The organism is Antarctobacter sp., from assembly GCF_965277915.1.
In the GTDB taxonomy this organism is placed as follows: Bacteria; Pseudomonadota; Alphaproteobacteria; order Rhodobacterales; family Rhodobacteraceae; genus Antarctobacter.
The window spans coordinates 2,878,828-2,934,682 of record NZ_OZ255849.1 but is presented as its reverse complement, the minus strand read 5'-3'; the positions used below and the strand labels follow the sequence as shown (position 1 = coordinate 2,934,682).

Below are 55,855 nucleotides of genomic sequence, written 5' to 3'. Positions count from 1 at the left end.
GATCGAGCGGGTCATCGGGCGCACAAAGCCCGGTCAGGCCCATGCGGCCACCCGCAGTTTCCAGGCGCTTCGCATCGCCGTGAACGGCGAATACGACGCGTTGTGGCAGGGGCTGATGGCCGCGGAACGGGTTCTGAAACCGGGCGGGCGGCTGGCGGTCGTGACCTTTCATTCGGTCGAAGACCGGATGGTAAAGCGCTTCTTCCAGTTGCACGGCGGCAAGAAGACTCATGTCAACCGCTATGCCGCCGAGGAGCCCGAGGCCACGGAACCCTTCGAAGTCCTGACACGCAAGGCGATCGGGCCGGATGAAGCCGAACTAAAGGATAATCCTCGTGCCCGTTCCGCAAAGCTGCGGGTGGGGCGACGTACCACCGTTCCCGCGCGTCCCGTCGAGGCGGCGGAACTGTCCACGCCGCAGATGAAACCGACCACAAGGAGAAGATGAAATGCGCAGCCTTCTGTTCCTGCTCGCGGCCGCGGCCGTCATCGCCTCCGGCTACTGGGCCTATCATGAGAACTACCGTACCAAGGCGGAACTGGACCATGTTGACGACCTGCGGCGCGAAATCGGGGCCGCGCGCGAGCGGCTGGCCATCCTGCGGGCGGAATGGGCCTATTTGAACCGGCCCGACCGGTTGCGCGACCTGGCTGAACTGAACTTTGACCGACTGGGCCTGTTGCCGCTGACACCGAACCATTTCGCCAAGGTCGACCAGGTCGCCTTTCCCCAGCTTCAGATCCTTGAGCTGACCCAACCCATCGACGTGACTTCTTCCGGGGCGACGAATCCATGACCCGTATCCCACTTCGGCCGCTAGCCCGTATCCTCGAGGCCCGCCAGAACGGCGAGAACCCCGATGCCATCGAGCGAGAGAACCGCCGGTTGCGTCACGAGGAAATGCGTGACCGGATGCGCCTGCGCGCCGAAGGCCGCCTGCTGGTGCTGGCGATGATGTTCCTCTGTGCCTATGGCGTCGTGGGGGCCCGGATGGGGATGTTGTCCGCCTCGGAGCCCGAAGAGCCGCGCGCGCAAGCCAGCGGCGCGTCGATCATTGCCAGTCGGGCGGACATCGTCGACCGGCAGGGCCGGGTGCTGGCCACCAACATGTCGACCCACAGCCTGTACGCCCATCCGCAGCAGATGATCGACCCGCTGCGGGCTGCCGAGGAACTGGCCAGGATCTTCCCCGAGATGGAGGCCGAGGCTCTGGCGCGCAGGTTCACGGACCCCAAGCGCAAGTTTCTGTGGGTGAAGCAGAAACTCAGCCCCGAGCAGATGCAGGCCGTGCATGACATCGGCGAACCGGGTCTGCTGTTCGGTCCGCGTGAGATGCGGTTGTATCCCAACGGTGCCATCGCATCCCATCTCCTTGGTGGTGCGCGTTTCGGCCGGCAGGGGGTTGCATCGGCCGAGGTGGTGGGCACCGCCGGGATCGAGAAATACCTTGACGAGGAACTGCGGGACCCGGCGCGCGAGGGTGCGCCCCTGGCGCTGTCGATCGACCTGTCGGTGCAGGCGGCGACCGAGGAGGTGCTGGACGCGGGCATGAAAATGCTGAACGCCCGGGGGGCTGCCAGTGTCCTGATGGATGTGCATACGGGCGAAGTGATCGCTCTCGCCTCCTTGCCCGATTTCGACCCCAATGACCGGCCCCGTCCGCCGGTCGAGGGGCAGCCCGATGACAGCCCGCTGTTCAATCGCGCGGTGCAGGGCCTGTACGAACTGGGCTCGACCTTCAAGATCCTGACGGTGGCACAGGCGCTGCAGATGGGGCTGGTCCATCCCGAAACCACGATCGACACCTCGCCGCCCTACGAGGTTCTCGGCTTCAAGGTGGGTGAATTCAACGGCAAGAACTACGGCAAGATTTCCGTGACGGACGTGATCGCGCAAAGCTCGAACCGCGGCACGGCCAAGATCGTCATGATGATCGGGCGGGGGCGCCAGCAGGAATTCTATCGAAACCTGGGCATGTTCGAGCCGCCGCAACTGGAAATCGTCGAGGCCAAGGGGGCCAGGCCGCTGGTGCCCGCGCGCTGGACGGACCTGTCTGCGGTGACGATTTCCTACGGGCACGGTATCTCTGTCTCGCCGCTGCACCTGGCGGCGGCCTACGCGATGATCGGGAACGGTGGGCATGTCGTTGAACCCACACTGCTGAAACGTGACCGCCCACGGGTGGGGGACAAGCTGTTGCGGGACGACGTGGCAGAGGCCTCGTTGCGGATGCTGCGCAAGGTCGTGATCGGCGAGAAGGGCACGGCGACCTTTGCCGAGGTGCCGGGGTACCGTGTCGGCGGCAAGACGGGGACCGCGGAAAAGCCCAAGAAGACGGGTGGTTATCACAAGGACAAGGTCATCGCCACCTTCGCGGCCCTTTTCCCTACCGATGCGCCGCGTTATGCCCTTGTCGTGATGCTGGACGAGCCGGTAGAAACCACCGGCTCCAGGCCGCGGCGCACCGCGGGCTGGACCGCCGTGCCGGTGGCCGCCGAAATGATCGCGCGGATCGCGCCGCTTCTGGGCTTGCCTCCGGAGTATGATAAGGGGCAAGTGAAGACGTTGACGACGGCCTCGGACTGAGGTCGTCCGCCGCGCGCCTCGTTGCCGGGGCCGGCGGGCAAGCAAACGACCTTGGGGGCAAACGAGAGATGGCGTCGGAACGCAAGATTCTGTCAAAAAGCCTGTCGGAACTGGGGCTTCATGCCCGTGGTGGGCGCGATGTGACGGTGACGGGGCTGGCGGTGGACAGCCGCGAAGTACAAGAAGGTTTCCTGTTCGCGGCGCTGCCCGGCACGCGGGTGCACGGGGGCGAATTCATCCAGTACGCCCTGCGCATGGGCGCCACCGCGATTCTGACCGATGCCGAGGGCGCAAGGATCGCAGCCGATGACCTTGCTGCTGCCGACGCGGCGCTGGTGATTGCCGAGGATCCGCGCCAGGCGCTGGCCTATACCTCGGCCCTGTGGTTCGGTGCGCAGCCGGCCACGATGGTCGCTGTCACCGGCACCAACGGCAAGACCAGCGTCGCCAGCTTTACCCGCCAGATCTGGCAGGAGCTGGGGCTGCGGGCTGTCAACGTCGGCACCACCGGTGTCGAGGGGGACTGGCAGACGCCGCTGAAACACACGACGCCAGAGCCGATAACCCTGCACCGCGTTTTGGCGGGGGCAGCGCAATCCGGTGTCACGCATGCGGCGATGGAGGCCTCTTCGCACGGGCTGGCACAGCGGCGGCTGGACGGTGTGACGCTGGCGGCAGCCGGGTTCACGAACTTTACCCAGGACCACCTGGATTACCACGCGAGCTTTGACGAATACTTTGCCGCAAAGGCAGGGCTCTTCGCCCGCGTCCTGCCCGAGGACGGCGTGGCCGTCATCAACATCGACGACCCGCGCGGCGTGGACATGCTGGCCATCGCCCGGGCGCGTGGGCAGGAGGTCATTACCGTGGGGCGCGAAGCCGCCGATCTCTGCCTTGAGGCGCAGCGTTTCGACGCGACGGGGCAGGAAATCCGGCTCAGCTTTGAAGGAACCGTCCGGCAGGAAAGGCTGTCATTGATCGGTGGCTTTCAGGCGGAAAACATCCTTGTGGCGGCGGGGCTTGTGATTGCCTGCGGCGGCGATCCTGAGGACGTCTTTGACGTGCTCCCGCTGTTGGGGACGGTGCGTGGACGGATGCAGCTGGCGGCCAAGCGTGACAACGGCGCCGCGATCTTTGTCGATTACGCCCATACGCCCGACGCGGTGGCGACAGCCTGCCAGGCGTTGCGCCCGCATGTGATGGGGCGTTTGGTGGCGATCGTTGGCGCCGGGGGCGACCGCGACAAGGGCAAGCGCCCACTGATGGGCATGGCGGCCACGGAACATGCCGACACGGTGATCGTGACCGACGACAACCCGCGGACAGAGGACCCGGCGACCATCCGTTCCGAGGTTCTGGCCGGTGCGCCCGACGCTTTCGAGGTGCCTGACCGGGCCGAGGCGATCCTGCGCGGTGTCGACGGCCTGGGACCGGGCGATGCGCTGCTGATCTGCGGCAAGGGCCACGAGACGGGCCAGACGATCGGCGACACGGTCTATCCCTTCGATGATGTCGAGCAGGCCAGCGTCGCGGTGGCGGCGCTGGATGGGAGGGGGCTGTGAGCGATCCTCTCTGGACCTCTGCCGAGGCGGTCGCTGCCACGGGAGGGAGCACCCCATGCGACTGGGCGGCTATGGGCGTGTCCATCGACACGCGGACGCTGGAACCCGGCGATCTCTTCGTGGCGCTCAAGGCCGCCCGCGACGGGCACGACTTCGTGCAACAGGCGCTGGACAAGGGCGCCGCAGCGGCGCTGGTCAGCCGTGTGCCCGAGGGTGTGGATGACGCGGCGCCGCTCTTGCTTGTCAACGACGTACAGGCGGGGCTGGAGGCGTTGGGCAAAGCCGCGCGCGCCCGGACGCGGGCGCGGGTCGTGGCGGTTACCGGATCGGTAGGCAAGACCTCGACCAAGGAGATGTTGCGCGCCACGCTGGGCGCGCATGGCAGCGTGCACGCGGCCGAGAAAAGCTACAACAACCATTGGGGTGTGCCGCTGACGCTGGCTCGGATGCCGCGTGACGCGGATTTTGCCGTGATCGAGATCGGAATGAACCACCCGGGCGAGATCGCCCCGCTGGCGCGGATGGCGCGCCCGCATGTGGCGTTGATCACAACTGTCGCCCCCGCGCACCTGGCCGCCTTCGAGAACATCGAGGGCATCGCACATGAAAAGGCCGCGATCTTCGACGGGCTGGAACCCTACGGAACCGCGATCTTCAACGGCGATCTGCCGGTCAGTCCCATTCTGCGGGAAAGGGCCGAAGAGGGGCGTCGCTGGGCGGTGAGCTTTGGCGAGCGTGCCTGCAACCAGTACCGTCTGTACCGCGTCACCGTGCGCGACGCCTGCACCGTGGCGATCGGACGCGCGGGCACGGAACCGCGTCTTTTCAAGGTCATGGCCCCCGGGCGGCACTTTGCGGTCAATGCCTTGGGCGTTCTGGCGGTGGCCGAGGCGCTGGCACTTGACCCGGCGGTGACGGTCATGGGGATAGGGCAGTGGCATCCCGGTGCGGGCCGCGGCCAGCGTGAGAAAATCATGCTGGACCCCGTGGATACACGGATCAGCGTCGAGCTGATCGATGATGCCTATAATGCCAACCCGGCCTCGCTTGCCGCATCGTTGGAGGTTCTGGCGGCCGCTCAGCCTCGGCACGATGTCGGGCGCGTGGCCAAGGGGCGGCGCATCGCCTACCTGGGGGACATGAAGGAACTCGGCAAGGGCGAGGTGGACCTGCATCGTGCCATTGCCGGCAACCCGGCGCTGCAACGGATCGACATGGTGCATTGCATCGGTCCGTTGATGCAGCATCTCTGGCGCGCACTGCCCGCCGACAAGCGCGGGCACTGGACCGAGACCAGCGACAAGATGGCAGAACGGGTCGCGCGCGATCTCGATGCGGGTGACGTGGTGTTGGCCAAGGGGTCACTCTCGATGGGGGTAGGGCGCGTAGTTGACGCCATACGCAAATTGCGCCAAGCGACACCGGACTTGGACGGGTAAAAGGACAGGCCATGCTTTTCTGGCTGACAGAGTTCAGTGACGGCGGGGACGCCTTCAACCTTTTCCGCTATATCACCTTTCGCGCGGGCGGCGCCTTTCTGACCGCGCTGATCTTTGGTTTCCTCTTTGGGCGTCCCTTGATCAATGTGCTGCGCAAGCGGCAGGGCAAGGGCCAGCCGATCCGCGACGACGGTCCCGAAGGGCATGTCGTCAAGGCCGGGACGCCGACGATGGGCGGCTTGCTGATCATCGGCGCGCTGGTGACCTCGACGCTGCTCTGGGCGCGGCTGGACAATGCCTTTGTCTGGATGGTTCTCTTCGTCACCGTGGCCTATGCGGCCATCGGCTTTGCCGATGATTATGCCAAGGTCAGCAAGCAGAACACAGCCGGTCTGTCCGGCAAATTGCGGCTTTTGCTGGGCTTTATCATCGCGGGGATCGCGGGTTTCTGGGCCTCTGCTTACCATCCTGAAGACCTGACCTACAGCGTCGCCTTCCCGATCTTCAAGGACACGCTGCTGTATCTCAGCTACATGTTTATTCCCTTCGCCATGATCGTGATCGTGGGCGCGGCCAATGCGGTCAACCTGACCGACGGGCTGGACGGGCTGGCCATCATGCCGGTGATGATCGCTGCCTCGACGCTGGGCGTTATCGCCTACGCGGTCGGCCGGGTCGATTTCACCGAGTACCTGGACGTGCACTATGTGCCCGGGACAGGGGAAATCCTTGTTTTTGCGGCAGGTGTTGTCGGCGGGGGACTTGGCTTTCTGTGGTACAACGCACCGCCGGCGGCCGTCTTCATGGGCGACACCGGATCGCTGGCGCTTGGTGGCGCGCTGGGGGCCATTGCCGTGGCGACCAAGCACGAGATCGTGCTGGCCATCGTGGGCGGGCTCTTTGTGGTCGAAGCTCTGTCGGTGATCATCCAGGTGCTTTACTTCAAGCGGACCGGCAAGCGCGTCTTCCTCATGGCGCCGATCCATCACCACTACGAGAAAAAGGGCTGGGCCGAGCCGACCATCGTGATCCGCTTCTGGATCATCTCGCTGATCCTAGCGATTATCGGGCTGGCGACGCTGAAGGTTCGTTGAGGGATACCAGCGGTTTGGCTGGTGCAATTGAAGTGACGGGAGTGGGCGCATGATCCCGGTACGCGGGTTTGACGGAGCGATTGTCGCGGTGCTGGGGCTGGGGCGATCCGGTCTCTCGGCGGCGCGTGCGCTGCGCGAAGGCGGGGCGCGCGTGTTGGTCTGGGACGACACGGCGGCCGCCCGGGAGCGGGCCGAGGCCGAGGGGTTCGAGGCGCGGCGGCTGGACCGCGAGGATGCATTCGACGATGTGGCCTGCCTGGTGACCTCGCCGGGGATCCCGCATCTGTATCCGCAGCCCAACGCGGTGATCTCGGCGGCGCTGCGTGCCGGTGTGCCCGTGGACAACGATATCGGCTTGTTTTTCCGCAGCTTGGGGCATGGCTGGGACAGTTATGACCAGCCGCCAAAGGTTGTGGCCGTCACCGGATCGAACGGTAAATCGACCACCTCGGCGTTGATCCATCACATCCTGGGCGCCGCGGGGCGGGACAGCCAGTTGGCGGGCAACATCGGTCGGGGTGTGCTGGACATCGATCCGCCGGGGGACGGTGGTGTGGTGGTGCTGGAACTCAGCAGCTACCAGACCGATCTTGCCCGCAGCCTGACGCCGGATGTGGCTGTTTTCACGAACTTTTCCGCCGATCACCTGGATCGGCACGCCGGTCTTGGCGGGTACTTCGCGGCCAAGCGCCGGCTCTTTGCCGAGGGTGGGCCGGACCGGGCCGTGATCGGGGTGGACGAAATCGAAGGCGCCTACCTGGCCGGGCAATTGTCCGAGGGGCGCGCGGATGACCGGGTGATCCGTGTGGCAAGCGGTCAGAAACTCTTGGGTCCCGGATGGTATGTCTTTGCGCGTAAAGGATTTCTGTCCGAATGGCGCAAGGGGCGGCAGGTGGCCTCGATTGACCTGCGCGAGATCGTCGGCCTGCCGGGAGCGCATAACCACCAGAACGCCTGTGCCGCCTTTGCTGCATGCCGAAGCCTGGGTCTTGGCCCGCGTGAGATCGAAGCCGCCTTGCGGACTTTCACCGGCTTGCCGCACCGTTCGCAACGGGTGGGCGAGTCCAAGGGCGTCACCTATGTCAATGATTCCAAAGCCACAAACGTGGATTCGGCGCTGAAGGCGCTGATGGCCTTCCCGAAGGTGCGCTGGGTCTGCGGCGGGTTGATGAAGGAAGGCGGGCTGGAGGCCTTGCAGCCGGGGTTGGCGCATGTGTCCAAGGCCTATGTGATCGGGCGGGAACCCGAGAGCTTTGCCTTGCAACTGACTGATACCGAAGTGGAAATCTGCGGCGACATGGCCACGGCGGTGGCCCGTGCTGCAGCGGATGCAGAGCCGGGTGAGGTGGTGCTCTTGGCGCCAGCGGCCGCGAGCTTTGATCAATACGACAATTTCGAGAAGCGCGGCGAGGATTTCATCGCCTGCGTCGAGACGGAATTGGCAAGGGAGTAGAGTGGGTTAGGAGGAAATGTGGCGGCCGGCCGCTACGCCGGAGGCCCAGGCCCACTGGAAGTTGTAGCCGCCCAGCCAACCGGTCACGTCCACCGCCTCTCCGATGATGTAGAGGCCGGGAAGATGCTTTGACATCATGGACTTGGAGTCGATCCCCTCGGTCGAAACCCCGCCCAGCGTGACCTCGGCGGTGCGGTAGCCTTCTGAACCGGTGGGTTTCAGGCGCCAGCCGGTCAGGGCCTGCGATAACTCGGCGATGCGGCGATCTGAGAGATCCGCGATATTCCCTTTCAGATCAATGTCCTGCCCCAGAAATTCGACGAGGCGTGCCGGCAGATGCGCGGCCAGTTCCGTGGTCAGCGCACGGCGGCCTTCGGTTTGGCGGCAGGCCTTGAGAACCTCGGGAAAATCCTGTCCGGGCAAGAGGTTGACGGTGATCTCTTCGCCCTCGCGCCAATAGCTTGAGATCTGCAGGATGGCGGGGCCGGACAGCCCGCGATGGGTGAAAAGAAGGGCCTCTTCGAAGCTGGTTTTGTCGTTTGAAACCAGCGTGTTGGTAGACACACCGGCGAGCGGCGCAAAGCGCTCTCCGAAGGTCAGCGGGACCAGCGCCGGGCGGGGTTCGATCAGGGTGTGGCCGAACTGGCTTGCGATGTCATAGGCAATCCCCGTGGCGCCCATCTTGGGGATGGATTTTCCGCCCGTGGCCAGGACAAGATTTTCTGACGTGATTTCAACAGGTTTGCCGTCGCGTTCGACCACGGTGAGGAAACGGCCGTCGGCATGACGGACCTCCTTGATCCCGGTCTTCAGCCAGAGTTGTGCGCCGGATTTTTCCATTTCTTTCAATAGCATGTCCACGATCTGCGTGGATTTTCCGTCGCAGAACAGCTGGCCCAGGGTCTTTTCGTGCCAGGCGATGCCGTATCGCCCGACAAGATCGAGGAAATCCCATTGCGTATAGCGGGCCAGCGCGGATTTGCAGAAATGCGGGTTCTCGGAAAGGAATGCGTTGGAATCACAGTACATATTCGTGAAGTTGCAACGCCCGCCGCCGGAGATGCGGATCTTTTCGCCGGGCTTCTTTGCGTGGTCCACGACCAGCACGTCCGGCCCTGCAAAGGCGGCGGCCATCATGCCGGCGGCGCCGGCGCCAAGGATCAGGGTGGTGACGTGCATGGGGGTCCGGAGTTTGTACGTTTTGTACGTTTTGTACGTCGATTTCCGCATTTTGTACAAAGCGGTAACCTGCTCTTAACCGAGCGGCGCACGGTGAGGAAGGGGCGCGTTTACCATCTGCGGGGCAGGGTCGCGGCATGACACGCAAACCGATCATGATGTTTAGGGCCACCGAAGTGCCCGCCGGAGTGTTCCGCGCCGAGATGGCGCGCTACCTGCGCAAGCTGGAGATGATAGGCGACCGTTTCCTGATCACGCGCAGCGGGCAGGTGGTGGCGGGGCTGGTCTCTCCCTGGGATGTTCAGGCGCTGGAAGAGATCGACCAGCGCGACCGGGAGGAGCGCGAGCGCCGCTTGCGCGACCGCAGCAAGCACCTGACCTGGCTGGAAGAGGCGCGCGAGAAGGCGCGGCGGGGCGAGGACGTGGAATGGCGGCCGCGGTTCTGAGGGCGGCGGCGTAAATCCCGCCGACGCGTGTCGGTGGGGGCACATCGTCCCAAGAGCCGCCGGAAACCTTTGGCCTGATCGGAAAATCTGCGCTACACTGGTCGGCAGACCCGGGACAAACCGGGCAGTTCGAGGCAGTAGCGGTGTTCAGATGACAGAGATGGTTTACGGCACGGTTCCCGTGAAGGGTGGCGAGCCGGTGTTGCCGAAATGGTGGCGCACGGTGGACAAGTGGACCTTGTCCTGCATTTTCATGCTGTTCGGGATCGGTCTCTTGCTGGGGCTTGCGGCCTCACCGCCGCTGGCAGAGCGCATCGGCCTGCCGCCCTTCTACTATGTGCAGCGACAGGCCTTTTTCGGTGGAGTTGCCCTGATCGTCATGGTGCTGGTCTCGATGATGGGGCCGGTCATGGTGCGGCGCTTTGCAGTGCTAGGATTTTTCGCGGCCTTCATCGCGCTGGCCCTGTTGCCTGTGCTGGGTACGGATTTCGGCAAGGGGGCGGTGCGCTGGTACAGCCTTGGCTTTGCCAGCATCCAGCCGTCGGAATTCCTCAAGCCGCTGTTCGTGATCCTGACCGCCTGGCTGATGGCGGCGGGACAGGAACTGGGTGGCCCCCCGGGGCGGAGCTATTCCTTTGTCATCATGGTCAGCATCGTGCTGATGCTGGCGATGCAGCCGGATTTCGGACAGGCGGCGTTGATCCTTTTCGGGTGGGGCGTGATGTGGTTCGTCGGCGGTGCGCCGATGCTGCTGCTGGTCGGGCTGGCGGGGCTGGTGGTCCTGGCGGGCATGGTCTCGTACAACCATTCCGAACACTTCCAGCGGCGCTTTGACGGGTTCCTGAACCCCGAGGTCGATCCGACCTCGCAGCTGGGCTATGCCGAGAACGCGATCCGCGAGGGCGGGTTCTTTGGCGTCGGCGTCGGCGAAGGCCAGGTCAAATGGAGCCTGCCGGACGCCCATACGGATTTCATCATTGCCGTGGCGGCCGAGGAATACGGGCTGATCCTGGTGCTGGCGATCCTGACGCTTTACGCGGCCATCGTCATGCGCAGCCTGGTCCGGCTGATGCGTGAGCGTGATCCCTTTATCCGGCTGGCGGGTACGGGCCTTGCGGCGATGTTCGGCGTGCAGGCGATGATCAACATGGGCGTGGCGGTGCGCCTGCTGCCGGCCAAGGGCATGACGCTGCCTTTCGTCAGCTACGGCGGCTCTTCTCTGATTGCGGGGGGCATCGCGGTGGGGATGCTGCTGGCCTTTACCCGGACCCGCCCGCAGGGCGAGATCCGCGACATCCTGCGGGGACGGGCGCGCGGATGAGGACGCATTGGCAGGAAACTGCCGGTATTCCCCTTGTCATGGACGATTGCGCGCGGATGCTATATCGGCGCGTGGATCGATGACGGAGACTGGAATATGGGCGAGCGCAAGCCTTTGCTGGTGATGGCCGCCGGCGGGACCGGAGGCCATATGTTCCCCGCCCAGGCGCTGGCGGAAATCATGCTGGCGCGCGGGTGGCGGGTCAAGCTGTCGACCGACGCGCGGGGCGCCCGGTACACCGGCGCCTTCCCCGACGGGGTCGAGATCGAACAGGTCTCGGCCGCGACCTTTGACCGGGGTGGACCGCTGGCCAAGCTGGCGGTGCCGTTCCGGCTGGCCTCGGGCGTGGTTTCGGCGATTTTCGGGATGCGGCGTGACCGGCCGGACGTTGTCGTGGGCTTTGGCGGCTATCCCAGCGTGCCGGCCCTGACCGCCGCCTGGCTGTTGAAGCTGCCGCGCATGATCCACGAACAGAACGGCGTGCTGGGCAAGGTGAACACCTGGTTCGCCACCCGTGTCGACGTCATGGCCTGCGGCACCTGGCCCACGGATCTGCCCGAGGGAGTCGAGGGCGTTCACACCGGCAACCCGGTGCGCCGCGCCGTGGCCGAACGGGCCGGGGCGGGATATATCGCGCCCGGACCCTATCCGATGTCGATCCTCGTGATCGGCGGATCGCAGGGCGCGCGCACCCTGTCGGACGTGGTGCCGCCGGCAATCGCCGCGCTGCCGCTGGACATGGTGGGCAACCTGCGGGTCAGCCACCAGGCCCGCGACGAGGACCAGGAGCGCGTGGCGACCTATTACGCCGAACACGGGCTCACGGCGGATGTGCAGCCCTTCTTTCACGACGTGCCCGCCCGGATGAGCGAGGCGCAACTGGTGATCTCGCGCTCGGGCGCCTCCTCGGTGGCGGATATCGCGGTGATCGGACGGCCCTCGATCCTGATCCCCTATCCGCATGCGACGGGGGATCACCAGGTGGCCAATGCGCAGGCGCTGGTCGATGCCGGCGCGGCGATCCGCATTCCGGAAAGCAAGCTGACCATTGAGAGCCTGACAGAGTCGATCCACGCGATCCTGTCGAATGAATCCGGGGCCATCCAGATGGTGCGCGGGGCGCTGTCGGTGGCGAAGCCCGAAGCGGCGGATCACCTGGCCTGGCTGGTCGAGGAACTGGCCGCCGGCAGGGCGACGACGGAATGAGCGTGGCCGGCACGTCGGGCCGGACCGAAACAACGATGGCGGCAATGCCACGGGGACAGGACAAGAACAACCTCGGTAAAGGAGAGGCGGGACATGAAGGATCTGGAGCTTGAGCGGGGGGCCTGCATGACGGGGGCGACGAAACTTCCCGGCGACGTGGGTGCGATCCATTTTGTCGGCATCGGCGGGATCGGCATGTCGGGCATCGCCGAGGTGCTGTTGAACCACGGTTACAAGGTGCAGGGCTCTGACCTGAAGTCCTCGAAGATCACCAGGCGGCTGGAGGAACTGGGCGCCCATGTCTTCGAAGGGCAGAGCGCGGAGAACCTGGAGAACGCCGAGGTGGTGGTGATTTCCTCGGCCATCAAGCCGGGCAATCCCGAGCTGGACGAGGCGCGCCGCCGCGGGTTGCCCGTCGTGCGCCGGGCCGAGATGCTGGCCGAGCTGATGCGGCTGAAATCCAATGTCGCCGTGGCCGGGACGCATGGCAAGACCACGACGACCACGATGGTCGCCACGCTGCTGGACGCGGGCAAGTTCGACCCGACGGTGGTCAACGGCGGGATCATCCATGCCTATGGGTCCAACGCGCGCATGGGGCAGGGCGAATGGATGGTGGTCGAGGCCGACGAGAGCGACGGCACCTTCAACCGCCTGCCCGCGACCGTGGCCATCGTGACCAACATCGACCCCGAGCACATGGAGCACTGGGGCACGATCGAGAACCTGCGGCAGGGGTTCTATGACTTCGTGTCGAACATCCCTTTCTACGGGCTGGCCGTCTGCTGCACCGACCACCCCGAGGTGCAGGCGCTGGTCGGCCGCATCAGCGACCGCCGCGTGATGACCTACGGGTTCAACGCACAGGCGGACGTGCGCGCGGTGGGGCTGACCTACAAGGCGGGCGTGGCGCATTTCGACGTCGTGTTCCAGCAGACCGGCGAGACGATCGAGGGCTGCACCCTGCCGATGCCGGGAGATCACAACGTATCGAACGCCCTGTCGGCTGTGGCCGTGGCGCGGCACCTTGGCATGAGCGGTGACGAGATCCGCGAGGCGCTGGCGAATTTCGGCGGCGTGAACCGGCGCTTTACCCGCGTGGGCGAGGTGAACGGCGTGACGATCATCGACGACTACGGCCACCACCCGGTGGAAATCGCCGCCGTGCTGAAGGCCGCGCGGCAGGCTTGCGAGGGCCGGGTGATCGCCGTGCACCAGCCACACCGCTATTCGCGCCTGTCGCATCACTTCGAAGAGTTCTGCTCGTGTTTCAACGAGGCGGATGTGGTGGCGATTGCCGAGGTCTTTGCCGCCGGCGAGGACCCCATCGAGGGCGCCACGCGCGACGATCTGGTGGCGGGGCTGGTGCGCCACGGCCACCGGCATGCGCGGGCGATCCGCGACGAGGACGATCTGGAGCGGCTGGTCCGCGAGCAGGCGATGCCGGGCGACATGGTGGTCTGCCTCGGCGCGGGTACGATCTCGGCCTGGGCGAACGGTCTGCCCGCGCGGCTGGAGAAGGCGGCGGGATAAGCCCGGGCCTGCGTTTGGGATTTTGAGAATGGCCCCTTCGGGGGCTGTTTGTCTTGAGGGGCTCTGCCCCGTCACAGCAAAGCTGTGACTCCCCGGAGTATTTCGGGAGAGAAGAAGCCGGGGGCGCGGGACTTGTCGTTAAGGTTCGGCGCGGGAGCGGTGAAGCTGGCGGCATGAAGGCCGAAGACTTCGAGGACCAAAGGACGCTGGTGGCGTGGCTGCGGGAACGGCCGCGGCGGGACTCCATCGTGATCGCGCACCGGGCGACGTTGCGGGTGCTGCCGCTCTGGGGCGCGGCGATGGGAGAGGATTGGGCGCGGAAAGGTGACTTGACGGCCCTGCCGCTGCTGCGCTGCGGTTTGATATCAGCGGTTGCGGGAACATGGCCAACCGCCGATATAAAGGAAGAAGCCGACGCTGCCCTCGCAGACGCCGCCGTCACAACCGACGCCGCCCTCGCCACCCCTGCTTCCGCCTCTGCCGATGTCACCCTCGTCACTTCCACGGCCACCACTACCACTACCATTACCACAGGCGCCGACGCCGCCTTCGCCGCTGCCGACGCCGCCCATGCCATCACGGCCACACTCGCCGCCGCAGCCGCCGACGCCGTCTTTTTAGAAGCGGAGGCCGATCTGCTGGGCCTTGACCTGTGGCCTGAGGGCTTGCCGGAATGGTTCGTGGAGACCGAGGCCAAAATGCTGGCGCTCTGGGACGCCGACCCGCCCGCGCGATGGGAGTTCTGGCGTCGCTGGTGGGAGGGGGCCAAGAGCGGGCAACCGGTAGATCCGGAACTGCTGCTGGCCATTGTCAAGGGGATCGACGAGGAAACGTGGAACGATCCGGACAAGGTGGCCGCGGCGATTGCCAGGATCGAAGAGCGGTTTGGTCTGCTTTTGGAGACGCGCGAGCTGAGGGCGGACTTGGCGCGGGCGCAGTCAGAGGTGGCCTCGTTGCGGCAACGGTCGCACAACCAACCGCCGAAACTCGTCGATGACGCCGTCGCGCAGGTTTCGGCCCTAGCGCCGTTGGAGGAGCCGCTAAAGGCGGTTGAGCACGAATTGGAAAAGCCGGTTCCTGATCCGTCCGCCTTGGCACGCGCGGGGCAATACCTCTTGGATGCGGTTGCCAAGGTTCTGACCTATTGTGGGAAAGTCTCCGATGCTTTCGTGATCACGGCGGCCAAGACGCTTGGCGAAGAGGGTGCGAAATGGGTGTCGCGGGGTGGGGTGTTGGTTTTTTGCCGAGACGGCGACCGGACTTGGCGGTCGCGTCCTGGCATTCGCTCAGCACCTGGCGCAGTTGACCTTCTGATAGAAACGGGGTGTGCCCGCGCCCCTTTTTCCTGCAATTGCATCTTTCCCGGGGGTTGTGCGGCGGCGGAAAAGGGCGCAAGCTGTTGAAACCTCTGGGGGGCACGGAGGGAAGACAATGTCATTATCGTTGATCCTCGCCTGTGCCTGGGCCGTGCTGGCCAATGTGCTTGCGATGATACCGTCGCGCGACAATCACTGGACGCGCGCCTATGTGCTGATTGTTCTGGGTGTGCCGCTGGTCGGCTATGTCACCTATCAGAATGGCCCCTGGGTCGGGTTCTTTGTTCTTTTTGCCGGGATGAGCATGTTGCGGTGGCCGCTGCGCTACCTGTTCCGCTGGGTGCGGCAGGCCGCACGGTAGGGCGGGTCGGAACGAATTTGCCCGGCGGCTCAGGGCCGAGGGGGCGACGGACCGCAGCTGACCCCTTGCGGAACGGCGCGGCGCGGCCTAGCACCCTTGCCATGACAGAGCTTCCCGAACCGCGCGGCCGGCTGACGCCGGGCCGCAACCTGAGCGAACTGACCTGGCTGCGCGTGGGCGGGCCGGCGGACTGGCTGTTTCAACCGGCCGACCTGGACGACCTGCGGGCGTTCCTCGCGGATCTTCCGGCAGAGGTGCCGGTCTTTCCGATGGGCGTTGGGTCGAACCTGATTGTCCGGGATGGCGGGCTGCGGGCGGTGGTGATCCGTCTCGGGCGCGGGTTCAACGGGATCTTGGTAGAGGGCACACGGGTCACTGTGGGGACGGCGGCGCTGGATGCGCATGTGGCCAAGCGCGCGGCAGAGGCGGGTGTGGACCTGACATTCCTGCGCACGATCCCCGGCAGCATCGGCGGCGCCGTGCGGATGAACGCGGGCTGCTACGGCACCTATGTTGCCGATCACCTGGTCGAGGTGCGGGCGGTGACGCGGGCGGGCGATCTGGTGACGATCCCGGCGGCGGATCTGAACCTGGCCTACCGGCAGAGCGAGTTGCCCGAAGGCTGGGTGCTGGTCGAGGCGGTGTTCGACGGGCTGAAAGGCGATCCCGAGGCGTTGGCCGCGCGCATGGCGGCCCAGCTGAAAAAGCGTGACGAGACGCAGCCCACCAAGGACCGCACCGCCGGCAGCACCTTTCGCAACCCGGCCGGGTTTTCCTCGACCGGGCGGGCCGATGACAGCCATGACCTGAAGGCCTGGAAGGTGATCGACGAGGCCGGGATGCGGGGGGCCACGATGGGCGGGGCGCAGATGTCGCCCAAGCATTCCAATTTCCTGGTCAACACCGGCGGCGCGACGGCGGCGGAACTGGAGGGGCTGGGCGAGGAAGTGCGAAAAAAGGTTTTCCAACACTCTGGAATAGAGTTAGACTGGGAAATCATGCGGGTCGGTGAGCCGGCGCGCTGATTTGGGCCTCCGTTAAACGACAAGATCAAGAGCAGGGCCCGGCGACCACAGGCAGGTTGCACGAATTATTGCGGGATCACCCGCGGCAGATAAAGGCGACGGGGGCGAACCCCGCGCATTGGGGCGGGGGCATTGTCCTTCGTTCGTAATTGGGGGCGGTGCCCCCGGGCAGTTGAGGCGTTTTGGGGATGTCGAGCAGGACACTCCCGAAAGTGGTGGTGCTGAAAGGCGGACCCTCGGCAGAGCGCGAGGTTTCGCTGGTTTCCGGACGGGAATGTGCCGCCGCTTTGAGGGGCGAAGGGTATCAGGTGATCGAACTGGACGCGGGGCCGGACGTGGCTGCGCGTTTGCAGGAGGCCGCACCGGACGTGGTGTTCAACGCCCTGCACGGGCGCTGGGGGGAGGACGGCTGTGTCCAGGGTCTGCTGGAATGGCTGCGCATCCCCTACACGCATTCCGGTGTGCTGGCCTCGGCCCTGGCGATGGACAAGGAAAAGACCAAGGAGGTCTACCGCAGCGCCGGGCTGCCGGTGGCGGACAGCCTGCTGGCGGGGCGCGACGAGGTGCAGGCGCGCCACGTCATGGCGCCGCCCTACGTCGTCAAACCCTACAACGAGGGGTCCTCGGTCGGGGTCTACCTGGTACATGAAGAGGCCAACGGCCCGCCGGTGCTGGCCGCGACCATGCCCGAGGTGGTCATGGTCGAGGCCTTTGTGCCCGGGCGCGAGCTGACGACCAGTGTCATGGGCGACCGGGCGCTGGGCGTGACCGATATCGTGACCGACGGCTGGTATGACTACGACGCCAAATACAAGGCGGGCGGATCGCGCCACGTCTGTCCGGCCGACATCCCTGGGGACATCACCGAAGCCTGCCTGGACTACGCGCTGCGCGCGCACCGGGCACTGGGGTGCCGGGGCGTGACGCGGACCGATTTCCGCTGGGACGAGGCGCGGGGCATGGACGGGTTGATCCTGCTGGAAACCAACACGCAACCGGGGATGACGCCGACCTCGCTGTCGCCCGAGCACGCCGGGTTGATCGGCATGACCTTCGGCCAGTTCTGTGCCTGGATGGTGGAGGATGCCTCATGCGATCGCTAGAGTTCCGCGAGGGTGACGATCCGCAGATGGCCCGGCTGGATCCCCGGGCATCGCGGCTGAAATACCGGATCGAACGGCTGATGCTGACGCCGTTCTTTCGCTTTTCCCTGCGGGTTCTCCTGCCATTTGCGCTGTGCGCCGGTGCCGGGGCGGCCTGGTTCTCGGTCGAGGAGAACCGCGAGGATTTCAACCTGATGATCTCGGAGGTGCGGGCCGCGGTCGAGAACCGCCCGGAGTTCCAGGTGCGCATGATGGTGGTCGACGGGGCCGACGAGGCACTGATCGACATGATCCGGGCCGAATTGCCGATCGATTTCCCGATCAGCTCGTTCGACATGGACCTGGACCGGCTCCAGCGCCGGGTTGTCGCGCTGGACGAGGTGAAATCCGCCGAGGTGCGCGTGCGCCAGGGCGGGGTGCTGCAGGTGGACGTGGTACAGCGGCAGCCGGTGGTCCTGTGGCGAACCGCTGCCGGGGTGGACCTGCTGGACGAAGGCGGGATCTTTGTTGCGCGGGCCGAGCATCGCGCCGATTTCGCCGACCTGCCGGTGATCGCGGGGGACATCCTGCGGCCCGAGGCGGCGGCGGCGCTGCAAAAGCCCGCGTCGGACCGCACCGAGAAAGAGGCAGAACTGGCGGAGGCGGCGCAGGCGCGCATGGCGCTGGCCGTCGAAGAGGCCCTGCGGATGGACGCGCTGACCGGCCCGATCCGCGACCGGCTGCGCGGGTTCGAGCGGATCGGCGCCCGGCGCTGGGACGTGGTGCTGGACCGTGGTCAGCGCATCATGCTGCCCGAGAAGGGGGCGGAACGGGTTCTGGAACAGGTGATCGCGATGGCGGTGACGGAAGGCGTCGACCTTCTGGCGCGCGACCTGGTCGCGGTCGACCTGCGGTTGCCACGGCGGCCGACGATACGAATGACCGATGCAGCCGCACAGGAGATGCGGCGCATCAAGGCGATCGAGGCGGGTAGGGAAGTCAAACAATGATCGAGCTGTACGAGTCACAAAGGGCGATGCGGAACATGCGGCGCGCGGCGATGCAGCGCGGCGTGGTGGCGATCCTGGACGTGGGATCGTCCAAGGTGGCCTGTCTCGTGCTGCGCTTTGACGGGTCGGACCCGTCGGACGACGGCATCGGGTCGCTGGCGGGGCAGTCCGGGTTCCGCGTGATCGGCGCGGCGACGACGCGCTCGCGCGGGGTCTGTTTCGGCGAGGTGCAGGACATGGGCGCCACCGAGCGCGCCATTCGTACCGCCGTGCAGGCGGCGCAGAAGATGGCCGGCATCCGGGTGGATCATGTCATCGCGGCCTTTTCGGGTGCCGAGCCGCGGTCCTATGGTCTGGCCGGCAAGGCAGAGGTCATGGGCACGACGGTGGACGAACAGGACGTGGCCCGTGTTCTGTCGGCTTGCGACGTGCCGGATTTCGGTCCGGGACGCGAGGTGCTGCACGCGCAGCCGGTGAACTTTGTCTTGGATCACCGTTCGGGGCTGATCGATCCGCGCGGGCAGATCGGCAACGAGCTGGGCTGCGACATGCACATGCTGACGGTCGAGGCGCAGGCGATCCAGAACCTGGCCCATTGCGTCAAGCGCTGTGACCTGGAACTGGCGGGGCTGGCCTCCTCGGCCTATGTCTCGGGCATCTCCGCGCTGGTCGAGGACGAGCAGGAGCTGGGCGCGGCCTGCATTGACATGGGCGGCGGTGCGACCGGCGTGTCGATCTTCATCAAGAAACACATGATCTACGCGGATTCCGTCCGCATGGGCGGCGATCACGTCACCCGCGACATCAGCCAGGGGCTGAAGGTCTCGATGGCGACGGCGGAGCGGATCAAGACCTTTTACGGCGGGCTGGTGGCAACCGGCATGGACGACCGAGAGATGATCGAGATCGGCGGCGATACCGGCGACTGGGAACACGACCGGCGCACCGTGAGCCGCGCCGAGCTGATCGGCATCATGCGCCCGCGGGTCGAGGAGATCCTGGAGGAAGTGCGGGTGCAGCTGGATGCGGCGGGGTTCGATCACCTGCCGTCACAGCAGATCGTGCTGACCGGCGGGGCAAGCCAGATCCCGGGGCTGGACGGGCTGGCCTCGAAGATCCTGGGCCAGCAGGTCCGGCTGGGACGTCCCTTGCGCGTGCACGGCTTGCCGCAGGCGGCGACCGGGCCGGGGTTTGCGACGGCGGTGGGCCTGTGCCTGTTCGCGGCGCATCCACAGGACGAATGGTGGGATTTTGAGATCCCGGTGGACCGGTTGCCGGCGCGCTCGCTGAAGCGGGCGGTGCAGTGGTTCCGCGACAATTGGTGAGTGGGATCGCCGGGACGGGACTGTTTGCGGCTTGCGCCGCAAAGGCGCCCGCCCGCCGACCCTTGGGACAGGCTGCGCCTGTTTCGTAGCTTCTGGAGGCGCCGAAGACATCCGGTTCGCAAGGGGCGGGAATTCTGTGGTCCGCGCGCGATTTCGCGGGTGACAGCGCTTTCGGGGCGCGTTAGGTTATGCACAGGTGCCCGTGGATAAGAGGCGCCAGGAGGGTCGGGCAGGCGCTCCGGACATTGTAGAGACATGAAACCGCGCAGGGACCAGCCCTGTGCCCGGTGTCGTATTTTGCGCCGGAATTGGTGGTCAACACCAGATATGTGGATATCTCCGATATCGGCGGAATTGAGCCGTAAAATTGGCCATATTTTGTGGCTTTTTTGCGTTTTTCGCGTGACGGACGGGGCCTCAAACGGTAGGATTCAAGGGAACAGGCCGTGCACAGGCCTGAAACCGGAAAAAAGACAGGCGGACATATCATGGCACTGAACCTTTCGATGCCCGGGCAAGACGAGCTGAAGCCCCGTATTACGGTCTTTGGCGTCGGCGGGGCAGGCGGCAATGCCGTCAACAACATGATCGAGAAACAGCTCGAGGGCGTCGATTTCGTCGTCGCGAACACCGATGCCCAGGCGCTGGCACAGAGCATGTCGCAAAGCCGCGTGCAGCTGGGCGTCAAGGTGACCGAGGGGCTGGGCGCCGGTGCGCGCGCCAGTGTCGGCGCCGCCGCGGCCGAAGAGAGCATCGAACAGATCGTCGACCACCTGGCCGGCGCACACATGTGTTTCATCACCGCCGGCATGGGCGGCGGCACCGGGACAGGCGCGGCCCCGATCATCGCGCAGGCCGCGCGCGAGCTGGGCGTGCTGACCGTCGGTGTCGTGACCAAGCCCTTCCAGTTCGAAGGTGCCAAGCGGATGAAACAGGCCGAAGCGGGCGTCGAGAGCCTGCAGAAGGTCGTCGACACGCTGATCATCATTCCGAACCAGAACCTGTTCCGCCTGGCGAACGAGAAGACGACCTTTACCGAGGCCTTCTCGATGGCCGATGACGTGCTGTACCAGGGTGTCAAAGGCGTGACCGACCTGATGGTGCGCCCGGGCCTCATCAACCTCGACTTTGCCGACGTCCGCGCGGTGATGGACGAGATGGGCAAGGCCATGATGGGCACCGGCGAGGGCGACGGCGAAGATCGTGCGGTCCAGGCGGCCGAGAAGGCTATAGCGAACCCGCTGCTGGACGAGATCAGCCTGAAAGGCGCCAAGGGCGTGCTGATCAACATCACCGGCGGCCACGACCTGACCCTGTTCGAACTGGACGAGGCGGCCAACCGCATCCGCGAGGAAGTGGACGCGGACGCCAACATCATCGTCGGTTCGACGCTGGACGACAGCATGGCCGGCCAGATGCGTGTTTCGGTCGTCGCCACCGGCATCGACGCCACCGAGAATGTGCACGACGTGCCCGTGCCGCGCCGCAAGCTGTCGCAGCCGCTGGGCGGCACTTCGGCCCCCGCCGGTGAACCCGAGCCGCAGCCCGAACCGCAGCCGGTGGCTGCCGAACGCGCGCCCGAGCCGGAACCCTCGCTGTTCGGCCAGATGGACAGCCACGAGCACGCGGAGCCTGTGCAATCGCGCGACTATGACGAAGTGATCGAGGAGCCGGCCGCCGACGACGGTCTGCCGCCGCCGGCCTACCGTCCGCAGGTTGCCGAGTTCCGCCCGGCGCCGGACACGATCGAGGCCGACCCGCAGGACTTCGTGGCACCGCGCCCCGCAGCCCCCGGCACGCCCAGCCCGGCGACGCTGGACCGGCTGAAGGCCGCAGCAGCCCGGACCCGCGAAGAGGTGCAGCAGGAGGCCCCCGCGCCGCAGCCCGCACCGGCGCCGGCCGAGGAAAAATCGCGCTTCAGCGTCAACTCGCTGATCGGTCGCATGACCGGCCACGGCGAGCACGCAGCCCAGCAACAGCCGCGCCGCGCCCAGCCGCCGGTGCAGGCGCATCGCCCGGCTCCGGTCCATGACCACGAGCCCGAGGCAGAGGACGACCGGATCGAGATCCCGGCATTCCTGCGCCGCCAGGCCAACTGAACCAAGCCCGGAATTTCAGCAGCGGGTCCGACTGCCTGCTGAAATTTCCAAACCTCGTGAGATCGCCCTCTGCCGCTGCAGGGGGCGATTTCATGTTCGGGGCGCGTGTTTCAATGTGTTCACAAATGGCAACACTCTTGCCAGAAACCGGTTTTTCCGGGGTGATTCGAGCCAGTTTCCGCGCGGTCGTTTCGGGCGATTTTCTGGTTTAAAAATAGTGGTTTAATCTGGTTTGTTCATGCCCTTGGCGGGGTTTTGCCGATTGTTTCAGCACCATGTTTCACACGGTTACAATCTTTGATTTGAGGCGCTGCCGCAGCTTGGTTACCTCCGTCTCCAAAGCCGCGTCCAGGTTGGGGGGACGTGCGCAAAACAGGGGCAGCCTCGTGCAAACAACGCTTCGGTCTTCGATCACATTCACAGGTGTCGGCCTTCATTCGGGCCAGCCTGCGCGACTGGCAATTCGTCCGGCCAGTGCCGATTACGGTATCTGGTTCAAGCGCACGGACATCCGTCTGGGCGACACGATGATTGCCGCCCGATGGGACGCGGTCGAAGCCTCTCCGCTCTGTACGCAGATCGTCAACCGCGCGGGCACATCGGTGTCCACGGTGGAACATGTCATGGCGGCCCTGGCCGGCTGTGGCGTGCACAATGCCCTCATCGAGATCGACGGACCCGAGGCCCCCATCCTCGACGGGTCCTCGGTGGCTTTCGTGCGCGGCATCCTGGCCCGCGGCCTGCGTGAACTGGCGGCGCCGGTGCGCGCCATCGAGATACTGGCCCCGGTCCAGGTCAAGACGGACACCGGCTGGGCGCGGCTGTCGCCGGGCCTCCCGGGGCAGGGGCTGTCGATGCAGTTCCATATCGCCTTTGCGGATGCGGCCATCGGTGAGCAGACCAAGACGATGGACCTGGCCAACGGCGCTTTCGTGCGCGAGCTGTGCGACAGCCGTACCTTCTGCCGTGCCTCGGATGTCGACGCGATGCGCGCCGCGGGCAAGGCTCTGGGCGGGACCTATGAAAACGCCGTCGTGGTGGATGGCGACCGGGTGCTGAGCCCGGGCGGGCTGCGCCATTCCGACGAGGCCGTGCGCCACAAGATGCTGGACGCCCTGGGCGATCTGGCGCTGGCCGGCGCGCCGATCCTCGGCCATTACGAGGGGCACAAGGCCGGCCATGCCATGACCAATGCCTTGCTGCACGCTCTCTTTGCGGCGCCCGATGCGTATCGTGTCGTTCTGTGTGACAGCAGGCAGGCGGGGCGCCTGCCGGGCGCCGGTGTCGGGCGCCACGAAATACCGGCTGTGGCCTGAGCCGCACGCATGGGCAGCATGGCGCGCATTAATCGGGCCGTAAGACATTTTGCACCGGAATTTTCTGTGCTAGACCCCTCGCAATGGGCGGCCCGCCAAAGGGACGCCGAACGGAGTAGAGGGTGTTCGGGCATGTCTGGGGGCAGATCGCGAAAACTGGTGATCGTTGCGTTGGCGGTGGCTCTGGCCCTGCCGGGGTGCGATTCGCTTCGGCGGCGCGAGGTCGGGCCGGGCAATGTCCCGCTGGAGACCTACACCGCCAAGCAGATCTTCGAGCGTGGTGAATACGAGCTGTCTCGCAGCGATCCGAAGGACGCCGCATTCTACTTTGGCGAGGTAGAGCGGCTTTATCCCTATTCGGACTGGGCCAAGCGCGCCTTGATCATGCAGGCCTATGCCTACCACGAGAACAAGGATTACGAGAACGCGCGCTCTGCGGCGCAGCGGTTCATCGATTTCTACCCGGCCGACGATGACGCGGCCTATGCGCAATACCTGCTGGCATTGTCCTACTACGACCAGATCGAACTGGTGGGCCGCGACCAGGGGCTGACCTTTCAGGCGCTGCAGGCGCTGCGGACGGTGATCGAACGCTATCCCGACAGCGAATATGCGCGGTCGTCGATCCTGAAATTCGACCTGGCCTTCGATCATCTCGCGGCAAAGGAGATGGAGGTCGGCCGGTACTACCTCAAGCGGCAGCACTATGGCGCCGCGATCAGCCGCTTTCGCGTGGTGGTCGAGGATTTCCAGACCACGACACACACGCCCGAAGCGCTGTTCCGCCTGATCGAAGGCTATCTCTCGCTGGGCCTGCTGGAAGAGGCGCAGACGGCGGGGGCGATCCTTGGCTACAACTACCAGTCGACCGATTGGTACGAGGATGGCTACAAGCTGTTGCAGAAGCAGGGGCTGAAGCCCACGGCGCTTGGCGACAACTGGCTGTCGGCCATCTATCGCCAGATGATCAAGGGCGAGTGGTTGTAAGAGGCATCGGGCCCGTGCCCGGACCAATGGCGGACCATGCTGCGCGCGCTTGAAATCAGGGACATGTTGATCATCGAACGGCTGGAACTCGAGTTCCAGCCGGGTCTCAACGTGCTGACCGGGGAGACCGGTGCAGGCAAGTCGATCCTGCTGGATTCGCTGGGATTCGTGCTGGGGTGGCGCGGGCGGGCGGAACTGGTCCGTTCCGGCGCCGACCAGGGCGAGGTCGTGGCCGAGTTCGACCTGCCCGAGGACCATGCCGCATGGGCGGTACTCGAAGAGGCCGGCTTGCCGATCTCGGATGAGCTGATCCTGCGGCGGGTGAACACCAAGGACGGGCGCAAGACCGGTTGGGTCAACGATCGGCGCGTGTCGGGCGAGGTGCTGCGGCGGTTGTCCGAGACGCTGGTTGAATTGCACGGGCAGCATGATGATCGGGGCCTGCTGGACCCAAGGGGACACCGGGCGATCCTGGATCTTTATGCGGGCGCCGGAGAAAGCCTGGCCGAGGTGCGGCGCCGCTGGCGCGCCGTGGGCGCGGCCCGCAAGGAGCTGGAGTCGGCCCAGTCGGCGCTGGAGGCGGTTCAGGCCGAAGAGGAATTCCTGCGCCACGCCGTCGACGAACTGGACAAGCTGGACCCGCAACCCGGCGAGGAGACCGAGCTGGACGCGCGCCGCCGCATGATGCAATCGGCCGAGAAGATCCGCGACGACATCGCCCAGGCCTCCAGCGCGCTGGGGTATGACGGGGCAGAGGGCGCGATGGCCAATGCGCTGCGCTGGCTCGAAGGGGCGGCGGACAAGGCGGAGGGCCGCCTTGAGGCGCCGATCGCCGCGCTGGCCCGGGCGATGGCGGAACTGGACGAGGCCGCGAACGGCGTGGCCGATTGTCTCGAGGCGCTTGAGTTCAACCCGCTGGAACTGGAAGAGGCCGAGGAACGCCTGTTTGCGATCCGCGGGCTGGCGCGCAAGCACCAGGTAATGCCGGACGATCTGCCAGGGCTGGCGGCGGAACTGTCAGAGAAGCTGGCGGCTCTGGATGCGGGCGAGGCGCGCATCGGCGACCTGCGCAAGGCGGTGGACACGGCCGAGGCGGATTACGACAAGGCGGCGACGGAGCTGACGGCGATGCGTCGGGCGGCGGCGGTGCAACTGGACAAGGCGGTTGCCGGCGAACTGGCACCGCTCAAGATGGAGCGCGCAGTGTTCCAGACCGCCGTGACCGAGGCACCGGCCGGGCCAGAGGGGCGCGATGCGGTGGCCTTTACCGTGGCGACGAACCCGGGCGCGCCGGCGGGACCGCTGAACAAGATCGCCTCGGGCGGGGAGCTTTCGCGGTTCCTGCTGGCACTGAAGGTTTGCCTGACAGAGGCCCAGGGTCGCGGGGCCACGATGATCTTTGACGAGATCGACCGGGGCGTTGGCGGGGCCACGGCGGATGCGGTGGGGCGGCGGCTCAAGGCGCTGTCGGAAGGCGGGCAGGTGCTGGTCGTGACCCATTCGCCGCAGGTGGCGGCGCTGGGGGGGCATCATTGGCGGGTGGCCAAGCGGGTGGACGGCGAGGTGACCCTGTCCGAGGTCGTGCCGCTTGCCGCGGGCGAGCGCGAGGACGAGATCGCGCGGATGCTGTCGGGGGACACCGTCACGAAAGAGGCCCGCGCGGCGGCGCGGGCACTGCTCAAGGCATAGGTCTCGGGTCGCGGGCACGGGCCGGGAAATGGGGTCACGACGTGCGCTCTTGCTTACCGGCGCGGCTATGCCACAGCCCGGCTAGCAACGCGGCACAGGCAGCTTGGGCGGTAATCACGGCAGGCCAGATCTGCGGGAAGGCCGGGTCGAGATACTTCTGCGGACCGAAGGATACCAGCGCGGCCAGCACCGCAAGGGCCGAAAGCACGCTTCCGGCGCGAGACGCGTCGACCGTCAGGTAGGCCGCTGCGCAAAGGCCAAGCGCCGCGCCCAGGAATGGGGCCATGGCGAATGGTGGGATGGCCTGTGGCGGATGCGGTGACACCCCGGCGTAAAGCGCGCCAAGCATGACAGCTTGCAGGACAAAGAGCGTGGCAAGTGCGGCGCGTCGTTCGATTTTGTTGGGCATCGGATCACGTCGGCAATCTGCGCGCGAAGATGCATGCATATGTGTTGGACAGGATGGCCTTCGATTTGGCGAAGAAGTCTGTCCGCCTTGCGCGCCGCTTTGGCAGTGGGAGCTGTCTGCGGCGATCATGACTGTCGCAATAGTCGAAATAGGGATGGGGCATCGATCAATCTCCGTTCAAAGGCGTACTCATGTGTACGCCTTGCATATATCCGTACACGCCGATACGGTTTTGCTCAAGGGAGTGATGTGATGCGACCAGAGAACAAGGCAGACCGTGAAGCGCAGATTGCCGAAGCGGCCTATGCCATACTTGCCGAAAAGGGCTTTGCCGGTTTGTCGATGCTCGCCGTTGCCAAACGCGCAAGGGCGTCCAACGAAACGCTTTACCGTTGGTACGGCGACAAGACCGGTCTGTTCCGGTCTCTCATCCTGCGCAACACGGCACAGGTGACAGAACGGCTGGACGCCTTGCACGATGCGGGACCGGGGCGCGAGGTGCTGCAGGAAATGGGAGCGGCGCTGCTCGACATGCTGTTGAGCGAACGGGCCGTGGCGCTGAACCGCGCGGCGGCGGCCGATGCAAGCGACACGCTGGGCGCGGTGCTGGCCGAAGCCGGTCGCGGGACGGTCTTTCCCCGGCTGGTGGCGGTGTTTGGGCGCTTGTCCGCTGCTGGCGAAGTCGCCGGCCCGCCGGAGGAGGTGACAGCGCTTTGGATCGATCTTCTTGTGGGGGACTGGCAGTTGAGATGTGTCACCGGGGCCATGCCGCCGCCTGATGAGGCCGCGCGGGCGGCGCGTGTTCGGCGGGCGGCAGACGGGGTGCTGGGCTGAGGGTCAGGCGGTGTCGCGCCGGCGCATGCCGAAGGTTTCCGCATGTTTTGTCTGTCTCACCTGCGATGTTGGCGCCCCAGCCGGCCATGTCAGTTCCCCGGCACCAGCTTGCCGGGATTCATGATGTTCTGAGGATCGAGCGCGCGCTTGATGGCGCCCATGACCTGCCACCCGTCGCCGTGCTCTGCCGCCATGAAGGGCAGTTTGCCATAGCCCACGCCATGTTCCCCGGTGCAGGTCCCCCCCAGTTGCAGGGCGCGTTTCGCCATGCGGGCGGCAAGGTCCTTGGCGATCTGCAGTTCTGCGGGCTGGTCTGGATCCACTAGCAGGATGGCGTGAAAGTTGCCGTCGCCGACATGGCCCAGGATTGGCCCGGGAATGCCGCTGGAGGCGATGTCGGCTTGCGTGGCCTCGACGGCCTCTGCCAGGCGCGAGATCGGCACGCAAATGTCGGTGACGACGCCGCGCGCCCCGGCGCGCGAGGCGAGGATAGCGTAATAGCCGTTGTGGCGCATCGCCCAGAGCGCGCGGCGTTCCTCTTCGCGGCCGGACCAGCGGAAGGCGCTGCCGCCGTGATCGGCGACGATCTCGGCAAAGCGTTCGGCGTCCTGCGCGGTGCTCTCGGGGCTGCCGTGGAATTCGACCATCAGATGCGGCGCCTCGGCCATGTCGGTTCCGGCATAGGCGTTGAAGGCGCGGGCGGTATGGTCGCAGGCAAATTCGATCCGGGCCATCGGGATGCCCATCTGGATCGTCTCCATCACGCAGGCGGTGGCGGCCCCCATGTCGGGAAAGGCGCAGATGCCGGCGCTGATCGCCTCTGGCACACCGTGCAGGCGCAGGGTCAGTTCCGTCGCGAGCCCCAGCGTGCCCTCCGAGCCGACCATGAGCGCGGTGAGGTCATATCCGGCGGCGGATTTGCGGGCGCGGGTGCCGGTGCGGATCATGCGGCCGTCGGCCAGCACCACCTCCATCCCCAGCACGTTGTCGCGCATGGTGCCATAGCGCACGGTGGTCGTGCCCGAGGCCCGCGTCATGGCCATGCCGCCGAGCGAGGCGTTGGCGCCGGGATCGACCGGAAAGAAGAGACCGGTGGCGCGCAGTTCCTCGTTCAGCGCCTCACGCGTGACGCCGGGCTGCACGGTCACGTCCATGTCGGCGGGGCGGATTTCGAGGACCTTGTTCATCAGGCGGAAATCGACGCTGATCCCGCCTTGCAAGGCCTGCCCGTGGCCCTCCAGCGAGGTGCCCGCGCCCCAGCCGATCACGGGCACGCTTTCGCGGGCGCAGATCTCGACGATGCGGCGCACCTCTTCGCTGGTGCGCGGATAAGCGACGGCCTGGGGCGGGGTATTGGGAAAATAGGATTCCGAGGCGCCATGCGCTTCGAGATCGGGCTTGGACAGGCTCACGCGTTCGCCTAGGAGGGTTGTGAGATCATCGATCGCCTGGGCGATGGGCATGGGGGCCTCCGGAAAACTGGTCGGTTCACCTTAACCAGTGCCTGCGGCGCGGGAAAGTCACCGGATTGAGGGAGGCCGGATTGCCGAGCCTGCTGCAACAGCAATTGCTCAGGATTCGCTCCGGCTTTGGCCGAGGCTGGGACATGGTGCGCCATCGCGGGCCGGGCCAGATCCAGTTCTGGTTCATCGCCTTGGGGCTGGGCGTGGCCTCTGGCCTTGCCGCCATCGCCTTTCGCTTTGCGATCGAGAGCCTGCAGACCGTGGTTTACGGCACGCCCGATCCACAGAGACTGCATTCCTTTGCCGAGGGCCTGCCCTGGCTCTGGGTCCTGTTGGTCCCGGCGTTGGGCGGCATCGTGGTGGGTATCATCCTGCATGTGGCGACGCCGGACGGGCGCGTGCGTTCCGTGGCGGACGTGATCGAGGGGGCGGCGCTGAACGACGGGCGGGTCGAGAAGAAGGCCGGGATCGCCTCGGCGCTGTGTTCGTGGATCACCCTGTCGACAGGGGGCAGCACGGGCCGGGAAGGGCCGGTGGTCCATATCGCGGCCATGTGTTCGAGCTGGGTGGCCAATACGCTGAAGGTGGACGGGATCACCGGGCGCGACCTTCTGGGCTGCGCGGTGGCGGCGGCCGTTTCGGCCAGTTTCAACGCCCCAATTGCCGGGGCGCTCTTCGCGCTGGAGGTGGTCCTGCGGCACTTCGCGTTGCATGCTTTCGCGCCCATCGTGGTGGCCAGCGCGGCGGGTACCGTCATCAACCGGCTGGTCTATGGCGACGTGACGGAATTCGTTCTGCCCGGCACGACGACGGTTGAATTCTACCTGGAGCTACCGGCCTTCTTCATCCTCGGGCTGGTCTGCGGGGGTGTCGCCGTCATCATGATGCAGTCGATCTTTTTCGCTGATGACATGGAGACCCGGCTGCAAAAAAAGCTGGGCCTGCCCTATTGGCTGCGTCCGGCGGTGGCGGGTCTCTTGCTGGGCGGGGTCGCGATCTTTTTCCCGCATATCATCGGGGTCGGGTACGAAACGACGAGCCGCGCCCTGACCGGCGGCCTGTTGATGCACGAGGCATTGGTCTTTGCGATGGTCAAGGTGGCGGCGGTGTCGATCACGATGGCGGGGCGTATGGGGGGCGGAATCTTTTCGCCTTCGCTGATGGTGGGGGCGCTGACCGGACTGGCCTTTGGCCACATCGCAACGAGCGTTTTCCCCGATGTTTCCTCGGCTTTCACGCTCTATGCGCTGGCGGGCATGGGCGCGGTGGCGGCCGCGGTGCTGGGAGCGCCGATTTCGACCACGCTGATCGTTTTTGAACTGACAGGGGACTGGCAGACCGGGCTGGCGGTCATGGTGTCCGTGTCGATGTCGACCGCCCTGGCCAGCCGCGTCGTGGACAGGTCGTTCTTTCTCACCCAGCTGGAGCGGCGCAATGTGCAGCTGGCGGCGGGGCCGCAGGCCTACCTGCTGGCCATGTTCCGGGTGCAGGGCGTGATGCGCAAGCCGACTGACGAGGGCGCGGCGGACGAGGCAACCTGTGCGCAGATGATCGAGGACGGTCTTTATGTTCAGTCCGGGGCAACGCTGAAAACGGCCTTGCCGATGCTGGACCGCACCGGCGAGCCTTTCCTGCCGGTGGTGACGATGGACACGGGCGAGCCGGTTCTTCAGGGGGCGCTGTTCCACGTCGACGCGCTGAAGGCGTACAACCGGGCCTTGGCGGCCACGGCCGAGGAAGAGCACAGCTGAAGCGGCGGCCCTACTTCTGGATGTAGCGCAGGCCATCATCGCCGATTTCCTGGCCCGCCAGGTCGGCGTAGCTGGCCCCGGCAGCTAGGGCCATGTCCCAGACCTCGGCAAAGGAGTGGCGCACCTCCGGCGGCACGGTGCAGCCGCGGGTCTGTTCGATCCAGTCGAATTGCGCATCGGCCATGCCATGAATGCGCGACCAATCCCAGACGTAGATGTTGAATTCATTGCGCTGGTCCGGGCACTCGAAACTCAGGACGAACCGGCGGATCATGGCGACGGGAAAATCGGCCTGGAACATGCGCAACTCCTCCTCCGACCGTGGCGCCTGGCCCGAGGCGGTGAGGGATTGCTGCACTGCGCGCGCCGCCATCAGCCGGTGCACGGGCCAGCCGTTGTCCTCTGACAGCGCGGCCCCTGAGGCGCGGTCGTAGGCCTTGTAGGCAATCGCCAGCGCCTGATCGTGGTCTTCCCGGTCATGATGGGCCTGCCAGAGGTCCAAGAGCGCCTGCGCGTCCTCTGTGCTGGCGGCCAGTGTCAAGAGGCGCAGCAGCTCGTCGGGGTCGGCAGGGGCGACACGTCCGGCGCGGATGTCCCCGGCCAACCAGCCCGCGGCGTGCGGATCGCCCGCGGCAGCGGCCAGCCGGTATTCGACGGCGGCGGCCTCGTGGTCGGGGCTGTGCCCGTCCTCGTCCCGCAACAGCAGGCGTGCGGCGTCCAGCCCCGCGACCATGTCTCCGGCGCGCAGGGCGGCCCGGTACCAGTCCAGCGCCTTGTCCAGGTCGCGGTCGGTGCCACGGCCGGTTTCATGCGCGCGGCCCAGCCAGAACATCGCCTGCCCGTCGCCGGCCTCGGCTGCCTGGCGAAAAAGCGCGACGGCCCGGGCGTCGTCCTGTGGAAGGCCCTCGCCGTCCCAATGCAGGAAGGCGAGGTTCGTCATGGCCATCGGCAGGCCGGTCTCTGCCGCGTCGCGGAACAGGGCTATGGCGCGCTCCATGTCCTTTTCGACGCCGCGGCCATCGGCATAGAGCGCGGCGAGATTGTTGATCGCCAGCGGGAATCCCCCCTGCGCGGCGCGGTCATAGAGGCGCGCGGCCTCTGCCACCCGGTCGTCCGAGGCGTCCAGCGCGCGGGCCAGTTGATAGATGAGCCGCGGGTCGTCGGGATCGGCGGCCAGGGCGGCGCGGCAGGCGGGAATTGCCTGTTCCACGTCCAGTTTCTCGAAGGGGACGCCTGGAAACGGGGCGGGCAGGCCGCTGTCCAGGTTGCTACCCGCTAACCGGTGACAGGCGGCCTCGTTCTCTGCGGCATTGGCGGGCAGGGCCATTGCGGTCAGCGCCAGCGCGCTGACGGCGGCAAGGCAGAGGCGGTGTCCTGTCGAATCCATGTCGTCCTCGGGCTGTGTCCGGGCAATCCTAGCCAAGCCTCGGCAGAGGGAAAGGGCCGTGATACCAGTATCTTTGGCCGGGCAGGGCAAAGGCGGGCCCAGAGGGGCCCGCCTGTCCAGCATGCGCCGGTGTGGACCGGGCGGATCAGTCGATCTTGCCGAGGTTCCGGAGGATGCAGAACTGCATGTCCTGATTGGTGAGGCCTATGCAGGCGGTGACGGCATCGGCAAAGTTGTCATATTTCTTGCCGTTCCTGTGTCCGCTGTTGTGGCCGTAATTGTGATCGCGGTCCCAGCCGCCGCCCCTGTGGTTGTTGCGGTGGCCGTCATGGCGCCCGGCGTTCGGCGGAGCCACATAGCCCGGGTCGCCATTGACGAGGTAATCGCCGTGGGCCCAGCCGGTCTTGCCCGAGGCATGGCGCAGGAGGATCCACTTGCCCTGGCGGCCAAGCTCGGTCACGCGATCGCGCTGGTTCATGGTCATGACCACCGGGTAGTCGGTGCCGGGGCCGTTGCGCAGGTTCAGCCCGGCGTAGCCCGGTGCGTAGACATAGTAGGTATGCCCGGCGTGGTCGCGGTCATGCCCGTGGCCATGACCCTTGCCCGGGCCCTTGCCATGTCCTGCGCGGACCTTGTGGGCGGAGAGGAACCGGCGATGGGCATAGCCGACCTTGCCGCGATAAATGACCTTGTACCATTTGCCGTCCTTGTCGAGCACGCGCAGCGCGTCGCCATGTGCCATCTTGCCGATAACATGGTGCTTGCGGGACGGGCCGCTGCGCAGGTTCAGGTGCCCGTGGCGCGGTGCGTCGACCCAGTAGCGTTCGCCCCGGTCATGGCCGCCGTAGTGGCCACCATGACGGTGGCCGCGCGGGCGTTGATCGGTCAGGAAGCGGCTGTGCGCCCAGCCGACGCGGCCCGAGAAATGGCGCACCTTGACCCATTTGCCGGGCGCGCGCAGCAGTTCGACCCTGCTGGCGTGGGGCATCTTGCCGATCACCTGGTAATGGGTCGAGGGTCCTGTGCGGAGGTTGAGAAAACCGTCGCGGGGCGCATCGACCCAGAGGGTTGTGGCCGCGGCCGCGCTGGCGAAGAAGAGGGCCGAAAGAAATGTGAGCAATCTGAGCATGGGTTCGTCCTTTGTTGTCGGAAGCGATGATCCACACTTGGGCCAATTCACAGGAAACAGGCAATTACGGGCGCTTGTTAGGGGATAGCATGCCGTGATTTCAGTATCTTATGGGGTTCGGCCAAATTGGGGTTTTCGATGGTTGCGCGGGATGCTGCCCCCTGATCCGCCTCGACCGAGGGGGGGCGTGCGTTTTGCCGCAACCAAAATTGGTAGGAGCGAAAGATCCGACCGTGATCCGCGACCCGTTTTCCTGCTCGTCGCGATCATCTGATTGAGGCCGCACATGGGGGCCGGTGTCAGCCTTGCTTCGCATTCTTCGCTGATCGATGCCGCAGCGCATGGGTTCTTGCCGCATGCGGGCGGTACCCTCGGCGGTTCACCGAACGTGCTGGACGACCTCGACGCGCTGATGCGGTCAACAAGACTGGATGCTGAGCCCTCCTCTGGATGGCTTGCTGGAACGGCGCGGCTGAACCGCATGCAAAGGCCCCGCGCGCCGGAGCGCATGGGGCCTGAATTCCGTGGAACGGTGTCCTCAGATGTGTTCGACCGTCACGCCGTCCTGACCGTAGAAGGCCAGATGATCCTTGATCTGGGCGACATCGCCCTTGGGGTCCTCGTAGGACCAGGCGGCGTTCTCATAGGTCTTCGACTTGGACGCGATCGAAAAATGGCTGGCATCACCCTTGTGCGGGCAATGGGTGCTGTGATCGGTCCGGTCGAGAAGCGCCATAGCGATGTCGGCACGCGGGAAGTAGATGACCGGGGCATGGCCGTCCTCGTGCAGCTCCAGCGCATTGCCGGTTTCACCCAGCACGGCCCCGCCTGCGCGGACAACCCAGGTGCCGGTGGCCGGCGTGATGGTGATTTTGCTCATGTCTTATCCCCCATGTCTTTTCCCCGCATCACAGACACGGGCATTGTAACGTTGTCATGTCAGATGACAGAACATGCGTCCGAGAGCCACTGCCCCGTTGCCGCATCCAGGTGCGGGGTCAGCAGATCATGCACCCGCCGGTGGTAGTCGTTGAGCCAGTTTCGCTCGTCCGCGGTGAGCAGGTTAGGATCGATCAGCCGCCTGTCTATGGGCACCCAGGTGAGGGTTTCGAACTGCAACATCTCTGCCACGGTCTGCCCGTAGAGCTTGGGCGCCACTTCCACGGCGATCAGGTTCTCGATCCGGATACCATAGGCACCTTCGCGGTAGAAGCCCGGTTCGTTCGACAAGATCATCCCGGCTTCCAGCGGTACGGTGCCGGTCCGTGCAATGCGCTGCGGCCCTTCGTGCACGGACAGGTAGGCGCCGACGCCGTGGCCGGTGCCGTGGCCGTAATCCAGTCCCGCCTCCCAGAGCGCCACGCGGGCAAGGGGATCTATGTCGCGGCCGGCCAGCCCCTTGGGGAACCGCAGCCGTGACACGGCGATCATCCCCTTGAGAACGCGGGTAAAGGCCTCTGTCTCCTCGGCGCCGGGGGTGCCGATGGCGATGGTGCGGGTGATGTCGGTGGTGCCGTCGACATATTGCCCGCCACTGTCGACCAACAGCAGCTCTCCGTCGTTCACCTTGCGGTTCGTGTTCTCGGTGACGCGGTAGTGGACGATGGCACCATTGGGACCGGCGCCCGAGATCGTCTCGAAGGAAATGTCGCGCAGGGCATTGGTGGCGCGGCGCTCTGCTTCCAGCTTTTCGACCACGGCGATTTCGTTCAGGCTGCCCGGCGGTTGCAGGTCGAGCCAGGCCAGGAAACGCACCATCGCCAGCGCGTCGCGCAGGTGCGCGGCGCGGGTGCCCTCAAGCTCTGCGGCGTTCTTGCACGCCTTGGGCAGCAGGCAGGGATCGGCGGCCTCATCCGGGTCGGTCAGCGCCTCGGCCACGGCGACCGGGCAGGTGGCCGGGTCGATCTGGACCTTGCCTTCGATGGCCGCGAGATCGCCAAGGAAGTCGCCGCGCGCGCGCAGCGTCACCTTGTCGCCCAGGTGGTCACCCAGCCCGGTCAGCTTGGCTGCGTCCATGTAAAGCGTAACCCGCCCGTCGGCGTGGAGCACGGCAAAACCGTGCGGGACCGGGTTGCGGGGGATGTCGCTGCCGCGGATGTTCAAGAGCCAGGCGATGCTGTCGGGCAGGGTGATGACGGCGGCCGTGGCGGTCAGTTTCGCGGCCAGTCGGGCGATCTTGTCCTCATGCGCCTCGCCGGCCAGTTCGAGGGGCTGGGCAAAGACCGCGCCTTGCGGCGGGTCGGGCTGGTCGGGCCAGATGGCATCGACGAGGTTTTCGACCGGGGCCAGCGTGACATCCGGCAGCTTGCCCGACAGGGTGCGGTGTTGCTCGACGCTCAGAAGCCAGGGATCGAATCCCAGCTTGCCCTTGGGCAGGGCCTCGCCGATCCAGTCCGCCAGCGAGGTTTCCGGCCAGTCGATCTTTTCGAAATCCGCAGCCACCTGCGCCTTGACCTGCACGCGATAGCGGCTGTCGACGAAGACGGCGGCGCGTTCGCGCAGGGCGACGCACCAGCCTGCCGACCCGGTAAAGCCGGTCAGCCAGGCCAGGCGGTCGTCACGCGGCGCGACGTATTCGCCCTGGTGGGCGTCCGCACGCGGCACGAGAAATCCGTCCAGTCCTGCCTTGGCCAGTTCTTGGCGCAGGGCGGCAAGGCGGGGCGGCCCCTGGTCGGGCGAGGCCGTCTCGGTGAATGTCTGGAACATCGGTGACTCCTTTGCGGCGCAGGTTAGCGGCCGCGGCGGCGGTGGCAAGAGCGGGCGAATTGACCCGGTCAGGGCTTTTTCGACCATTCGTCGTATTCCATGTGCTAAACCGCTGACAACACGGCAAAGGACAAAGAGCAGTGCAGGACGACGCGGAAGCCTGGCGCATCTTTCAGGACATGCTGGACCGCTGCGGCGAGGCCATGCTGGCGGGGGACATGGAGGGGGTTCTGCGCTGGTTCGCGATCCCCAACACGGTCGAAAGTTTCGAGGGGCGCCGGGTGCTGGCCTCGGTGGACGAAACCCGCGAATTGTTCCGTACCATCATGGCGCGGCAACGAGAACTGAGCATCACGCATATGATCCGCAAGGTCACCCATGCCGAGTTCCGCGATGCGGACACGATCCGGGCCACGCATGAGACGCGGTACATCCATCACGGAACGGTCCTGTCCGAATCGCCGCATGTCGGCCTGTCGATCCTGCACCGCCACCCGGATTGCTGGAAGGTCCACCACGCCCAGTTCACTGTTGCGGGTCGGAACCCGCTAAACACGGCGATCCAGCGGAGGCCCGAGGCGGACGACAGTCCGGTCAACCCGTCCGCTTGATCCCGGCAAATCGGGCCCGTGCACGCGGGTCGCTGTCAAAGAGCGCGGCAAGCTGTTCGGTCATCGCGCCCGCCAGTTGTTCGACATCGGTGATGGTCACGGCGCGTTCGTAGTAGCGCGTCACGTCGTGGCCGATGCCGATGGCCAGCAGTTCCACCTGGCGCCGGCGTTCGACCATCGCGATCACGTCGCGCAGATGTTTTTCCAGGTAGTTGGCCGGGTTCACCGACAGCGTCGAGTCGTCCACCGGCGCACCATCCGAGATCACCATCAGGATCTTGCGCGCCTCGCGGCGAGCAGCCATGCGGCGGTGCGCCCATTCCAGCGCCTCGCCGTCGATGTTTTCCTTGAGCAGGCCCTCTTTCATCATCAGGCCAAGGTTGTCGCGCGTCCGTCGCCAGGGCGCGTCGGCGTGCTTGTAGATGATGTGGCGCAGGTCGTTGAGGCGGCCGGGCTGCTGTTCGCGGCCGGCGTTCAGCCAGTCCTCGCGCGCCAGCCCGCCTTTCCAGGCGCGGGTGGTAAAGCCCAGGATCTCGACCTTGACGCTGCAGCGTTCCAGCGTGCGGGCCAGAACATCCGCGCAGATCGCGGCGATGGAAATCGGGCGTCCGCGCATCGAACCGGAGTTGTCGAGCAGCAGCGTCACGACCGTGTCGCGGAATTCCATGTCCTTTTCGACCTTGAAACTCAGCGGCGTCGTCGGGTTCGCCACCACACGGGCAAGGCGTCCGGCGTCCAGGATGCCTTCCTCGCGGTCGAATTCCCAGCTGCGGTTCTGCTGCGCCTGCAGGCGGCGCTGCAGCTTGTTGGCCAGCCGCGACACCGCGCCCTTGAGCGGTTCAAGCTGCTGGTCGAGATAGGCGCGCAGGCGTTCCAGCTCGATCGGTTCGGCCAGTTCCTCGGCCGAGATTTCCTCGTCGTGGTCGGTGGAATAGACGCGATACTCGGGGTCGGCCTCCGAGATCGGCTGAGGTGCTGGCGGCTCCAGTGGCGCCTCGCCCTCGGGCATCTCGGCCTCTTCGCCCAGTTCCTCGTCGGCCATGTCATCCATCGTGACCTGGGCCTGGCTTGGGTCCTGCGTCTCTTCCTGGGATTGCTCGGGCGAGGCTTCGGATTCCTCGCCGTCCTCGTCGTCCTCGCCCGTCGAATCGGGTTCCTGCTGATCGTCCTGCTGGTCGTCGACGCCCTCTTCCTCGGACTGGTCGTCGAGGTCGGGGTCATCGCCCAGCTGGTCGCCATAGCCCAGGTCGGTGATCATCTGGCGGGCGAACTTGGCAAAGGCCGACTGGTCGGCCAGCGTGTCGTCCAGCCGGTCCAGCGTTTCGCTGGCCTGGTTCTCCATGAACCCGCGCCACAGCTCCATGACGTTGGCAGCGTCGGGCGGCAGGTCGCGGCCCGTGGCAAGGTGGCGGATCAGGTAGTTGGCGGCCTGCGGCAGCGGTGCCTCGGCGGCCTCGCGGATCTGGCCGTAGCCACGCCGCGCCGCTTCGGCGCCGATCTTGGCGTCGATGTTGCCGGCGGTGCCGGGCATGTCGCGTGCACCCATGGCCTCGCAGCGGGCGGTTTCCATCGCCTCGTACAGTTCGCGCGCCATGTCGCCCTGGGGCAGGTAGCGCGCGTGGGTGCCCGCATCGTGATAGCGGTGGTACAGCGCCAACGCGTCTGCCGTGCCACGCGCCAGCATCACCTCGTCCCGCGTCATCCGGCGCGAGACCTGCGGCAGGCGCATCGCCTCGCCGGAAACACCGGCGGGATCGACAGAGTAGCTGACCGAAAGTTCCGGGTCGTCGGCCATCACCTTGGTGGCTTCGGCGAGGGCCTTCTTGAACGGATCGGCGGGGTTGTCGCTGGGCTTGTTCATGGCGCTTGTTATCCGTCCTTTGGGCGTCGCCCGCAAGGGGGCGTGGGCTTGGTCCGGACCGCTTCGTGGGGTAGGATCGGCACATTTCCGGCCCCATTCCCGACCCAAAAGGATTTCGATCATGTCGCGTTGGTTTCTTGCCCTTCTGGTCTGCCTGCTGCCCGCCGCCGGGCGGACCGAGGTCACCTGTGCGGAAATGCAGTCTGCGTTCCATGTGCCGCCGCCACCTGACGCCGTGTCCGAGGACCCGGATGGCCCGCTGGGCTGTAGCCGCGAGGCGCTGGAGATGTTCGCGCTGAACACCGTGGCGGTGGCCGAGGCGGCGCCGGTGACGGATCTGTCGCAGCTGCATGGCGCCTGGCTGGGAGACCTGGTGCTGCCTTACCTTTTGGGCATCACCGTACCGGGGCAAGAGGTGCTGGTCTTTGGCCCCGGTGACGCCCCGGACACGGTCAGGGTGACGCAATACTGGATGCGGGCGCTGACGATGCCGCATGCGCCGCTCTGGTCCGACGAGGGGCAGTATGTGGGGATCGCCGCCGAGGCCACGCTGGAACCCGATGGCGACGGCCGCTTCAAGGTGGCGGGTTTCGGCGAGTCGCTGCGCTATGGCACGCTGCGATTCGAGGATCCGCGATCCTATGACCTGCTGGTGAAAACACAGCTCAATCATTTCGAACTGCCGTTTGCGCTGGGGCGGTCGGGCGACGTGCTGGTGCTGGAGGGGGCCCTGCGCGATCCGACCACGCTTGACCCCCGCGCCTACAAGCGCAGCTATACCCGCATCGCGCCCGAGGCGGCGGAACTGGCGCTGGCCACGGTGCTGACGTTTGAACTCAGCCAGTCCCGCTACATGGATTGCCTTGCGCACCAGATTACCGAGGGGCAGGGGCCTTTGTTCGATGCACTGGGCGAGGGCGGCTTGCCGTCATTCGAGCGTTTCGTGCGTGCCTCGGTGGGCGACGCGATGGTCTCCAACAGGTTGAGCAGCGAGTTGCGGGGCGCCACCGATGAGGCAGAGCGCAAGCGCCTCAGGGAGGCGTTGCGCGCCTCCGCAGAGACCCGGGCCGCGCAGTACAATGACCCCGACCGGCGCGCCTTCATCGAGCGCATGGTGGAGGCCGCAGGCGGGTTCTGTCCGGATTTCTTCTGAGGCGGGTCAGCTCAGCAGCAGGGCAGAGCAGGGCCGCATGGCCCGCCGTGCCGCAGCGGCGGCGCGGCGCTTGCGATCGGGATCTGTGTGGAACGTTGCGATCTGCAGCAATTGCGCATGCGCCATCTTGGCGCGGATGCGCATGTCGAGGATCTGTGGCCCCGGCAGGCCCGAGCTGGGCGCGACCGTGTCCAGCAGCATTTCGAACATCGCGCGGCGGTCCTGCTCGGACTCTGCGCCGCCGCCGATCAGCCATCGGTGCTCCATCTCCGCGGAGGCGCGGCCGAGGCAGACGGCAAAGACCTGGGTCCTTTCGCGCGGTTCCTCGGTCAACGCCGCCAAGGGAAGGGCGCAAATGGAAAAGAGGCCAATGAGCCCCGAAAAAGTTTTCATACCGCTCATAAAGCGTACGATAACACCAATTTTTCGCCCAATCATTAATCGACGGGAAAACTTTTCGAATGGCCGCGCGAACCCTTGCGGGCATGGTTTTCCGGACCAGCGGGTTTTCCTGACCTGACGCCCCGGACGGGCAGGCGCTAGACCCGTGTCAGAACAACCGCTTAACGATTTGGAGAGATACCATGTCCACCGACAGCTTCGTTTTCAACCAGACCAACCAGATGACCAGCGGCGATGAAGTGGCCGTTCAGATCAATCACAATCACCTCACCGCTGGTGACGAGGTGGCAGTTCAGATCAACCACAACCATCGCACGGAATTTCCCGGTGACAACTTTTTTCCCGGTGACAATTTTTTTCCCGGCGACAGTTTTGTCGCGGATGACTTCGCCTTCTGACGCAGGGCGGGCGCTGTGCCGCGCGGCTTTGAAACGAATTGGATTTGCCCGAAAAGAAAAAGGCCGTCCGGAATGCCCCGGACGGCCTTTTTTTGTGGGTGTCGTCGGTGAGAACGCGTCGCTGTTACACCAGGCTGAGGCTGGCCGCGCTTTCCGGCAGTTCCTCGTCAAAGCAGCGCTGGTAGAACTCGGCCACGGTCTGGCGCTCCAGCTCGTCGCATTTGTTCAGGAAGGACACGCGGAAGGCATAGCCGACGTTGCGGAAGATCTCGGCATTGGTGGCCCAGGCGATCACGGTCCGCGGGCTCATCACGGTCGACAATTCGCCGTTCATGAAGGCGCGGCGGGTGAAATCTGCCACCGTCACCATCTGGCGGATCGTCTTGCGGCCCTTCTCGGTGTTGTAGTGGGGCGCCTTGCTGAGGACGATGTTGGTTTCCGCGTCGATCGACAGATAGTTCAGCGTCGCCACGAGACTCCAGCGGTCCATCTGGCCCTGGTTGATCTGCTGGGTGCCGTGATACAGGCCGGTGGTGTCGCCAAGGCCGACTGTGTTCGAAGTCGCGAAGATGCGGAAATACTTGTGCGGGGTGATGACCTCGTTCTGGTCCAGAAGGGTCAGCTTGCCGTCGGTTTCCAGAACCCGCTGGATCACGAACATCACGTCCGCGCGACCCGCGTCGTATTCGTCAAACACGATGGCCGTGGGGTTGCGCAGGGCCCAGGGCAGGATGCCTTCCTGGAACTGCGTGACCTGCTTGCCGTCAACCAGCTTGATCGCGTCCTTGCCGATCAGGTCGATCCGGGAGATGTGGCTGTCGAGGTTCACGCGGACCGCAGGCCAGTTCAGGCGCGCGGCAACCTGTTCGATGTGAGTCGATTTGCCGGTGCCGTGATAGCCCTGGATCATCACGCGGCGGTTGTTGCGAAAGCCCGCAAGGATCGCCAGCGTCGTGTCCGGGTCGAATTTGTAGGTGGAATCGAGGTCCGGAACACGGTCGGTCCGGTCGGGAAAACCGTGTACGATCATGTCCGTATCGATGCCAAAGACTTCACGGACAGAGATTTCCTCGGTCGGTTTCGCGTTGATATCGATCATGCCGTCCGCCATTGTTCCCACGTCCCTCTGTCAAAGCTCGAATGCTTCGCGTTAGGTGCAACATATCTTCAGGAGTGGCAAGAGGAAGTGGTGAGACGATCCCTATGACCGCGCAGGATGAAATCGAAGCCCTGTTGGGCCGGGTGGCGGGCGGTGATCGTGGCGCCTTTCGCAGGCTCTACGCCGCGATGGCCCCGCGTCTTTATGGCCTCGCCCTGCGGATCCTGCGCGATGAAATCTTGGCACAGGACATCCTGGAAGAGGTTTTTGTCAGGGTGTGGAAGGCGGCGGGCCAGTATCGCGGCGCCTTGGCGGCGCCCGAAACCTGGCTGGTGACGATCACGCGTGATGCGGCCATCGCGCGGCTGGGGGAAGAGCGGGCGGCGGGGCGCATGGTCGGGCCGCTGGAGATCACGGAGCGTCTTTATGCCACGCGCCCGGATGCCGAGGACCTGGCCGGCATGCGCGAGGAGGCCCGCGCGCTGGAGGTCTGCCTGCGCGAACTGCCGCGCGCCCGGGCCGACATGTTGCGCCACGCCTATCTCTACGGTGCGACCTACGATGACCTGGCCAAGGGGGCGGGGACGTCGAAACACGCTTTGCGCGCGGCGGTGCGGACCGATCTTGTCCAGGTGCGGGAGTGCCTGAGCGGATGAACGCCCGGCTTGAGACCGAACTGCCCGGCGGTGCCGAGGCGGGGGCGGCCGAGTATTCTCTGGGGCTGATGCCCAAGGCAGAGATCGCCGCTTTCGAGGCGCAGTTGGCCCATGATGCGGACCTGCAGCAGGACGTGGCGGCGTGGACGGCGTATTTCGCCAGTTTTACCGACATGATTCCCGCTGAAACTCCGCCACCGCAGGTGCTGCGCCGAATCGAGGGTCAGGTCTTTGGCGTCGAGGACCGTCGCCCGGTCTGGCGGCAGGTTCTGCCCTATCTCGTGGGTGCTGTGGCCGGGGCCGCGATTGCCTGGGCGGTGCTGTGGTCGGGGCTGTTGGAGACCAAGGCCCCCGCCTTGGGGGCGGACCTCTCCGAGCCGAAGGGGGACCTGGTGCTGAGCACGCGGTTTGCACCGTTCACGGGCGTGCTGACCGTGACCCTGCAGGCGGGTGGTGCGGGCGAGGGGAAGGTGCTGGAACTGTGGCTGCTGCCCGAAGAGGGCGCGCCGGTTTCCTTGGCGCTGTTGCGTGGCGCCGAGACCCTCGTGGCCGTCCCGCCGGCGCTTGTGGACAGGCTGGACGGGGCCCGGCTGGGGGTGTCGGAAGAACAGCCCGGCGGGTCGCCCGACGGCATGCCCTCGGGCGATCTCCGGGCGGAGGGGGTTCTGGCCGTGGACTAGTGGCGCGCCCGGGTTGCCACGTAGGCAGGACAACCGGCCGCGCGGGGTTGTGCCCGTCGCGCGCGGCGCCTAACCCTTTGTGGTGATAAAGGTTTGCATTGGAGAACCGTAATGGTCCGCTCGTTCAAGTCCGCCCTGGCCGTGGCCGCCCTCACACTGGCCGGTACGCTGCCTGCCGCAGCCCAGCAGGGGATTGTCGAAGTCCCGGTCAACAAGGGCTTTGTGGTCAACGAGCTGAACTGGAACAGCGCTCTCGGCAAGATCGAATTCGCCTGGGCCGTGCTGGACATCCGGGGTGTGGCCCATGTCTGCGGTGCCAGCAGCGCTTCGACCAGCTTTGCCCATCGCAACACCAAGACCGCCTTTCGCAAGGGCTGGGTCAAGGTGGGCGATGTCAAGGTGATGAAGAACCTCAGCTTTTTCACCCGCGCACCACGCAAAGCCGACCTGTCCACGGTCAAGGCACGCTGCAAGCCGCTGTCGGGCAGTTCCGGCAAAGGCAAGAAATTCCTGCTGGGGTTCGATCCGGTGCGCGTTCGCCTGTAATCAGTTCTGCGGATCGCAACCCGTTAAAGGGCTTGGCAGTTTTGCCTCGCCCGGATGGATTGCGGCGCTTATAACGGCGTCGTGACGCCCGCCAACGCAAGGAGATCCCCATGGCCGGAGAGCTGTCCCCGATCGACAAGGCCAAGTACGCCGCCGCGAAACAGGCTGCAACGCTGGTGGAATCGGGCATGCGGGTCGGGCTGGGCACGGGATCGACCGCGGCCTGGCTGGTGCGTTGCCTGGGTGAGCTGGTACGCGAGGAGGGGCTGCGGTTTCGTGGCGTGCCGACCTCGACCCGCACCGCAGAGCTGGCCCGCGACGTGGGCATCGAGGTGGTTTCGCTGGACGAGGCGCGCTGGCTGGATCTCACCATCGACGGCGCGGATGAGTTCGACGGCGACCTGAACCTGATCAAGGGCGGCGGCGGCGCGTTGCTGCAGGAAAAGATCGTGGCCACGGCCAGCGACCAGATGGTCGTCATCGCCGATGCCGCCAAAGAGGTGGAAAGGCTGGGAAATTTCCCTCTGCCGGTCGAGGTGATCCCCTTTGGCTGGCAGACCACGCAGGCGCTGATCGAGGAGACGCTTGTCTCGATGGATGTCATGGGGCGCCGCACGACGCTGCGGATGAACGGCGAGCGGCCCTTCGTGACCGACGAGGGAAATCACATCCTTGACCTGCACCTGAGCCGGATCGGCAATGCCCGGCAACTGGCGATGGTGCTGAACCAGATCCCCGGCGTGGTCGAGAACGGGCTGTTCATCGACATCTGCGACAAGGTCATCATCGGACATGGCGACGGGCGGGTTGAAACCCGTGACATAAACGCCGGAACGGTGAGCGAAAACCAGCTGGATTTGGTCGAGGACGACAACATCTTTCGCGATATCTGAGCGGGTTCTGAAGGGCGGAAACTGAACCGTTCGGTCTGTACGTTTTGTACAAAACGTACAGCGTTTTCAGCATTTCGTACAAGGCGGCAGGATTTCGTTAACCCTTGTGCCGGGCGATCACCGGGCAGGGCGCGGGCAAGCGGCGCGTCAGCGGTCTCGCGGGTGCCAGTCGGCGGGGGGCACGTCGCGTCGTGCCAGCCGCAGCGCGAGGCCAAGGCCCACGCCGACGGCAATGGCAACGGTCAGGTCGGTCAGCACCGTCAGCACCAGCGTCAGCAACAAGAGCGCGACGTCGGAGGGACGTTCGGACAGGTAGCCGCGCCACTTGTGCGGCTCGGACATGTTCCAGGCCGTCAGGATCAGCAGGCCCGCCAGCGCGGGCATGGCCATGCCGCCGGCCAGCGGGGCGGCGACGAACATCACCACGAGGATCGTCAGCGCATGGACCAGGCCGGCGACCGGGGTGCGGCCTCCGGCGCGGACGTTGGTGGCGGTGCGGGCGATGGCGCCGGTGACCGGCAGCCCGGCAAAGAGCGACGAGCCGATGTTGGCGGCGCCCTGGGCCAGCATCTCGGCGTTGGGGCGGTGGCGGCCGTCGATCATGCGGTCCGCGACCATCGCCGAGAGCAGCGACTCGATCCCGGCGAGGAAGGCGATGACAAAGGCCGAGGGCAGCAGTTCCGTGACCCGGGCGAGCGTGATCTCTGGCAGGGTGGGGGCGGGCAGTGCCCGGGGCAGGGCGCCGAAGCGGCTGGCGATGCTGTCGACCGGCAGGGCCATGACCGCGACCACGGCCGAGACCGCGCCCACGGCAAGGATCAGCCCCGGAAAGCGGGGCCAGACCCGGCGCAGGGCCACGATCAGCCCCATCGTCGCAAGGCCCGAGGCCAGCGCAGCGGTGTTCACCGTCTCGCGCGCCGCCCAGAGCGCGGCGAGCTTGGGCAGGAATTCCGCCGGGACCTCCTCCATCGTCAGGCCGAAGAGATCCTTGAGTTGGCTGGTGGCGATGATGATGGCGATGCCGATGGTGAACCCGTTGATGACGGGCTCTGGCACCAGGGCGATCAACCGTCCGGCGCGCAGGACGCCGGCCACCAGCAGGATCACCCCCGCCATGAGCGTCGCCAGTACCAGACCGTCATAGCCATGCTGGGCGATGGTGGCGAAGACCACCACGATGAAGGCGCCCGTCGGCCCGCCGATCTGCACCCGGCTACCGCCCAGAGCCGAGACGACAAGACCGCCGATGATCGCCGTGACCAGACCGCTGGCCGGATCGGCGCCCGAGGCGATGGCAATGGCCAGGCTGAGCGGCAGGGCGACCATCGCCACGGTCACGCCGGCCAGCGCGTCGCGCGTCAGATCGGCCCGCGTATAGCCGGGCAGGGTGGTCAGCAGCTTGGGCTTCATGGGCAAATGGCTACGCCTGCCGGGGTGGGGCTGGCAATGGACCTGTGGTCGCAGCGGCGCGGTCAGGCCTGCAGGATGAGCCATCCCAGGTAGGCCGCGTAGCCTGCCAGCAGCACCGCGCCTTCCCGGCGCGAGATGCGGGCGCCGGTCACGGCGAAGACCAGCAGCAGCAGGGTGGTGGCCAGCATCACCCAGACGTCAAACCCCATGACCTGCGCGGGCACGGCGATGGGCGTCACCAGCGCGGTCACGCCGAGGATGCCCAGCAGGTTGAAGATGTTGCTGCCGATGATGTTGCCGAAGGCGACGTCTCCCTCGCCCTTGCGCACCGCCATGATCGAGGTGACGAGTTCCGGCGCAGAGGTGCCGATGGCGACGATGGTCAGCCCGATCAGGGTTTCCGAGACACCGGCCGCCGCCGCCAGGCCCACGGCGCCCTCGACCAGGAAGCGCGCGCCGAGGATCGTCAGGCCGAGTCCCGCCAGCGCGGTCAGGGCGGATGGCAGGATCCGCGCGGGGCGGGCGGGCAAGAGGTCGGCCTCGGCCATGTAGACCTGTCCCGCCTTCGTGGCACGGCGTCTTTCGGCGATGAGCGTGCCGGCAAGGTAGGCGGACAGGACCGCGACGAAAACGCCGCCGGCGATGCGGCCGACCTCTGCCTGCGCCAGCGCGATGATGCCAAGCCCGGTGGCCACCAGCAGCATGGTCCCGTCACGCATCAGCGCCCGCCGGTCGACCGCGATGGCGCCGACCAGGGCGGCGATTCCGAGGATCAGGAGGACATTGCCGATATTGCTGCCCAGCACGTTGCCGACCGCGATGCCCGGCGCCCCGGAGAGCGCAGCTTGCAGGCTGGTCACGAGTTCGGGAGAGGAGGTACCGAAGCCGACCAGCGTCAGGCCGATCACCATCGGCGGCACGCGCAGGACGCGGGCGACCGCGACGGCGCCGCGCACCAGCAGGTCGCCGCCGGCGATCATCGCCAGCAGGCCGATGCCGATATACAATGCGTCCAGCATTCCGTTCTCCGTCGGCCCGATCGGGGCCGTGATGCCAATCTCGGGCGCGCGTCCCGGCGCGTCAAGGTCGCCCGCAGGCGGACAGCCCGTGGCGGGGGTGAAACGTTGTCTGGTCTTCGCGGGATGGCTGTGAAATACCTTGTCCCGCGGAAATGCAGGAGCGATGGATGAGCGATTTCGACTATGATCTGTTTGTCATCGGCGGCGGATCGGGTGGCGTGCGCGCGGCCCGGGTGGCGGCGGGCGAGGCGGGCGCGAAAGTGGCGCTGGCCGAGATGGACCGTTACGGCGGCACCTGCGTGATCCGGGGCTGCGTGCCGAAGAAGCTCATGGTCTTTGCCAGCGAATATTCCCACATGCCCGCCGAGGCGCGCGCCTATGGCTGGGACATCGCCGATGGCGCCTTTGAGTGGAGCCGGTTTCACGCCCAGCTCAAGACCGAGCTGGACCGTCTGGAAGGCGTCTATCGCAAGCTGCTGTCCGGGTCGGGAGTCGAGACCTTCGACGCGCGTGCACGCCTGAAGGATGCGCATACGGTCGAGCTGTCGACCGGCGAGGTGAAGACCGCGAAACACATCCTGATCGCCAGCGGCGGGCGCCCGATCCGCCCTGACATGCCGAACGCGCATCTGGGCATGGTGTCGGACGACATCTTTCACTGGAAGACGCTGCCGCGGTCGGTGCTGATCGTGGGCGGCGGCTATATCGCCTGCGAATTTGCCTGCATCCTGCACGGGCTGGGCGTCGAGGTGACGCAGTATTATCGCGGGGCGCAGATCCTGCGGGGCTTCGACGAGGAGGCGCGCGGGCTGATCGCGGATGCGATGAAGGAACGCGGCATCGACCTGCACACCGGCACCAACATCGTCGAGATGCACCGCGCCGACAGCTCGGAGGCACAGGGCTTGGATGCGGCGCCGGTCGAGGCAAGCCAGTTCGGCGCCGCCCAGGAGGATGCGCCGGGCAGCGGGCCGATCCGGGTCAAGGCGACCAACGGCGAGATCCGCGATTTCGACGCGGTGCTCTTTGCCACCGGCCGGGCGCCGAACACCGCCGACATGGGGCTGGAGGAGCTTGGCATCGGGCTGAGCCGCAACGGCGCCATCGAGGTGGATGATTACAGCCAGACCAAGGTGCCCTCGGTCTATGCCATCGGCGACGTGACCGACCGGGTGAACCTGACGCCGGTGGCGATCCGCGAGGGCATGGCCTTTGTCGAAACGGTGTTCAAGGGCAACCCGACGCCGGTTGACCACGAGCTGATCCCCTCGGCGGTCTTCACCCAGCCCGAGATGGGCACGGTGGGGATGAGCGAGGAGGCGGCGCGCGACCAGGAGGAGATCGAGGTCTACTGCACCTCGTTCCGTCCGATGCAGACCGCCTTTGCCGACCGGCCCGACCGGGTTCTGATGAAGCTGATCGTGTCCAAGGCGACGCGCAAGGTGCTGGGCTGTCACATCGTCGCGCCCGGGGCGGGCGAGATGATCCAGCTGGCGGGCATCGCGATCAAGATGGGGGCGACCAAGGAAGACTTTGACCGGACCGTGGCGGTGCATCCGACCATGTCCGAAGAGATCGTGACCATGCGCAATCCGATGCGGACCGCTTGAATTCGCGGTAATGGCGCACAGGTTGGAAGGTTAGACGAGAGATGAAAAGGACCGAAGTTCATGGCAGGTAACAGCGGCGGCCCCTGGGGGGGCGGCGGTGGCAACCAGGGTGGAGGTGGCAACGGCCAGCGTCCGCCCAGCGGCGGTGGCGGCGGTGGCCGCCGTCCCGACGACAACCAGATGCCCGAGATCGACGAGTTGATGAAGAAGGGCCAGGAGCGGCTGCGCGTCCTGATGGGCGGTCGCGGCGGCGGCAATGGCAACAACGGCGGCGGCAGCGGCGGCTCGGGGGGACCCGGCCTGACCCGCGGAACCGTGGGCCTTGGCCTTGTCATCCTGCTGGGCCTCTGGGCCTTTGGCAGCTTCTACACCGTGCGGCCCGAGGAAAAGTCGGTCGAGCTGTTGCTGGGGCGTGAATTCGCCGTCGGCAACCCGGGTCTGAACTTTGCCCCCTGGCCCTTTGTCACCTACGAGGTGGTCAACGTGACCTCGGAACGGACCGAGACGATCGGCGGCGGCCGTGGCGGCAACGACGGGCTGATGCTGACCACCGATGCGAACATCGTCGACATCGATTTCCAGGTGGTCTGGAACATCTCGGACCCGGCGCAATTGCTGTTCAACATCCGCGACCCGCAGCTGACCGTGCAGGCGGTGTCTGAATCGGTCATGCGCGAGATCATCGCCGCGTCCAACCTGGCGCCGATCCTCAACCGCGACCGGGGCGCCATCGCCGACAGCGCGCGCGAGCAGATCCAGGCGACGCTGGACGAATACGAATCCGGCATCAGCATTGTCCGGATCAACCTCGACACCGCCGACCCGCCGCGCGAGGTCATCGACGCCTTCCGCGCCGTTCAGGCGGCGGAACAGGAACGCGACCGGCTGGAACGCCAGGCCGACGCCTATGCCAACCGCGTCGTGGCCGAGGCCCGAGGCAAGGCCGCCGAGATCCGCGAAGAGGCCGAGGGTTATCGCGCCCAGGTGGTCAACCAGGCCGTGGGTGAAGCCGCGCGCTTTACCTCGGTTCAGGAGGAATACGCGCTGGCGCCCGAAGTGACCCGCCGCCGTCTGTACATCGAGACGATGGAACGGGTGCTGGGCGACGTGGACAAGATGATCCTCGACAATACCGTGACCGGCGGTGGCTCTGGTGGCGGGGGCGTCGTGCCCTACCTGCCGCTCAACGAACTTCGCCGCAACAGCGGAGGTGACCAGTGATGCGCAAGGCAACCTATCTTCTTCCGGTCTTCGTGATCGCCATCGTGGTCTTCCTGTCGTCGATCTTCGTGGTCGATGAACGGGAAAAGGCGCTGGTGCTGCAGTTCGGCCAGATCAAGGCGGTCAAGGAAGAGCCGGGACTGGCCTTCAAGATCCCGTTGATCCAGGACGTTGTCCGCTACGACGACCGTATCCTGTCGCTGGACACGCAGACCATCGAGGTCACGCCGTCGGATGACCGCCGCCTGGTGGTCGACGCCTTTGCCCGTTACCGGATCGCCGACGTGGTCCAGTTCCGGCAGGCTGTCGGCGTGGGCGGTGTGCGCACCGCCGAGGACCGCCTGACCGGCATCCTCAACGCGCAGATCCGCGAAGTCCTGGGTGCCGATCAGGTCACATCAGACCGGATCCTGTCCGAGGATCGCCGCGAGCTGATGAACCGGATCCGCGACAGCGCCCGGGCCGAGGCGCTTTCGCTGGGTCTGGAAGTGGTCGACGTGCGGCTGAAGCAGACCAACCTGCCGTCGCAGAACCTTGACGCCACATTCGACCGTATGCGGGCGGAACGTGAGCGCGAGGCGGCGGACGAACGCGCCCGCGGTAACGAGGCGGCGGCCCGCGTGCGCGCGCTTGCCGACAGGACCGTGGTCGAGACACTCTCGGAGGCGGACCGGGATGCCAACGTGATCCGAGGCGAGGCCGACGCCGAGCGGAACCGGATCTTTGCCGATGCCTATGGCGCGGATCCCGAGTTCTTTGCCTTCTACCGGTCGCTGCAGGCCTACGAGGCTTCGCTGAAGGGCGGCAACTCGACGATGGTGATGACGCCGGACAGCCAGTTCTTCAACTACTTCAAGAGCGAAGTGGCCTCTGGCGACCCGTTCCTGGCGCCGACCCTGCCGTCGCCCACGGCCAGCCCGGTGGCGCCTGACGCGCCCGCGCCGGAAAGTGCCGAGGACCCGGCCCCCGAAGGCCCGGCGCCCAGCGACCCGGCCCCGGAACCGGCTGATCCGGCGCCCGCGCCGGAAGCCCCCGAGGCCGACGCCGCACCCGTCGACAATTGAGCGGGTCGGACATCCTGATGGGGATCGGAATGGTCCTCGTGATCGAGGGGCTGGTCTATGCACTGGCCCCTCAGCTTGTGGAGCGCCTGCTGGAGGCGCTGCGCGCGATGACCCTGGAACAGCGCCGCCTGCTGGGTGGGCTGACGCTGGTCACCGGGCTGATCGTCTTGTGGCTGGCCCGCGGCGGTTTGCTTTGAGGGGCGCCGGTTGCGGGCCGCAAGCCACCCGTCGCCATGCACCGTTTTGGTATTCGCGTCTCCTGCGACTGATCGCGAACGCGCCTGCGCCTCACGGTCTGCCGGTTTCGGCGCTATACGCGTCGCTCCAGCGGCGCGGTGATGTTCCATACATCCGCTTGAACTCGCGGCTGAACTGCGACGGGCTGACATAGCCCACTTCCATCGCCGCCGCGGACACGGTCATCCCGGCAGAGATCTTCATGGCGGCGTGGTTCAGGCGCATCGCCTTGACGAACTGGATCGGCGACATGCTGGTCGCCTGCTTGAACCTGCGATGGAACACGGCGCGGCTCATGCCTGCGCGCGCCGCCATGTCGTCGATGGACACGGTGTCGTGCAGATGTTGCGACAGATGCGCGATGGCGCGGGCGATGCCGTTTCCCGGCGCAAAGGCCTGACGGGCAAAGGGACCTGCGGCGCCTTTCAGGATCGCGTAATGCAACTCGCGCAGGCGCGCCTCTCCGAGGATCGCGGCGTCTGTCGGATCGTCAAGCTGCGTAAGCCGCAGGAGCGCCTCGGCAAACCCCTCGTCCCAGGGCGACAGGCGAATGCCGCGTGCGCTGGTCTCTGGCGCGGCGGGGCGCGTGCCGCCGGTGGCGTCCATCTCCATCGTCAGTTCGGTCATCAGGCGCGTGTCCAGCGCGATATAGACACCCAGCAACGGGTTGTCCGGCGTGGCGGTCGGGGTTCCGGCCTCGACCGGCAGGGACATCGGGCAGACCAGGTAGTGGCGACTGTCGTAGAGGTGGCGATGCCCGTCCAGAACGGTTTCCTTGCCGCCGCTGACGATGGCAATCACGCAGGGTTCGTAGACCGCCGGAACGCAGGGCAGGGCCTCTGTGGCGCGGAACAGTTGCACGCCGCGAATGCCGGTCTGCACCATTCCATCCCTGGACATGCGGGTTTCGATGATCTGCCTGATGGCGGGTTTCGTCATGGCGGCATCTTGGCCCGCAGGAGCGGCCCGTGCAATCGGATCGATACGATCAGGCAAGTCTTTGCGAGGATATCGCCTGTTTTGTCAAAGCCCCGAGATTTACCTCGGCTGAAACGCTGCCTTTGGCGCGGATTTCAGGAGTAGAGAATGGCTGACACGACATTTGGACCCGGAGGCTGGACCCCGGAACGCCTCGGCGCGCAGGATGGAAAGACCTTCCTCATCACCGGGGGCAACGCCGGGGCAGGCTTTCAGGCCGCGCGGCTGTTGCTCGCGCGCGGCGCGAAGGTGGTGATGCTGAACCGCAGCGCGGAACGGTCCAACGCTGCCGTGGCAGAGCTGCGCCGGGAGTTCGGACCGGCGGCCGAGGTCGACTTTATCCGCATGGACCTGTCGGATCTTTCCAGCGTGCGCGCCGCTGCCGCCGAGGTGCTGGCCAGCGTTCCCCGCATCGACGCGCTGATCTGCAATGCCGCGATCGCGCAGGTGCCGACGCGCCGGCTGACCGTCGACGGTTTTGAAAGCCAGCTTGGCACCAACCACTACGGGCACTTCCTGCTGTGCGGTCTGCTGTTCGATCGCATCGAACGCTCGGCCGGGCGGATCGTCGTGGTCGCAAGCCTTGGCTACAACATGGGTCTGAAGACCATCCGGTTCGACGACATGAACTGGCAGCAGGGCTATGGCCCGAACATCGCCTACAGCCAGTCGAAACTGGCGCAGATGATGTTCGCCTACGAGCTTCAGGATCGTCTCTCGGCGGCGGGCAGGACGGCGGTGAAGGTTTACGTCTGTCATCCGGGATCGTCGGCCACCTCGCTGATCAGCACCAGCGGCAGCCGGATGATGCGGGCGATCTGGTGGCTGATGACCAAGACACCGATGGTGCAGACCGCCGAACGGGGCGCCTATCCCGAGGTCATGTGCGCCACCGAGACGGGGCTGACGCAGCGCGCGCTTTACGGTCCGACCGGCGTGCGGGAATTCGTGGGGCCGGTGGGGCGCGGCACGTTGAACCCGCATGCCCATGACAAGCCCGTCATGGCCCGGCTTTGGGACGTGTCCGAGAAGGCGACAGGATTTGACTGGTCCCTCTGAGCGGGGCCGCGATGCCCAGGGCACAAGCGATCGCAACCGACATGGCCCGCCCCGATCGGGGCGGGCCCGCCTGTCTCAGACCTCGACCACGACCTTGCCAAGGGCGGCGCCGCCTTGCAGCCGGGCATAGGCGGCGCCCGCGTCGCTCAGCCCAAAGCGCTCGCTGTCCAGAAGCGGCTTGACCGCGCCCGCATCGACCCATTCGGCCAGCCGGGCAAGGATCTGGCCATGCGCGGCGCGGTTCACGTCATGCAGCATCGGCAGCAGCATGAAGACGATGTGCAGCGACAGCCCCTTGAAATGCGCCGGGCTCAGGTCGATCTCGGACAGCGCGACCGTCGTGACCACATGGGCGTTCAGCCCGGCGGCGGCAAAGGAGTTGGTCATGTTCGCGCCACCGACCGTGTCGAACACCACGTCGAAGCCTGCGCCGCCGGTCTGCTCTGCCACATAGTCGTCGATCTGGGCGGTCTTGAAGTCGATGGGCGTCGCACCGAAGTCCGCGATCACCCGCATCTGTTCGGCCCCGGTCCCCGTGGCAGAGACCCTTGCGCCCAGGTGGCGCGCGATCTGAACCGCCAGATGGCCCACGCCACCGGCGCCGCCTTGCACCAGAACGGATTGACCGTCGGACACCCCGGCACGGTGCAGCCCCTCCCACGCGGTGATGCCCACCAGCGGCAGCGCGGCGGCCTCGCGCATGGTCAGGCTCTGCGGCTTTTTCGCGATCAGCCGGGCGTCGGCCAGCATGTATTCGGCCAGCGCGCCCTGCAGATCTGCAAGCCCACCGGCGCAGCCATAGACCTCATCACCCACGGCGAACTCGGAAACACCGGTGCCGACCTCTTCGATCACCCCGGCGAAATCCATGCCCAGCACGGCGGGCAAGGCAGGCGACAGCGGCAGGTCGCTGCCAAGGTCGCGGATCATCGTGTCGATGGTGTTGACGCTGGTCGCCTTGATGCGGACGACCACATGGCCGGGTGTGACCTTGGGGCGGGGCGTATCGGTTTCGGTGAAGGCGGCGTCGGGTCCGTAGGCGGTCAGGGTCATGGTTTTCATGGGAGTGTCCTCAGGAGTTTTGGGAAAGAAGGGTGTCGATCTGCGCCGTGACCTTGGCCGTGGTGGCATCGTCGTAGCGCGGGGCGAGCCTGCGGGCGTCGTTGTCGTAGTAGCGGCCCGTTGCCTGTGCGAATTCCGCTGACAGGGCGGCGCGGGTCAGGATGTCGACGCCGATGTTCAGGTCGTTGCCGGATGTGCCAAAGCCCTCGCGCACCATGCGCGTCGCCAGCAGCGAGCCGGGGTTGACTGCCAGGGAGACCGGACCTTGGGGATGGCGATCGCCAAAACCCTGGTTCCACAGCGTGATGGCCAGCTTGCTCTGGGCATAGGCCGCCATGTCCTGCAGGGGGCGGTTGCCGGCGAGTGCCTCCGGATCGACGGGGGCCTGCGCCGCGGAGGAGAGGTGGATGATGCGCCCATCCTGCGGGATCACCGGCAAGAGCCGCTGCGCCAGCAGGGCAGAGGCCAGCGTGTTCACGGCAAAGCGCACGTCGTAGGCACCGGCCCGGACCTGCGCGGTCTTGAGCACGCCCGCGTTGTTGATCAGCGCGTCGATCTGCGGGTGCTTTTCCGCCAAGCGGTCTGCCATGGCGGCCACCTGCGTCAGATCGGACAGGTCGGCCACTTCGGTGGCGATCTCGGCCCCGGTCCGGCGCAGATCGGCGGCGACCTCGGACAGCTTGTCGGCATTGCGCCCGTGCAGGATCAGCGCGTGGCCCTGTTCGGCCAGGGCCTGCGCGGTGGCCCGGCCAAGGCCCTGCGTCGCGCCGGTGATCAGGATGGTCTTCATCGGTTGGTCCTTTCAGGCAAACTGCGGCAGCACGTCCTGCGCGAGACGGTCCAGCGTGCGGTCGATGGGCGCGCGGTTGAACCGCAGGTTCAGGGCGACGTGGTGCACGCCGATCTCTTCGAGGTGTTTGAGGTAGGTGGTCAGCCAGCGCCGCCCGGCGCGCACGCCAAGGTGGATCGGCTCCGGTCCGTCGTCGGGATCTTCCGACAGGTCGATGTAAAGCGGTTGCAGCACGGGCTTCATGGGCTGACCTTGGCTGTGCAGCCGCGTGCGCCAGTCCTGCAACACGCGGTCCTGTGCGACGCCGGGGCGCGGATAGGTCATCCAGCCGTCCCCGTTCTGCGCGATCCATTCCGGCGACTGGCGGCTGGATCCGGTGACGAGCAGCGGCAGGCGGGCGCCCTGCGGTTTCGGCAGCATCTCGACGGTGCCATCGGTGCGGCCGAACTGGGTGTCGATGCGCGGAGCGGCGGTGCCCATCGCGCGGATGTAGTCGAAGGCCGCGCGGAACGCCGCGCCGCGTCCGTCGAAGTCGGCGTTCATCGCCGGGTATTCCTCTGGCCGGTCGCCCGAGGCCACGCCAAGGATCAGCCGCCCGCCGGACAGCTGATCGACCGAGGCCGCGGCCTTGGCCACATGCGCCGGGTGGCGCAGCGGCAGCACGATCGAGGCCACGCCAAGCGCGATCTCCGAGGTCTGCCCGGCGAGGTAGCCGAGGTAGGTGAACGGGTCGTAGAGTTGCCCCGCATCGCCAAAGCTCGGCACGTTGAAGGGCACATCCCGCAGCCAGACCGCGCGGAAGCCAAGCGCCTCTGCCTGTTGCACCCGCGCCAGGTGGTTGGTCATGTCCGGCACCGGGCCATCGGGATAGGCGGCGATCGGCACCACGAGACCGAGGCTCAGCCGCCCGGCCTGAAAGGTGCTGTCATAGCCGCGATTGATCTGCTCGAAACTGTCGAAGTGGTCACGCATGACTTGCTCCGTGGTGGATGGGGTTCAGGCGGAAAGGCCCGGCAGTACCTGCTTGCCGATGACGCGTCCGCTTTCCTGCCGTTCATGCGCGGCGGCGAGGCTTTCGGGCGTCAGGGCATCGGCGCGCCCGGTCACGGTCGAGAGCAGGTCGCCCGTGTCCAGCATCGCCGCCACCCGGTTGAGCAGGTCGCGCTGCGCCTCCATGTCGGAGGCAAACATGGACCGGGTGAACATGAACTCCCAGCTGAGCGTCAGCGCCTTCGGCTTGGCCGGCGCGATGTCCAGCCCTTGCGGGTCGTCGATCAGGGCGATGTGTCCGCGCGGGGCAATCAGATCGACGATGGCGGGCCAGTGCTGATCGGTGGCGGTCAGCGCGGCAACATAGTCGGGCGTCATTGCCAGGTCGCGCATCTGAGCAGCCAGAT

General features: G+C 66.2%; 52 protein-coding genes (2 of these 52 running past the window's edge). 35 read left to right on the top strand and 17 right to left on the bottom strand.

Features of this window, described 5'->3' with window-relative positions:
• The 7 genes from rsmH to murD all read left to right on the top strand — a co-directional run.
• Positions 1–448: the 3' portion of a 16S rRNA (cytosine(1402)-N(4))-methyltransferase RsmH gene (gene rsmH / locus ACQY5B_RS15060; RefSeq protein WP_420324643.1), read on the top strand. Its footprint begins 545 nt before the window's first position; 448 of the gene's 993 nt are visible here — the last part of the coding sequence; its start codon lies beyond the left edge, outside the window; the stop codon is at positions 446–448.
• A gap of 1 nt (position 449) precedes the next feature.
• Positions 450–797, top strand: coding sequence for a cell division protein FtsL (ftsL, locus tag ACQY5B_RS15055; protein ID WP_305970461.1), 348 nt, complete (start codon positions 450–452; stop codon positions 795–797).
• Positions 794–2,587: a peptidoglycan D,D-transpeptidase FtsI family protein gene (locus tag ACQY5B_RS15050; protein WP_420324644.1), complete on the top strand. Its 1,794-nt coding sequence runs from the start codon at positions 794–796 to the stop codon at positions 2,585–2,587. The genes ftsL and ACQY5B_RS15050 overlap by 4 nt, the downstream gene beginning before the upstream one ends.
• A 68-nt stretch (positions 2,588–2,655) precedes the next feature.
• Positions 2,656–4,149 carry a UDP-N-acetylmuramoyl-L-alanyl-D-glutamate--2,6-diaminopimelate ligase gene (locus ACQY5B_RS15045; protein ID WP_305970463.1) on the top strand — a complete coding sequence of 498 codons (1,494 nt, stop codon included), beginning with the start codon at positions 2,656–2,658 and terminating at the stop codon, positions 4,147–4,149.
• Complete coding sequence (locus ACQY5B_RS15040; RefSeq protein WP_420324645.1) at positions 4,146–5,588, top strand: UDP-N-acetylmuramoyl-tripeptide--D-alanyl-D-alanine ligase; 1,443 nt, start codon at positions 4,146–4,148, stop codon at positions 5,586–5,588. The genes ACQY5B_RS15045 and ACQY5B_RS15040 overlap by 4 nt, the downstream gene beginning before the upstream one ends.
• An 11-nt stretch (positions 5,589–5,599) precedes the next feature.
• The gene (mraY, locus tag ACQY5B_RS15035) at positions 5,600–6,682 is read left to right on the top strand and encodes a phospho-N-acetylmuramoyl-pentapeptide-transferase (protein WP_305970465.1); all 1,083 of its coding nucleotides are present in this window, start codon (positions 5,600–5,602) and stop codon (positions 6,680–6,682) included.
• Between the two features lie 49 nt (positions 6,683–6,731).
• On the top strand, positions 6,732–8,135 hold the full coding sequence (gene murD, locus ACQY5B_RS15030) for a UDP-N-acetylmuramoyl-L-alanine--D-glutamate ligase (protein WP_420324646.1): 1,404 nt from the start codon (positions 6,732–6,734) through the stop codon (positions 8,133–8,135).
• Positions 8,136–8,141: 6 nt separating this feature from the next.
• Here murD and ACQY5B_RS15025 read toward each other — a convergent pair whose 3' ends face one another.
• Positions 8,142–9,314, bottom strand: coding sequence for a BaiN/RdsA family NAD(P)/FAD-dependent oxidoreductase (locus ACQY5B_RS15025; protein WP_420324647.1), 1,173 nt, complete (start codon positions 9,312–9,314; stop codon positions 8,142–8,144).
• Between the two features lie 137 nt (positions 9,315–9,451).
• On the opposite strand from ACQY5B_RS15025, the gene ACQY5B_RS15020 reads away from it, so the two are divergent.
• The 14 genes from ACQY5B_RS15020 (at position 9,452) to recN (ending at position 26,030) form a co-directional block, all read left to right on the top strand.
• Positions 9,452–9,760, top strand: coding sequence for a hypothetical protein (locus tag ACQY5B_RS15020; protein ID WP_305970468.1), 309 nt, complete (start codon positions 9,452–9,454; stop codon positions 9,758–9,760).
• Between the two features lie 151 nt (positions 9,761–9,911).
• Positions 9,912–11,081, top strand: coding sequence for a peptidoglycan glycosyltransferase FtsW (locus ACQY5B_RS15015; protein WP_305970469.1), 1,170 nt, complete (start codon positions 9,912–9,914; stop codon positions 11,079–11,081).
• Positions 11,082–11,177: 96 nt separating this feature from the next.
• On the top strand, positions 11,178–12,287 hold the full coding sequence (gene murG, locus ACQY5B_RS15010; RefSeq protein ID WP_305970470.1) for an undecaprenyldiphospho-muramoylpentapeptide beta-N-acetylglucosaminyltransferase: 1,110 nt from the start codon (positions 11,178–11,180) through the stop codon (positions 12,285–12,287).
• Between the two features lie 126 nt (positions 12,288–12,413).
• Positions 12,414–13,820, top strand: coding sequence for a UDP-N-acetylmuramate--L-alanine ligase (gene murC, locus ACQY5B_RS15005; RefSeq protein WP_420328640.1), 1,407 nt, complete (start codon positions 12,414–12,416; stop codon positions 13,818–13,820).
• Between the two features lie 173 nt (positions 13,821–13,993).
• Positions 13,994–15,223, top strand: a complete 1,230-nt coding sequence (locus tag ACQY5B_RS15000; RefSeq protein WP_420324648.1) for a hypothetical protein — start codon at positions 13,994–13,996, stop codon at positions 15,221–15,223.
• A 28-nt stretch (positions 15,224–15,251) separates the two neighbouring features.
• Positions 15,252–15,497: a DUF2484 family protein gene (locus ACQY5B_RS14995; RefSeq protein WP_420324649.1), complete on the top strand. Its 246-nt coding sequence runs from the start codon at positions 15,252–15,254 to the stop codon at positions 15,495–15,497.
• Between the two features lie 101 nt (positions 15,498–15,598).
• Positions 15,599–16,522 carry a UDP-N-acetylmuramate dehydrogenase gene (gene murB / locus ACQY5B_RS14990; protein WP_420324650.1) on the top strand — a complete coding sequence of 308 codons (924 nt, stop codon included), beginning with the start codon at positions 15,599–15,601 and terminating at the stop codon, positions 16,520–16,522.
• Positions 16,523–16,704: 182 nt separating this feature from the next.
• The gene (locus ACQY5B_RS14985; protein WP_420324651.1) at positions 16,705–17,625 is read left to right on the top strand and encodes a D-alanine--D-alanine ligase; all 921 of its coding nucleotides are present in this window, start codon (positions 16,705–16,707) and stop codon (positions 17,623–17,625) included.
• Positions 17,613–18,614, top strand: a complete 1,002-nt coding sequence (locus ACQY5B_RS14980; RefSeq protein WP_420324652.1) for a cell division protein FtsQ/DivIB — start codon at positions 17,613–17,615, stop codon at positions 18,612–18,614. The genes ACQY5B_RS14985 and ACQY5B_RS14980 overlap by 13 nt, the downstream gene beginning before the upstream one ends.
• Positions 18,611–19,939: a cell division protein FtsA gene (gene ftsA / locus ACQY5B_RS14975; protein WP_420324653.1), complete on the top strand. Its 1,329-nt coding sequence runs from the start codon at positions 18,611–18,613 to the stop codon at positions 19,937–19,939. Before ACQY5B_RS14980 ends, ftsA begins: the two co-directional genes overlap by 4 nt.
• Before the next feature lie 488 nt (positions 19,940–20,427).
• Entirely contained in the window at positions 20,428–22,038 is a 1,611-nt protein-coding gene (ftsZ, locus tag ACQY5B_RS14970; RefSeq protein ID WP_305970477.1) for a cell division protein FtsZ, read from the top strand.
• 386 nt (positions 22,039–22,424) lie between these two features.
• Positions 22,425–23,354 (top strand): UDP-3-O-acyl-N-acetylglucosamine deacetylase, encoded by a 930-nt coding sequence (lpxC, locus tag ACQY5B_RS14965; RefSeq protein WP_420324654.1) that lies wholly within the window; start codon positions 22,425–22,427, stop codon positions 23,352–23,354.
• 132 nt (positions 23,355–23,486) lie between these two features.
• A complete protein-coding gene (locus ACQY5B_RS14960) occupies positions 23,487–24,341 on the top strand; it encodes an outer membrane protein assembly factor BamD (RefSeq protein ID WP_305970479.1) in 855 nt (284 codons plus the stop codon).
• 36 nt (positions 24,342–24,377) lie between these two features.
• Positions 24,378–26,030 (top strand): DNA repair protein RecN, encoded by a 1,653-nt coding sequence (gene recN, locus ACQY5B_RS14955; RefSeq protein WP_420324655.1) that lies wholly within the window; start codon positions 24,378–24,380, stop codon positions 26,028–26,030.
• 34 nt (positions 26,031–26,064) lie between these two features.
• Here recN and ACQY5B_RS14950 read toward each other — a convergent pair whose 3' ends face one another.
• Positions 26,065–26,439 (bottom strand): hypothetical protein, encoded by a 375-nt coding sequence (locus ACQY5B_RS14950; RefSeq protein ID WP_420324656.1) that lies wholly within the window; start codon positions 26,437–26,439, stop codon positions 26,065–26,067.
• A 252-nt stretch (positions 26,440–26,691) separates the two neighbouring features.
• Here ACQY5B_RS14950 and ACQY5B_RS14945 point away from each other — a divergent pair, with 252 nt between their 5' ends.
• Positions 26,692–27,273: a TetR/AcrR family transcriptional regulator gene (locus ACQY5B_RS14945; RefSeq protein WP_420324657.1), complete on the top strand. Its 582-nt coding sequence runs from the start codon at positions 26,692–26,694 to the stop codon at positions 27,271–27,273.
• 89 nt (positions 27,274–27,362) lie between these two features.
• Here the strand turns inward: ACQY5B_RS14945 and ACQY5B_RS14940 are convergent, their stop codons facing one another.
• Complete coding sequence (locus ACQY5B_RS14940; protein WP_420324658.1) at positions 27,363–28,736, bottom strand: FAD-binding oxidoreductase; 1,374 nt, start codon at positions 28,734–28,736, stop codon at positions 27,363–27,365.
• 143 nt (positions 28,737–28,879) lie between these two features.
• Between ACQY5B_RS14940 and ACQY5B_RS14935 the strand changes: the two genes are divergently transcribed.
• Positions 28,880–30,487, top strand: coding sequence for a chloride channel protein (locus ACQY5B_RS14935; protein WP_420328641.1), 1,608 nt, complete (start codon positions 28,880–28,882; stop codon positions 30,485–30,487).
• 10 nt (positions 30,488–30,497) lie between these two features.
• On the opposite strand, the gene ACQY5B_RS14930 is transcribed toward ACQY5B_RS14935, so the two are convergent.
• The 4 genes from ACQY5B_RS14930 to ACQY5B_RS14915 form a co-directional block, all read right to left on the bottom strand.
• The gene (locus ACQY5B_RS14930) at positions 30,498–31,874 is read right to left on the bottom strand and encodes a DUF2610 domain-containing protein (RefSeq protein ID WP_420324659.1); all 1,377 of its coding nucleotides are present in this window, start codon (positions 31,872–31,874) and stop codon (positions 30,498–30,500) included.
• A gap of 145 nt (positions 31,875–32,019) precedes the next feature.
• A complete protein-coding gene (locus tag ACQY5B_RS14925; RefSeq protein WP_420324660.1) occupies positions 32,020–33,003 on the bottom strand; it encodes an SH3 domain-containing protein in 984 nt (327 codons plus the stop codon).
• Positions 33,004–33,541: 538 nt separating this feature from the next.
• Positions 33,542–33,883, bottom strand: a complete 342-nt coding sequence (locus tag ACQY5B_RS14920) for a DUF427 domain-containing protein (RefSeq protein WP_305970484.1) — start codon at positions 33,881–33,883, stop codon at positions 33,542–33,544.
• 59 nt (positions 33,884–33,942) lie between these two features.
• The gene (locus ACQY5B_RS14915) at positions 33,943–35,709 is read right to left on the bottom strand and encodes an aminopeptidase P family protein (protein ID WP_420324661.1); all 1,767 of its coding nucleotides are present in this window, start codon (positions 35,707–35,709) and stop codon (positions 33,943–33,945) included.
• A gap of 140 nt (positions 35,710–35,849) precedes the next feature.
• On the opposite strand from ACQY5B_RS14915, the gene ACQY5B_RS14910 reads away from it, so the two are divergent.
• Positions 35,850–36,320 (top strand): hypothetical protein, encoded by a 471-nt coding sequence (locus ACQY5B_RS14910; RefSeq protein WP_420324662.1) that lies wholly within the window; start codon positions 35,850–35,852, stop codon positions 36,318–36,320.
• On the opposite strand, the gene cobT is transcribed toward ACQY5B_RS14910, so the two are convergent.
• Positions 36,304–38,181: a cobaltochelatase subunit CobT gene (gene cobT, locus ACQY5B_RS14905; protein WP_420324663.1), complete on the bottom strand. Its 1,878-nt coding sequence runs from the start codon at positions 38,179–38,181 to the stop codon at positions 36,304–36,306. The two genes, ACQY5B_RS14910 and cobT, sit on opposite strands and share 17 nt — an antisense overlap.
• Positions 38,182–38,302: 121 nt before the next feature.
• On the opposite strand from cobT, the gene ACQY5B_RS14900 reads away from it, so the two are divergent.
• Positions 38,303–39,334, top strand: a complete 1,032-nt coding sequence (locus tag ACQY5B_RS14900) for a hypothetical protein (protein ID WP_420324664.1) — start codon at positions 38,303–38,305, stop codon at positions 39,332–39,334.
• A gap of 6 nt (positions 39,335–39,340) precedes the next feature.
• On the opposite strand, the gene ACQY5B_RS14895 is transcribed toward ACQY5B_RS14900, so the two are convergent.
• Complete coding sequence (locus ACQY5B_RS14895) at positions 39,341–39,727, bottom strand: hypothetical protein (protein WP_420324665.1); 387 nt, start codon at positions 39,725–39,727, stop codon at positions 39,341–39,343.
• Positions 39,728–39,918: 191 nt separating this feature from the next.
• Here ACQY5B_RS14895 and ACQY5B_RS14890 point away from each other — a divergent pair, with 191 nt between their 5' ends.
• A complete protein-coding gene (locus ACQY5B_RS14890; protein ID WP_305970490.1) occupies positions 39,919–40,134 on the top strand; it encodes a hypothetical protein in 216 nt (71 codons plus the stop codon).
• A gap of 124 nt (positions 40,135–40,258) precedes the next feature.
• Here the strand turns inward: ACQY5B_RS14890 and cobS are convergent, their stop codons facing one another.
• Positions 40,259–41,245 (bottom strand): cobaltochelatase subunit CobS, encoded by a 987-nt coding sequence (cobS, locus tag ACQY5B_RS14885; RefSeq protein ID WP_305970491.1) that lies wholly within the window; start codon positions 41,243–41,245, stop codon positions 40,259–40,261.
• Between the two features lie 92 nt (positions 41,246–41,337).
• Between cobS and ACQY5B_RS14880 the strand changes: the two genes are divergently transcribed.
• The 4 genes from ACQY5B_RS14880 (at position 41,338) to rpiA (ending at position 44,008) form a co-directional block, all read left to right on the top strand.
• Positions 41,338–41,889 (top strand): sigma-70 family RNA polymerase sigma factor, encoded by a 552-nt coding sequence (locus tag ACQY5B_RS14880; RefSeq protein WP_420324666.1) that lies wholly within the window; start codon positions 41,338–41,340, stop codon positions 41,887–41,889.
• Complete coding sequence (locus ACQY5B_RS14875) at positions 41,886–42,569, top strand: anti-sigma factor (protein WP_420324667.1); 684 nt, start codon at positions 41,886–41,888, stop codon at positions 42,567–42,569. The genes ACQY5B_RS14880 and ACQY5B_RS14875 overlap by 4 nt, the downstream gene beginning before the upstream one ends.
• Positions 42,570–42,680: 111 nt before the next feature.
• Positions 42,681–43,115 carry a hypothetical protein gene (locus ACQY5B_RS14870; protein WP_420324668.1) on the top strand — a complete coding sequence of 145 codons (435 nt, stop codon included), beginning with the start codon at positions 42,681–42,683 and terminating at the stop codon, positions 43,113–43,115.
• A 110-nt stretch (positions 43,116–43,225) separates the two neighbouring features.
• Entirely contained in the window at positions 43,226–44,008 is a 783-nt protein-coding gene (rpiA, locus tag ACQY5B_RS14865; RefSeq protein ID WP_305970495.1) for a ribose-5-phosphate isomerase RpiA, read from the top strand.
• A gap of 147 nt (positions 44,009–44,155) precedes the next feature.
• Here rpiA and ACQY5B_RS14860 read toward each other — a convergent pair whose 3' ends face one another.
• Positions 44,156–45,418, bottom strand: a complete 1,263-nt coding sequence (locus tag ACQY5B_RS14860; protein WP_420324669.1) for a SulP family inorganic anion transporter — start codon at positions 45,416–45,418, stop codon at positions 44,156–44,158.
• A 62-nt stretch (positions 45,419–45,480) separates the two neighbouring features.
• Positions 45,481–46,437, bottom strand: a complete 957-nt coding sequence (locus ACQY5B_RS14855) for a calcium/sodium antiporter (protein WP_420324670.1) — start codon at positions 46,435–46,437, stop codon at positions 45,481–45,483.
• A 167-nt stretch (positions 46,438–46,604) separates the two neighbouring features.
• On the opposite strand from ACQY5B_RS14855, the gene ACQY5B_RS14850 reads away from it, so the two are divergent.
• From ACQY5B_RS14850 to ACQY5B_RS14835, 4 genes are read left to right on the top strand one after another with little or no spacing between them, the layout of a single operon-like run.
• Complete coding sequence (locus ACQY5B_RS14850; protein WP_420324671.1) at positions 46,605–48,047, top strand: FAD-dependent oxidoreductase; 1,443 nt, start codon at positions 46,605–46,607, stop codon at positions 48,045–48,047.
• A gap of 60 nt (positions 48,048–48,107) precedes the next feature.
• Positions 48,108–49,268: an FtsH protease activity modulator HflK gene (gene hflK, locus ACQY5B_RS14845; protein WP_420324672.1), complete on the top strand. Its 1,161-nt coding sequence runs from the start codon at positions 48,108–48,110 to the stop codon at positions 49,266–49,268.
• Positions 49,268–50,332, top strand: coding sequence for a protease modulator HflC (gene hflC, locus ACQY5B_RS14840; protein WP_305971561.1), 1,065 nt, complete (start codon positions 49,268–49,270; stop codon positions 50,330–50,332). Before hflK ends, hflC begins: the two co-directional genes overlap by 1 nt.
• 17 nt (positions 50,333–50,349) lie before the next feature.
• A complete protein-coding gene (locus tag ACQY5B_RS14835; protein WP_305971560.1) occupies positions 50,350–50,529 on the top strand; it encodes a DUF2065 domain-containing protein in 180 nt (59 codons plus the stop codon).
• A gap of 91 nt (positions 50,530–50,620) precedes the next feature.
• On the opposite strand, the gene ACQY5B_RS14830 is transcribed toward ACQY5B_RS14835, so the two are convergent.
• The gene (locus ACQY5B_RS14830; RefSeq protein WP_420324673.1) at positions 50,621–51,508 is read right to left on the bottom strand and encodes an AraC family transcriptional regulator; all 888 of its coding nucleotides are present in this window, start codon (positions 51,506–51,508) and stop codon (positions 50,621–50,623) included.
• A 147-nt stretch (positions 51,509–51,655) separates the two neighbouring features.
• Here ACQY5B_RS14830 and ACQY5B_RS14825 point away from each other — a divergent pair, with 147 nt between their 5' ends.
• A complete protein-coding gene (locus tag ACQY5B_RS14825) occupies positions 51,656–52,606 on the top strand; it encodes an SDR family oxidoreductase (protein WP_420324674.1) in 951 nt (316 codons plus the stop codon).
• Between the two features lie 75 nt (positions 52,607–52,681).
• Here the strand turns inward: ACQY5B_RS14825 and ACQY5B_RS14820 are convergent, their stop codons facing one another.
• The 4 genes in view from ACQY5B_RS14820 to ACQY5B_RS14805 are tightly spaced (at most 24 nt apart) and all read right to left on the bottom strand, a layout consistent with a single transcriptional unit that may run on beyond the window.
• Positions 52,682–53,668 (bottom strand): zinc-dependent alcohol dehydrogenase family protein, encoded by a 987-nt coding sequence (locus ACQY5B_RS14820; protein ID WP_420324675.1) that lies wholly within the window; start codon positions 53,666–53,668, stop codon positions 52,682–52,684.
• Positions 53,669–53,678: 10 nt separating this feature from the next.
• Positions 53,679–54,458, bottom strand: a complete 780-nt coding sequence (locus ACQY5B_RS14815; protein ID WP_420324676.1) for an SDR family NAD(P)-dependent oxidoreductase — start codon at positions 54,456–54,458, stop codon at positions 53,679–53,681.
• 12 nt (positions 54,459–54,470) lie between these two features.
• Positions 54,471–55,430: an LLM class oxidoreductase gene (locus tag ACQY5B_RS14810; protein WP_420324677.1), complete on the bottom strand. Its 960-nt coding sequence runs from the start codon at positions 55,428–55,430 to the stop codon at positions 54,471–54,473.
• 24 nt (positions 55,431–55,454) lie between these two features.
• A protein-coding gene (locus ACQY5B_RS14805; RefSeq protein WP_420324678.1) for a zinc-binding alcohol dehydrogenase family protein crosses the window boundary here: on the bottom strand, positions 55,455–55,855 show its final stretch. It continues 595 nt past the right edge of the window; 401 of the gene's 996 nt are visible here — the last part of the coding sequence; its start codon lies beyond the right edge, outside the window; the stop codon is at positions 55,455–55,457.

Bases quoted from the DNA above. Each gene is read 5' to 3' on its own strand.
- ACQY5B_RS15000 (WP_420324648.1), top strand. From the start codon at position 13,994: ATGAAGGCCGAAGACTTCGAGGACCAAAGGACGCTGGTGGCGTGGCTG.
- ACQY5B_RS14895 (WP_420324665.1), bottom strand. From the start codon at position 39,727: ATGAAAACTTTTTCGGGGCTCATTGGCCTCTTTTCCATTTGCGCCCTT.
- ACQY5B_RS14860 (WP_420324669.1), bottom strand. From the start codon at position 45,418: ATGAAGCCCAAGCTGCTGACCACCCTGCCCGGCTATACGCGGGCCGAT.
- ACQY5B_RS14900 (WP_420324664.1), top strand. From the start codon at position 38,303: ATGTCGCGTTGGTTTCTTGCCCTTCTGGTCTGCCTGCTGCCCGCCGCC.
- ACQY5B_RS14870 (WP_420324668.1), top strand. From the start codon at position 42,681: ATGGTCCGCTCGTTCAAGTCCGCCCTGGCCGTGGCCGCCCTCACACTG.
- ACQY5B_RS15025 (WP_420324647.1), bottom strand. From the start codon at position 9,314: ATGCACGTCACCACCCTGATCCTTGGCGCCGGCGCCGCCGGCATGATG.
- hflK (WP_420324672.1), top strand. From the start codon at position 48,108: ATGGCAGGTAACAGCGGCGGCCCCTGGGGGGGCGGCGGTGGCAACCAG.
- cobT (WP_420324663.1), bottom strand. From the start codon at position 38,181: ATGAACAAGCCCAGCGACAACCCCGCCGATCCGTTCAAGAAGGCCCTC.
- ACQY5B_RS14915 (WP_420324661.1), bottom strand. From the start codon at position 35,709: ATGTTCCAGACATTCACCGAGACGGCCTCGCCCGACCAGGGGCCGCCC.
- ACQY5B_RS14825 (WP_420324674.1), top strand. From the start codon at position 51,656: ATGGCTGACACGACATTTGGACCCGGAGGCTGGACCCCGGAACGCCTC.
- ACQY5B_RS14835 (WP_305971560.1), top strand. From the start codon at position 50,350: ATGGGGATCGGAATGGTCCTCGTGATCGAGGGGCTGGTCTATGCACTG.
- ACQY5B_RS15020 (WP_305970468.1), top strand. From the start codon at position 9,452: ATGACACGCAAACCGATCATGATGTTTAGGGCCACCGAAGTGCCCGCC.
- mraY (WP_305970465.1), top strand. From the start codon at position 5,600: ATGCTTTTCTGGCTGACAGAGTTCAGTGACGGCGGGGACGCCTTCAAC.
- ACQY5B_RS14880 (WP_420324666.1), top strand. From the start codon at position 41,338: ATGACCGCGCAGGATGAAATCGAAGCCCTGTTGGGCCGGGTGGCGGGC.
- rpiA (WP_305970495.1), top strand. From the start codon at position 43,226: ATGGCCGGAGAGCTGTCCCCGATCGACAAGGCCAAGTACGCCGCCGCG.
- ftsZ (WP_305970477.1), top strand. From the start codon at position 20,428: ATGGCACTGAACCTTTCGATGCCCGGGCAAGACGAGCTGAAGCCCCGT.
- ACQY5B_RS14995 (WP_420324649.1), top strand. From the start codon at position 15,252: ATGTCATTATCGTTGATCCTCGCCTGTGCCTGGGCCGTGCTGGCCAAT.
- ACQY5B_RS14890 (WP_305970490.1), top strand. From the start codon at position 39,919: ATGTCCACCGACAGCTTCGTTTTCAACCAGACCAACCAGATGACCAGC.
- murB (WP_420324650.1), top strand. From the start codon at position 15,599: ATGACAGAGCTTCCCGAACCGCGCGGCCGGCTGACGCCGGGCCGCAAC.
- ACQY5B_RS15045 (WP_305970463.1), top strand. From the start codon at position 2,656: ATGGCGTCGGAACGCAAGATTCTGTCAAAAAGCCTGTCGGAACTGGGG.
- murG (WP_305970470.1), top strand. From the start codon at position 11,178: ATGGGCGAGCGCAAGCCTTTGCTGGTGATGGCCGCCGGCGGGACCGGA.
- cobS (WP_305970491.1), bottom strand. From the start codon at position 41,245: ATGGCGGACGGCATGATCGATATCAACGCGAAACCGACCGAGGAAATC.
- murD (WP_420324646.1), top strand. From the start codon at position 6,732: ATGATCCCGGTACGCGGGTTTGACGGAGCGATTGTCGCGGTGCTGGGG.
- ACQY5B_RS15015 (WP_305970469.1), top strand. From the start codon at position 9,912: ATGACAGAGATGGTTTACGGCACGGTTCCCGTGAAGGGTGGCGAGCCG.
- ACQY5B_RS14810 (WP_420324677.1), bottom strand. From the start codon at position 55,430: ATGCGTGACCACTTCGACAGTTTCGAGCAGATCAATCGCGGCTATGAC.
- ACQY5B_RS15050 (WP_420324644.1), top strand. From the start codon at position 794: ATGACCCGTATCCCACTTCGGCCGCTAGCCCGTATCCTCGAGGCCCGC.
- ftsA (WP_420324653.1), top strand. From the start codon at position 18,611: ATGATCGAGCTGTACGAGTCACAAAGGGCGATGCGGAACATGCGGCGC.
- ACQY5B_RS14875 (WP_420324667.1), top strand. From the start codon at position 41,886: ATGAACGCCCGGCTTGAGACCGAACTGCCCGGCGGTGCCGAGGCGGGG.
- ACQY5B_RS14855 (WP_420324670.1), bottom strand. From the start codon at position 46,437: ATGCTGGACGCATTGTATATCGGCATCGGCCTGCTGGCGATGATCGCC.
- ACQY5B_RS14820 (WP_420324675.1), bottom strand. From the start codon at position 53,668: ATGAAAACCATGACCCTGACCGCCTACGGACCCGACGCCGCCTTCACC.
- ACQY5B_RS14950 (WP_420324656.1), bottom strand. From the start codon at position 26,439: ATGCCCAACAAAATCGAACGACGCGCCGCACTTGCCACGCTCTTTGTC.
- recN (WP_420324655.1), top strand. From the start codon at position 24,378: ATGCTGCGCGCGCTTGAAATCAGGGACATGTTGATCATCGAACGGCTG.
- murC (WP_420328640.1), top strand. From the start codon at position 12,414: ATGACGGGGGCGACGAAACTTCCCGGCGACGTGGGTGCGATCCATTTT.
- ACQY5B_RS14850 (WP_420324671.1), top strand. From the start codon at position 46,605: ATGAGCGATTTCGACTATGATCTGTTTGTCATCGGCGGCGGATCGGGT.
- ACQY5B_RS14945 (WP_420324657.1), top strand. From the start codon at position 26,692: ATGCGACCAGAGAACAAGGCAGACCGTGAAGCGCAGATTGCCGAAGCG.
- hflC (WP_305971561.1), top strand. From the start codon at position 49,268: ATGCGCAAGGCAACCTATCTTCTTCCGGTCTTCGTGATCGCCATCGTG.
- ACQY5B_RS14935 (WP_420328641.1), top strand. From the start codon at position 28,880: ATGGTGCGCCATCGCGGGCCGGGCCAGATCCAGTTCTGGTTCATCGCC.
- ACQY5B_RS14930 (WP_420324659.1), bottom strand. From the start codon at position 31,874: ATGGATTCGACAGGACACCGCCTCTGCCTTGCCGCCGTCAGCGCGCTG.
- ACQY5B_RS14830 (WP_420324673.1), bottom strand. From the start codon at position 51,508: ATGACGAAACCCGCCATCAGGCAGATCATCGAAACCCGCATGTCCAGG.
- ftsL (WP_305970461.1), top strand. From the start codon at position 450: ATGCGCAGCCTTCTGTTCCTGCTCGCGGCCGCGGCCGTCATCGCCTCC.
- ACQY5B_RS14920 (WP_305970484.1), bottom strand. From the start codon at position 33,883: ATGAGCAAAATCACCATCACGCCGGCCACCGGCACCTGGGTTGTCCGC.
- ACQY5B_RS14815 (WP_420324676.1), bottom strand. From the start codon at position 54,458: ATGAAGACCATCCTGATCACCGGCGCGACGCAGGGCCTTGGCCGGGCC.
- ACQY5B_RS14940 (WP_420324658.1), bottom strand. From the start codon at position 28,736: ATGCCCATCGCCCAGGCGATCGATGATCTCACAACCCTCCTAGGCGAA.
- ACQY5B_RS14960 (WP_305970479.1), top strand. From the start codon at position 23,487: ATGTCTGGGGGCAGATCGCGAAAACTGGTGATCGTTGCGTTGGCGGTG.
- ACQY5B_RS14925 (WP_420324660.1), bottom strand. From the start codon at position 33,003: ATGCTCAGATTGCTCACATTTCTTTCGGCCCTCTTCTTCGCCAGCGCG.
- ACQY5B_RS14980 (WP_420324652.1), top strand. From the start codon at position 17,613: ATGCGATCGCTAGAGTTCCGCGAGGGTGACGATCCGCAGATGGCCCGG.